Annotated in this window: 53 protein-coding genes, 2 pseudogenes and 1 riboswitch (2 of these 56 only partly in view); of the genes and pseudogenes, 28 read left to right on the top strand and 27 right to left on the bottom strand. The window is 53.0% G+C overall.

What is annotated here, in order from left to right:
* Nucleotides 1–1,377: the 3' portion of an SPI-1 type III secretion system effector E3 ubiquitin transferase SlrP gene (gene slrP, locus ACLJTG_RS21210; RefSeq protein WP_079802315.1), read on the top strand. Its footprint begins 891 nt before the window's first position; only the last 1,377 of its 2,268 coding nucleotides appear in the window; its start codon lies beyond the left edge, outside the window; its stop codon occupies nt 1,375–1,377.
* A 91-nt stretch (nt 1,378–1,468) separates the two neighbouring features.
* Here the strand turns inward: slrP and yvcK are convergent, their stop codons facing one another.
* Entirely contained in the window at nt 1,469–2,377 is a 909-nt protein-coding gene (yvcK, locus tag ACLJTG_RS21205; protein ID WP_001246033.1) for a uridine diphosphate-N-acetylglucosamine-binding protein YvcK, read from the bottom strand.
* A 264-nt stretch (nt 2,378–2,641) separates the two neighbouring features.
* Nucleotides 2,642–2,786, top strand: a riboswitch (molybdenum cofactor riboswitch).
* Between yvcK and moaA the strand changes: the two genes are divergently transcribed.
* The 9 genes from moaA (at nt 2,774) to ACLJTG_RS21160 (ending at nt 8,282) form a co-directional block, all read left to right on the top strand.
* Complete coding sequence (gene moaA, locus ACLJTG_RS21200) at nt 2,774–3,763, top strand: GTP 3',8-cyclase MoaA (RefSeq protein WP_000168186.1); 990 nt, start codon at nt 2,774–2,776, stop codon at nt 3,761–3,763. It overlaps the preceding riboswitch by 13 nt.
* Before the next feature lie 21 nt (nt 3,764–3,784).
* Complete coding sequence (gene moaB, locus ACLJTG_RS21195) at nt 3,785–4,297, top strand: molybdenum cofactor biosynthesis protein B (protein ID WP_000084604.1); 513 nt, start codon at nt 3,785–3,787, stop codon at nt 4,295–4,297.
* A 2-nt stretch (nt 4,298–4,299) separates the two neighbouring features.
* Complete coding sequence (gene moaC / locus ACLJTG_RS21190; RefSeq protein WP_000080894.1) at nt 4,300–4,785, top strand: cyclic pyranopterin monophosphate synthase MoaC; 486 nt, start codon at nt 4,300–4,302, stop codon at nt 4,783–4,785.
* The gene (gene moaD, locus ACLJTG_RS21185) at nt 4,778–5,023 is read left to right on the top strand and encodes a molybdopterin synthase sulfur carrier subunit (RefSeq protein WP_000598596.1); all 246 of its coding nucleotides are present in this window, start codon (nt 4,778–4,780) and stop codon (nt 5,021–5,023) included. The genes moaC and moaD overlap by 8 nt, the downstream gene beginning before the upstream one ends.
* Before the next feature lies 1 nt (nt 5,024).
* Nucleotides 5,025–5,477: a molybdopterin synthase catalytic subunit MoaE gene (gene moaE, locus ACLJTG_RS21180; protein WP_001209384.1), complete on the top strand. Its 453-nt coding sequence runs from the start codon at nt 5,025–5,027 to the stop codon at nt 5,475–5,477.
* A gap of 47 nt (nt 5,478–5,524) precedes the next feature.
* Nucleotides 5,525–6,229 (top strand): Bax inhibitor-1 family protein, encoded by a 705-nt coding sequence (locus ACLJTG_RS21175; protein ID WP_000373611.1) that lies wholly within the window; start codon nt 5,525–5,527, stop codon nt 6,227–6,229.
* A gap of 145 nt (nt 6,230–6,374) precedes the next feature.
* Nucleotides 6,375–7,082 (top strand): Bax inhibitor-1 family protein, encoded by a 708-nt coding sequence (locus ACLJTG_RS21170; protein WP_001728436.1) that lies wholly within the window; start codon nt 6,375–6,377, stop codon nt 7,080–7,082.
* A 23-nt stretch (nt 7,083–7,105) separates the two neighbouring features.
* The gene (locus ACLJTG_RS21165) at nt 7,106–7,714 is read left to right on the top strand and encodes a hypothetical protein (RefSeq protein WP_079943150.1); all 609 of its coding nucleotides are present in this window, start codon (nt 7,106–7,108) and stop codon (nt 7,712–7,714) included.
* Between the two features lie 7 nt (nt 7,715–7,721).
* On the top strand, nt 7,722–8,282 hold the full coding sequence (locus ACLJTG_RS21160) for a membrane protein (protein WP_001052198.1): 561 nt from the start codon (nt 7,722–7,724) through the stop codon (nt 8,280–8,282).
* Between the two features lie 2 nt (nt 8,283–8,284).
* Here ACLJTG_RS21160 and ACLJTG_RS21155 read toward each other — a convergent pair whose 3' ends face one another.
* Genes ACLJTG_RS21155 through ACLJTG_RS21145 form a run of 3 tightly spaced genes read right to left on the bottom strand, consistent with a single transcriptional unit; the run spans nt 8,285 to nt 11,243 of the window.
* Nucleotides 8,285–9,247 (bottom strand): YbhN family protein, encoded by a 963-nt coding sequence (locus tag ACLJTG_RS21155; RefSeq protein WP_001129824.1) that lies wholly within the window; start codon nt 9,245–9,247, stop codon nt 8,285–8,287.
* Entirely contained in the window at nt 9,247–10,488 is a 1,242-nt protein-coding gene (gene clsB, locus ACLJTG_RS21150) for a cardiolipin synthase ClsB (protein ID WP_198898383.1), read from the bottom strand. The genes ACLJTG_RS21155 and clsB overlap by 1 nt, the downstream gene beginning before the upstream one ends.
* Complete coding sequence (locus ACLJTG_RS21145; protein WP_000057020.1) at nt 10,485–11,243, bottom strand: endonuclease/exonuclease/phosphatase family protein; 759 nt, start codon at nt 11,241–11,243, stop codon at nt 10,485–10,487. Before ACLJTG_RS21145 ends, clsB begins: the two co-directional genes overlap by 4 nt.
* Nucleotides 11,244–11,375: 132 nt before the next feature.
* Here ACLJTG_RS21145 and ACLJTG_RS21140 point away from each other — a divergent pair, with 132 nt between their 5' ends.
* Nucleotides 11,376–11,786, top strand: coding sequence for a YbhQ family protein (locus ACLJTG_RS21140; protein WP_000871970.1), 411 nt, complete (start codon nt 11,376–11,378; stop codon nt 11,784–11,786).
* Here ACLJTG_RS21140 and ACLJTG_RS21135 read toward each other — a convergent pair.
* From ACLJTG_RS21135 to cecR, 5 genes are all read right to left on the bottom strand, one after another.
* Complete coding sequence (locus tag ACLJTG_RS21135) at nt 11,748–12,854, bottom strand: ABC transporter permease (RefSeq protein ID WP_000469050.1); 1,107 nt, start codon at nt 12,852–12,854, stop codon at nt 11,748–11,750. The two genes, ACLJTG_RS21140 and ACLJTG_RS21135, sit on opposite strands and share 39 nt — an antisense overlap.
* 115 nt (nt 12,855–12,969) lie before the next feature.
* Entirely contained in the window at nt 12,970–14,100 is a 1,131-nt protein-coding gene (locus tag ACLJTG_RS21130; protein WP_085416829.1) for an ABC transporter permease, read from the bottom strand.
* Nucleotides 14,093–15,829 (bottom strand): ATP-binding cassette domain-containing protein, encoded by a 1,737-nt coding sequence (locus ACLJTG_RS21125; RefSeq protein ID WP_001287623.1) that lies wholly within the window; start codon nt 15,827–15,829, stop codon nt 14,093–14,095. Before ACLJTG_RS21125 ends, ACLJTG_RS21130 begins: the two co-directional genes overlap by 8 nt.
* On the bottom strand, nt 15,822–16,817 hold the full coding sequence (gene hlyD, locus ACLJTG_RS21120; RefSeq protein WP_000743436.1) for a secretion protein HlyD: 996 nt from the start codon (nt 16,815–16,817) through the stop codon (nt 15,822–15,824). Before hlyD ends, ACLJTG_RS21125 begins: the two co-directional genes overlap by 8 nt.
* Complete coding sequence (gene cecR / locus ACLJTG_RS21115) at nt 16,817–17,491, bottom strand: transcriptional regulator CecR (protein WP_001025254.1); 675 nt, start codon at nt 17,489–17,491, stop codon at nt 16,817–16,819. The genes hlyD and cecR overlap by 1 nt, the downstream gene beginning before the upstream one ends.
* 229 nt (nt 17,492–17,720) lie before the next feature.
* Between cecR and rhlE the strand changes: the two genes are divergently transcribed.
* From rhlE to ybiB, 3 genes are all read left to right on the top strand, one after another.
* On the top strand, nt 17,721–19,082 hold the full coding sequence (rhlE, locus tag ACLJTG_RS21110; protein ID WP_000007052.1) for an ATP-dependent RNA helicase RhlE: 1,362 nt from the start codon (nt 17,721–17,723) through the stop codon (nt 19,080–19,082).
* A gap of 207 nt (nt 19,083–19,289) precedes the next feature.
* Nucleotides 19,290–21,434 carry an ATP-dependent DNA helicase DinG gene (gene dinG / locus ACLJTG_RS21105; RefSeq protein ID WP_001218630.1) on the top strand — a complete coding sequence of 715 codons (2,145 nt, stop codon included), beginning with the start codon at nt 19,290–19,292 and terminating at the stop codon, nt 21,432–21,434.
* Between the two features lie 29 nt (nt 21,435–21,463).
* Complete coding sequence (ybiB, locus tag ACLJTG_RS21100; RefSeq protein ID WP_000386477.1) at nt 21,464–22,438, top strand: DNA-binding protein YbiB; 975 nt, start codon at nt 21,464–21,466, stop codon at nt 22,436–22,438.
* A 155-nt stretch (nt 22,439–22,593) separates the two neighbouring features.
* On the opposite strand, the gene ybiJ is transcribed toward ybiB, so the two are convergent.
* The gene (gene ybiJ, locus ACLJTG_RS21095) at nt 22,594–22,854 is read right to left on the bottom strand and encodes a DUF1471 family protein YbiJ (protein ID WP_000849089.1); all 261 of its coding nucleotides are present in this window, start codon (nt 22,852–22,854) and stop codon (nt 22,594–22,596) included.
* Nucleotides 22,855–23,138: 284 nt separating this feature from the next.
* The gene (locus ACLJTG_RS21090; protein ID WP_000146330.1) at nt 23,139–23,405 is read right to left on the bottom strand and encodes a DksA/TraR family C4-type zinc finger protein; all 267 of its coding nucleotides are present in this window, start codon (nt 23,403–23,405) and stop codon (nt 23,139–23,141) included.
* 204 nt (nt 23,406–23,609) lie between these two features.
* Here ACLJTG_RS21090 and rlmF point away from each other — a divergent pair, with 204 nt between their 5' ends.
* A complete protein-coding gene (gene rlmF / locus ACLJTG_RS21085; RefSeq protein ID WP_001275964.1) occupies nt 23,610–24,536 on the top strand; it encodes a 23S rRNA (adenine(1618)-N(6))-methyltransferase RlmF in 927 nt (308 codons plus the stop codon).
* On the opposite strand, the gene ybiO is transcribed toward rlmF, so the two are convergent.
* The 6 genes from ybiO to rhtA all read right to left on the bottom strand — a co-directional run bounded on the left by ybiO (nt 24,533) and on the right by rhtA (nt 31,314).
* Complete coding sequence (gene ybiO / locus ACLJTG_RS21080) at nt 24,533–26,755, bottom strand: mechanosensitive channel protein (RefSeq protein WP_079977290.1); 2,223 nt, start codon at nt 26,753–26,755, stop codon at nt 24,533–24,535. The genes rlmF and ybiO overlap by 4 nt on opposite strands.
* A gap of 118 nt (nt 26,756–26,873) precedes the next feature.
* Complete coding sequence (gene glnQ / locus ACLJTG_RS21075) at nt 26,874–27,596, bottom strand: glutamine ABC transporter ATP-binding protein GlnQ (RefSeq protein WP_000569093.1); 723 nt, start codon at nt 27,594–27,596, stop codon at nt 26,874–26,876.
* Nucleotides 27,593–28,252, bottom strand: a complete 660-nt coding sequence (gene glnP, locus ACLJTG_RS21070) for a glutamine ABC transporter permease GlnP (protein ID WP_001159076.1) — start codon at nt 28,250–28,252, stop codon at nt 27,593–27,595. Before glnP ends, glnQ begins: the two co-directional genes overlap by 4 nt.
* Nucleotides 28,253–28,397: 145 nt before the next feature.
* Nucleotides 28,398–29,144 (bottom strand): glutamine ABC transporter substrate-binding protein GlnH, encoded by a 747-nt coding sequence (gene glnH / locus ACLJTG_RS21065; RefSeq protein WP_000838671.1) that lies wholly within the window; start codon nt 29,142–29,144, stop codon nt 28,398–28,400.
* Between the two features lie 476 nt (nt 29,145–29,620).
* Nucleotides 29,621–30,124, bottom strand: coding sequence for a DNA starvation/stationary phase protection protein Dps (gene dps, locus ACLJTG_RS21060; protein WP_000100805.1), 504 nt, complete (start codon nt 30,122–30,124; stop codon nt 29,621–29,623).
* Nucleotides 30,125–30,426: 302 nt separating this feature from the next.
* Nucleotides 30,427–31,314, bottom strand: coding sequence for a threonine/homoserine exporter RhtA (gene rhtA, locus ACLJTG_RS21055; RefSeq protein ID WP_103133142.1), 888 nt, complete (start codon nt 31,312–31,314; stop codon nt 30,427–30,429).
* 353 nt (nt 31,315–31,667) lie between these two features.
* Between rhtA and ompX the strand changes: the two genes are divergently transcribed.
* Nucleotides 31,668–32,183, top strand: a complete 516-nt coding sequence (gene ompX, locus ACLJTG_RS21050; protein WP_000716763.1) for an outer membrane protein OmpX — start codon at nt 31,668–31,670, stop codon at nt 32,181–32,183.
* Nucleotides 32,184–32,245: 62 nt separating this feature from the next.
* Here ompX and ACLJTG_RS21045 read toward each other — a convergent pair whose 3' ends face one another.
* Entirely contained in the window at nt 32,246–33,826 is a 1,581-nt protein-coding gene (locus ACLJTG_RS21045) for a phosphoethanolamine transferase (RefSeq protein WP_023254186.1), read from the bottom strand.
* 264 nt (nt 33,827–34,090) lie between these two features.
* The gene (gene mntS, locus ACLJTG_RS21040; RefSeq protein WP_001001755.1) at nt 34,091–34,219 is read right to left on the bottom strand and encodes a manganase accumulation protein MntS; all 129 of its coding nucleotides are present in this window, start codon (nt 34,217–34,219) and stop codon (nt 34,091–34,093) included.
* A 185-nt stretch (nt 34,220–34,404) separates the two neighbouring features.
* Between mntS and mntR the strand changes: the two genes are divergently transcribed.
* Nucleotides 34,405–34,878, top strand: coding sequence for a manganese-binding transcriptional regulator MntR (mntR, locus tag ACLJTG_RS21035; RefSeq protein WP_000533542.1), 474 nt, complete (start codon nt 34,405–34,407; stop codon nt 34,876–34,878).
* Complete coding sequence (locus ACLJTG_RS21030; RefSeq protein ID WP_198898382.1) at nt 34,875–35,987, top strand: SLC13 family permease; 1,113 nt, start codon at nt 34,875–34,877, stop codon at nt 35,985–35,987. Before mntR ends, ACLJTG_RS21030 begins: the two co-directional genes overlap by 4 nt.
* 43 nt (nt 35,988–36,030) lie before the next feature.
* Here the strand turns inward: ACLJTG_RS21030 and ldtB are convergent, their stop codons facing one another.
* On the bottom strand, nt 36,031–36,951 hold the full coding sequence (ldtB, locus tag ACLJTG_RS21025; RefSeq protein WP_001056404.1) for a L,D-transpeptidase: 921 nt from the start codon (nt 36,949–36,951) through the stop codon (nt 36,031–36,033).
* Nucleotides 36,952–37,169: 218 nt separating this feature from the next.
* On the opposite strand from ldtB, the gene ACLJTG_RS21020 reads away from it, so the two are divergent.
* On the top strand, nt 37,170–38,762 hold the full coding sequence (locus tag ACLJTG_RS21020; protein WP_000961479.1) for an ABC-F family ATPase: 1,593 nt from the start codon (nt 37,170–37,172) through the stop codon (nt 38,760–38,762).
* Nucleotides 38,763–39,308: 546 nt separating this feature from the next.
* Nucleotides 39,309–40,052, top strand: coding sequence for a DUF4261 domain-containing protein (locus tag ACLJTG_RS21015; RefSeq protein ID WP_077905610.1), 744 nt, complete (start codon nt 39,309–39,311; stop codon nt 40,050–40,052).
* A 28-nt stretch (nt 40,053–40,080) separates the two neighbouring features.
* Here ACLJTG_RS21015 and ACLJTG_RS21010 read toward each other — a convergent pair.
* Nucleotides 40,081–40,809, bottom strand: a pseudogene (locus ACLJTG_RS21010) (Cof-type HAD-IIB family hydrolase); the annotation flags it as partial.
* Here ACLJTG_RS21010 and ACLJTG_RS21005 point away from each other — a divergent pair.
* A pseudogene (locus ACLJTG_RS21005) lies at nt 40,800–40,883 on the top strand (hypothetical protein); the annotation flags it as partial. The pseudogenes ACLJTG_RS21010 and ACLJTG_RS21005 overlap by 10 nt on opposite strands.
* A gap of 120 nt (nt 40,884–41,003) precedes the next feature.
* Here the strand turns inward: ACLJTG_RS21005 and ACLJTG_RS21000 are convergent.
* The gene (locus tag ACLJTG_RS21000) at nt 41,004–42,269 is read right to left on the bottom strand and encodes a DUF1479 domain-containing protein (RefSeq protein WP_410959060.1); all 1,266 of its coding nucleotides are present in this window, start codon (nt 42,267–42,269) and stop codon (nt 41,004–41,006) included.
* A gap of 261 nt (nt 42,270–42,530) precedes the next feature.
* On the opposite strand from ACLJTG_RS21000, the gene ACLJTG_RS20995 reads away from it, so the two are divergent.
* The gene (locus ACLJTG_RS20995; RefSeq protein WP_000217910.1) at nt 42,531–43,340 is read left to right on the top strand and encodes a Cof-type HAD-IIB family hydrolase; all 810 of its coding nucleotides are present in this window, start codon (nt 42,531–42,533) and stop codon (nt 43,338–43,340) included.
* Nucleotides 43,341–43,417: 77 nt separating this feature from the next.
* Here ACLJTG_RS20995 and ACLJTG_RS20990 read toward each other — a convergent pair whose 3' ends face one another.
* From ACLJTG_RS20990 to moeA, 4 genes are all read right to left on the bottom strand, one after another.
* A complete protein-coding gene (locus ACLJTG_RS20990) occupies nt 43,418–45,850 on the bottom strand; it encodes a glycyl radical protein (RefSeq protein ID WP_000192661.1) in 2,433 nt (810 codons plus the stop codon).
* Nucleotides 45,851–45,855: 5 nt separating this feature from the next.
* On the bottom strand, nt 45,856–46,755 hold the full coding sequence (locus ACLJTG_RS20985; RefSeq protein WP_000576954.1) for a glycyl-radical enzyme activating protein: 900 nt from the start codon (nt 46,753–46,755) through the stop codon (nt 45,856–45,858).
* A 277-nt stretch (nt 46,756–47,032) separates the two neighbouring features.
* On the bottom strand, nt 47,033–47,782 hold the full coding sequence (moeB, locus tag ACLJTG_RS20980) for a molybdopterin-synthase adenylyltransferase MoeB (protein ID WP_000829278.1): 750 nt from the start codon (nt 47,780–47,782) through the stop codon (nt 47,033–47,035).
* Entirely contained in the window at nt 47,782–49,017 is a 1,236-nt protein-coding gene (gene moeA, locus ACLJTG_RS20975; RefSeq protein ID WP_001522974.1) for a molybdopterin molybdotransferase MoeA, read from the bottom strand. Before moeA ends, moeB begins: the two co-directional genes overlap by 1 nt.
* Nucleotides 49,018–49,220: 203 nt before the next feature.
* Here moeA and iaaA point away from each other — a divergent pair, with 203 nt between their 5' ends.
* From iaaA to gsiD, 5 genes are read left to right on the top strand one after another with little or no spacing between them, the layout of a single operon-like run.
* Nucleotides 49,221–50,162 (top strand): beta-aspartyl-peptidase, encoded by a 942-nt coding sequence (gene iaaA / locus ACLJTG_RS20970; RefSeq protein WP_001030503.1) that lies wholly within the window; start codon nt 49,221–49,223, stop codon nt 50,160–50,162.
* 10 nt (nt 50,163–50,172) lie between these two features.
* Entirely contained in the window at nt 50,173–52,044 is a 1,872-nt protein-coding gene (gsiA, locus tag ACLJTG_RS20965) for a glutathione ABC transporter ATP-binding protein GsiA (protein ID WP_001120596.1), read from the top strand.
* Between the two features lie 32 nt (nt 52,045–52,076).
* Nucleotides 52,077–53,615: a glutathione ABC transporter substrate-binding protein GsiB gene (gene gsiB / locus ACLJTG_RS20960; protein ID WP_023210284.1), complete on the top strand. Its 1,539-nt coding sequence runs from the start codon at nt 52,077–52,079 to the stop codon at nt 53,613–53,615.
* Between the two features lie 60 nt (nt 53,616–53,675).
* Nucleotides 53,676–54,596 (top strand): glutathione ABC transporter permease GsiC, encoded by a 921-nt coding sequence (gene gsiC, locus ACLJTG_RS20955; RefSeq protein WP_000936067.1) that lies wholly within the window; start codon nt 53,676–53,678, stop codon nt 54,594–54,596.
* Nucleotides 54,597–54,598: 2 nt separating this feature from the next.
* Nucleotides 54,599–55,510: a glutathione ABC transporter permease GsiD gene (gsiD, locus tag ACLJTG_RS20950; protein WP_001236024.1), complete on the top strand. Its 912-nt coding sequence runs from the start codon at nt 54,599–54,601 to the stop codon at nt 55,508–55,510.
* A gap of 90 nt (nt 55,511–55,600) precedes the next feature.
* On the opposite strand, the gene rimO is transcribed toward gsiD, so the two are convergent.
* Complete coding sequence (gene rimO / locus ACLJTG_RS20945; RefSeq protein ID WP_000073314.1) at nt 55,601–56,926, bottom strand: 30S ribosomal protein S12 methylthiotransferase RimO; 1,326 nt, start codon at nt 56,924–56,926, stop codon at nt 55,601–55,603.
* A gap of 230 nt (nt 56,927–57,156) precedes the next feature.
* Here rimO and bssR point away from each other — a divergent pair, with 230 nt between their 5' ends.
* Nucleotides 57,157–57,431, top strand: the 5' portion of a protein-coding gene (bssR, locus tag ACLJTG_RS20940) for a biofilm formation regulator BssR (protein WP_000259648.1). 109 nt of this gene lie beyond the right edge of the window; only the first 275 of its 384 coding nucleotides appear in the window; its start codon is at nt 57,157–57,159; the stop codon falls past the right edge of the window.

The raw sequence follows: 57,431 nt of genomic DNA, 5'->3' as shown, positions 1-57,431 counted from the left end.
CTGCCAGCACATCTTCCGTCAGGGATTACCCATTTGAATGTGCAGAGTAATTCGTTAACCGCTTTGCCTGAAACATTGCCGCCGGGCCTGAAGACTCTGGAGGCCGGCGAAAATGCCTTAACCAGTCTGCCCGCATCGTTACCACCAGAATTACAGGTCCTGGATGTAAGTAAAAATCAGATTACGGCTCTGCCTGAAACACTACCTCCCACGATAACAACGCTGGATGTTTCCCGTAACGCATTGACTAATCTACCGGAAAACTTCCCGGCGGCATTACAAATAATGCAGGCCTCTCGCAATAACCTGGTCCGTCTCCCGGAGCCGTTACCCCATTTTCGTGGTGAAGGACCTCAACCTACAAGAATAATCGTAGAATATAATCCTTTTTCAGAACGAACAATACAGAATATGCAGCGGCTAATGTCCTCTGTAGATTATCAGGGACCCCGGGTATTGTTTGCCATGGGCGACTTTTCAATTGTTCGGGTAACTCGACCACTGCATCAAGCTGTCCAGGGGTGGCTAACCAATCTCGAGGAGGAAGACGTCAACCAATGGCGGGCGTTTGAGACGGAAGTAAACGCGGCAGCCTTCAGCATGTTTCTGGATCGTCTTAGCGATACGCAGAACACCCGACACCCGGATTTTAAGGAACAAGTCTCCGCCTGGCTAATGCGCCTGGCTGAAGATAGCGCACTAAGAGAAACCGCATTTATTATAGCGATGGGTGCAACGATAAGCTGTGAAGATCGGGTCACACTGGCATACCACCAAATGCAGGAAGCGACGTTGGTTCATGATGCTGAAAGAGGCGCCTTTGATAGCCACTTAGCGGAACTGATTATGGCGGGGCGTGAAATCTTTCGGCTGGAGCAAATAGAATCGCTCGCCAGAGAAAAGGTAAAACGGCTGTTTTTTATTGACGAAGTCGAAGTATTTCTGGGTTTTCAGAATCAGTTACGAGAGTCGCTGTCGCTGACAACAATGACCCAGGATATGCGATTTTATAACGTTTCTGGTATCACTGAGTCTGACCTGGACGAGGCGGAAATAAGGATAAAAATTGCTGAAAATAGGGATTTTCACAAATGGTTTGCGCTGTGGGGGCCGTGGCATAAAGTGCTGGAGCGTATAGCGCCAGAAGAGTGGCGTGAAATGATGGCCAAAAGGGCTGAGTGTATTGAAACGGATGAGTATCAGAGCCGGGTCAATGCTGAACTGGAAGCGTTAGGAATAGCAGGTGATCCTGACGCAGAGCGCATGGCTGGAATGCGGATAATGGAAGAGATCAATCAGACCCTCTTTACTGAGATCATGGAGAATATATTGCTGAAAAAAGAGGTGAGCTCGCTCATGAGCGCCTACTGGCGATAGCTGAACGCAGTTTATCAGAAGAGGGAGAGAGCCTGTTTACCCTTCGGTGTAAACAGGCTTCTGATAAGCGCAGCGTCGTCGGTAAACGGGCTTAACCCAACGCCTGTAGCGCTTTTTCCAGCGCATTATGTAATAACTGACGATCGTGGCGATAGGGGATATCGCTGGCCTCCAGCACTTCCTGAATCACCAGCCGATCGTTCACCGCACTGACGTCAACTCGCGGCCCAACCACTACTGCGTCAATGACTTTTTTGCCAATATATTGCTCCATCATCGCCAGCTTATCGACCAGCGTTAAACTGGCGGCGGGCAGACTCAGTTCGCGACCCAGATTGCCGATATACACCATTGGCGCTGGGGTGCGCCGCAGCGCCTGCGCCAGTTCATCCAGCAGCAGGCAAGGCATCAGGCTGGTATAAAAACTGCCAGGGCCAATCAGAATCAGATCCGCGTCATTAATGGCCTGTACCGCTTCCCGCGTCGCCGGAACGTTTGGCGTTAACATGATCTCCTGCGGCGGCGTCGCTAACTGATCGATATTCACCTCGCCATAAATCTCATGCCCCTGATCGTCAATCGCCATCAGATCTACCGGTAGCTCCGACATCGGGATCAGCTGCGCGTCCACTTTAAGTAGATTACGAATTAAATTAATCGCTTCCAGAGGCCGCACGCTCAGGTGATCTAACGCCTTTAACATCAAATTTCCGAGGTTATGACCAGAAAGTTCGCCATTACCGCCAAAACGATACTCAAACATAGCGGACGCGACGCTAGGTTCGGTAATTAACTGATTCAGACAGTTGCGCATATCGCCCCAGGCGATCCCGCCTTCCGAGCGGCGAATACGGCCAGTTGACCCCCCGTTATCTGTGGTAGTCACAATGCCGGTCAGGCGCGAACCTAATGAAGAAAGCGAGGAGAGGACGCGTCCTAATCCATGCCCTCCGCCGAGGGCAACGACACGATCAAGGTCAGCCAGCGTACGATTGCGCATAAAAATTCCTGAAGTCAAATAAGCAGCGCTACAGTAGCGCAAGTCGCGGGTTTTCAGCAATTAGCCGACCGGCTAAAAGACAATTAATTATTCCCGACTACCCCTTTATAGCGAGGGCGTTACCACGGCTAAATGATATATATCAATGTAAAAGTGTGATTTTCACGTATTCTGTCGCTAAATAGCACGATCATATCGCTATGTATATGTTTATATAGCGAAAGCGTGATGGCGAAATTGTCATTTACACGCTAGTATCGGCGTAACCACAGTAAACACTCTAGCCTCTGCACCTGGGTCATTTTTGATATGGTGCTTTGGCCGTGACAACGTTTAACGTTTGCCACCAGGGCGCAGGAAGAAATGACTCCGCCTCCCGTATTTGGAAAGGTGTACATGGCTTCACAACTTACCGATGCTTTCGCGCGTAAGTTTTACTACTTGCGTTTGTCGATTACCGATGTGTGTAACTTTCGTTGCACCTACTGCCTGCCGGATGGCTACAAACCTGGCGGCGTCACTAACAACGGTTTCCTTACCGTCGATGAAATTCGTCGCGTTACGCGCGCTTTTGCCAGTCTTGGCACGGAGAAGGTGCGTCTTACCGGCGGCGAGCCTTCATTACGCCGCGATTTTACCGACATCATTGCCGCCGTGGGTGAAAATGATGCTATTCGCCAGATCGCGGTGACCACTAACGGTTATCGACTGGCGCGCGATGCCGCGAGCTGGCGCGAAGCGGGGCTGACGGGCGTCAATGTTAGCGTGGATAGTCTGGATGCGCGTCAGTTCCATGCGATTACCGGTCAGGACAAATTCCGCCAGGTGATGGCGGGCATCGATGCCGCCTTTGACGCCGGTTTCGAAAAGGTGAAAGTCAACACCGTGCTGATGCGCGACGTGAATCACCATCAGTTGGATACCTTCCTTGCCTGGATTCAGCCTCGCCCCATTCAGTTACGCTTCATTGAACTTATGGAGACGGGCGAGGGGAGCGATCTCTTCCGCAAACATCATATTTCGGGTCAGGTATTACGCGACGAGCTGATTAAGCGCGGTTGGATCCACCAGCTCCGCCAGCGCAGCGATGGCCCGGCGCAGGTTTTTTGTCATCCCGATTACGCCGGTGAGATCGGTCTCATTATGCCGTACGAAAAAGATTTCTGCGCCACCTGTAATCGCCTGCGTGTTTCGTCCGTCGGTAAGCTGCATTTATGTCTGTTTGGCGACGGCGGCGTGAGTTTACGCGACCTGTTACAGGATGATGCGCAGCAATACGCGCTTGAGGAACGTATTTCCGACGCGTTGCGGGAGAAAAAGCAGACCCATTTCCTTCACCAGAGCAATACTGGTATTACGCAAAATTTATCTTACATTGGCGGTTAATCCTTAATAAGGAGATTTCAGATGAGTCAGGTCAGCGCTGAATTTATCCCGACCCGCATCGCTATTCTTACTGTTTCCAGCCGACGCGGCGAAGAAGACGACACCTCCGGTCATTATCTGCGTGATTCGGCGCAGGAGGCCGGGCATGAAGTGGTGGCGAAAGCCATCGTTAAAGAGAACCGTTACGCGATTCGCGCCCAGGTTTCCGCCTGGATCGCCAGTGATGAGGTGCAGGTCGTATTGATAACTGGTGGGACCGGTTTGACCGAAGGCGATCAGGCGCCGGAAGCGCTGTTGCCGCTGTTCGATCGTGAAGTGGAAGGATTTGGCGAAGTGTTTCGCATGCTCTCGTTTGAAGAGATCGGCACCGCAACTCTGCAGTCGCGCGCGGTAGCTGGCGTGGCGAATAACACCTTGATTTTCGCCATGCCGGGCTCCACAAAAGCATGCAGAACCGCATGGGAGAATATCATTGCGCCGCAGCTGGATGCCCGTACACGCCCATGTAATTTTCACCCTCATTTAAAGAAATAACGATGTCGCAATTAACCCATATAAACGCCGCAGGCGAAGCGCACATGGTGGACGTTTCCGCGAAAGCGGAAACCGTTCGTGAAGCGCGTGCGGAAGCATTCGTTACCATGCGTAGTGAAACGCTGGCGATGATTGTTGATGGCAAACACCACAAGGGCGATGTTTTCGCCACCGCCCGAATTGCCGGTATTCAGGCCGCCAAACGCACCTGGGAGCTGATCCCGCTGTGCCACCCGCTACTGCTAAGTAAAGTGGAGATTCAGCTTCAGGCCGAGCCGGAGCATAACCGCGTGCGTATTGAGTCTCTGTGCCGTCTGACCGGTAAAACCGGCGTCGAAATGGAAGCGTTAACCGCGGCGTCCGTCGCGGCGTTAACCATCTACGACATGTGCAAAGCGGTACAAAAAGATATGGTAATTGGTCCGGTGCGCCTGCTGGCGAAAAGCGGCGGCAAATCGGGGGATTTTAAGGTGGATGCGCATGATTAAGGTGCTTTTCTTCGCCCAGGTTCGCGAGCTTACAGGAACTGACGCGCTGGATCTTCCAGCAGATTTTTCCACCGTTGAGTCGCTGCGACAGCATCTGGCGACAAAGAGCGATCGTTGGGCGCTGGCGCTGGAAGACGGTAAGCTGTTGGCGGCGGTCAACCAGACGCTGGTAAGTTTTGACCATCCGCTGACGGCGGGCGATGAAGTGGCGTTTTTCCCGCCAGTCACGGGGGGCTAACATGCGTGAAACGCGAATTGTAGTCGGCCCTGCGCCGTTTAGCGTCGGGGAGGAATATTCCTGGCTGGCGGCGCGCGACGAAGACGGCGCGGTCGTCACCTTTACCGGAAAAGTGCGCAATCATAACCTGGGCGATAGCGTTAAGGCGCTGACGCTGGAGCATTATCCCGGCATGACTGAGAAAGCTCTGGCGGAGATCGTCGCAAAGGCGCGTTCCCGCTGGCCGCTGGGGCGGGTCACGGTGATTCATCGCGTTGGCGAATTATGGCCGGGCGATGAGATTGTGTTTGTCGGCGTCACCAGCGCGCACCGCAGTAGCGCGTTCGACGCCGGTCAGTTCATTATGGATTATCTGAAAACCCGTGCGCCGTTCTGGAAGCGTGAAGCCACGCCGGAAGGCGATCGCTGGGTCGAAGCGCGCGACAGCGACCAGCAGTTGGCGAAACGTTGGTAGCAGAATGTGATACGCTTTAGGGTATCATTTCCACACAGGAGTTCATCATGGACAGATTTCCACGATCTGATTCAATAGTGCAGGCGCGGTCCGGCCTGCAGACCTATATGGCGCAAGTGTATGGCTGGATGACGGTCGGACTGTTACTGACCGCGTTTATCGCGTGGTATGCGGCTAATACGCCAGCCGTCATGATGTTTGTCTTTTCCAGTAAGATCACCTTCTTTGGCTTAATTATTGCCCAGCTTGCGCTGGTGTTTGTTCTGTCGGGACTGGTGCATAAACTTAGCGCCGGAATGGCGACGACGCTGTTTATGCTCTATTCGGCGCTAACCGGATTGACGTTATCCAGTATTTTTATCGTTTACACCTATTCCTCTATCGCCAGCACGTTTGTGGTGACGGGGGGAATGTTTGGCGCCATGAGCCTGTATGGGTACACCACTAAACGCGATCTTAGCGGTTTCGGCAACATGCTGTTTATGGCGCTTATTGGTATCGTTCTGGCCTCGCTGGTCAATTTCTGGCTGAAGAGCGAAGCGCTGATGTGGGCGGTAACCTATATCGGGGTGGTGGTGTTTGTCGGTCTGACCGCCTATGACACGCAGAAACTGAAAAATATCGGCGAGCAAATAGATACCCGCGATAGCGCTAATCTGCGTAAATATTCGATTCTCGGCGCGTTAACGCTGTACCTGGACTTTATCAACCTGTTCCTGATGTTACTGCGTATTTTTGGCAATCGCCGCTAATTATAGCGATCTCTTAAAATCCTGGCCCTGCGCCAGGATTTTTTTAGGACTATATTTAGGGCGAAACAGCATAAATATCTTAGAAATGTTTTCCTGCGCTTGCCATTCTTATCACCGTGATCATGTGAAGAGTGATAAATGACAAGTGGGACCTCTGGCTGCAATACGTATACGGCAAATAGCATTTATTCCCGCGACAATGTTATCCCTTACCTATTGGTATACTGCGTTGGGACTATGGTGTACCGCCGGCATTATATGGTTAACGTTGTATACTCATTTTTTGATAACTCACGTTCAACCTGTTGTTGTTTTGTGGATATCAGCACTTTTGCTTGGCCTGGGGTATGGGGCCATTACCTGTCTTTCCCGCTTTGGCACTGTTGTCGCAACGTTGATATATATTGCCATCATTACGCTTACCGGCGTGTCATTAGCTTACCTTTTCTCAGGTGGCGCGACCATTTTCGTGATTGTTGGAATCATGTTTAGTCTTAATGCCTTATTTATTTTCTACCTGAATATCAGTTCTGGTCTATTCAGGCCGTTAATCTTCATGGCGGTAAGCGGGATCATCGCTGCGATAGTTGTCAATAGCCTGGTGGCCAGTAGCACTATGGTCTGGATAGTCAGTATGCTGACGGTATTGGTATGGACATTGATTACAGCACTAGAAAAATCGACACTTCATGGTTATGCCCGCATGTTATATCACAGCGAGTTTTCATCCCTGTCTCGTTGCGCTTTATTTGGCGCGCTGACGCTTTACCTTGGCATTATTAATGCTGTGGTTACGCTGTGTCGTTATATCATTTTGATGATTCTGGAAATACTATTATCTTTCAGGCCGTAGGCGTTGCAGGTTTTTTATTCAGGTTGGTGATGATGGGTATAATGAGTAAATTATGTGGCAAACAATTTTGGTTAGCGTTTTGTGAAGCTAAAGACGTCACTCGCGCCATTAAAAATGGCGGCGAGGATTTTAATAAGAAATGCCCGCCAGCGCTGATTTCTCATTTCATTACCGGATTGTCATGGGAACATTCATTACCCAATCCTGCGCCTGTTTGCGCGTTTAGTTTTATGCTTCTTGTGGGAGGTGTGTGTAGTGCGCATTTTGTTTTTGATAAGTTTATCCTGTATTGGCCACTAAATATAATTATTTATTTTGGCAGTGCTATAGGTATGATGCTATGTGTTATGGCTGAGGTATGGTTTATTGCCAAAGGTTTTATCCTGGGGTTGCGCCTCTGCGTTTTACTGTTTTTATTAAATATTATGCTCTGCGGTACTGGATTATTTGACGTGTTGTGCAATCAAAATAGCGAACTAAAGAGTGATCTGGTTATCGCGATTATTATGGTTGTGCTTTGCCGCTGGGTGATGAATGGCGAAACGTTTACGATGATGATTCGTTTCTGCCTGGGGCGTCGATTAGTGCGAGTTGCATTACAAGAATATCTCACCTCACAGACAAGGAAATGATAAGCCCATGAACCTGATGACGTGGCTAACAGGAAAAACACTGGCGGAGCTGGTGAAAAAAGGGCAGTTGATCCCGCCAGAAATTAAGTTACCTGTGTATCCGGCCAGCCACTACAAAAAAAACTGGTATGAACAAGGTATTCCTCACGGAGGCGTTATTGGGCTTACGGCGATCATGATGACCATGACATGGATCGTCAGTATAAACATGGTTATTGCGCAGTTTGAGCTGCACAATAAAAAGCATCTGGAGCTGGTCTTCTTCCTGGCCGTGGGCTATATCGCTTTTCTTACCCCGTCAAATCAGCTCCTGCTTAAAGGAAGAATGAGCGGGGTTATTATTTACCGCTATGCGCTATTACTGGTCATTATTTCCGTTACGTTGGCAACGTTCTGTACCCTGTCATCAGTATTCATGGGCGAGTTTCACGAAGTGCTCCTGCTGCTGTTTAGCTGGTCATTGCTGCTTTTTTCCCGCTTACAGATGAATACGTCTTTTTTCTCAGCATATGTTTATTTTTACCGGATAAAACGCGTTGTGCTGGAAAGCGAAAACGCGTCTGCTTAAATTCATTTCGCCATCGCCCGCTCGTTTTTCGCCCGCAACTTCTTCGCCCGGCTCTCCAGGATCAGATAGCACACCAGCGCCAGCAACAGGGGAATAAAATAGTAAAGCACGCGGTATGCGAGCAGGGCGGCGATAATCGTGCCTTGCGACGTATGTTCGCCCGCCAGCAACGCAAGGAATACGGCCTCCAGCACGCCGATGCCTGCCGGAATATGCACGATGACGCCCGCGATACTGCTCACCAGCAGTACGCCCAGTACAAAGAAATAGTTCACATCCTGACCCATCAGCAGCCAGATGATGGCGCCCATCGCCATCCAGTTCGCGCTGGAGATCGCCATCTGCGCCAGCGCGAATTTCCATGACGGCAGCACCAGTTTCTGCCCTTTAATCGTCATATGCCGCCGCTTCGCAAAGGCGCAAAACCACAGATAGACCGCGATAATCAACAATAAAACGATACCGAGAATACGTAGCGTGCCTTCATCGATATACCAGTGGTCGGGAAGCTGGACAACGCCGAAGGTAAAAATGATGCCGCCAAGCAGAATATAGCCCAGCCAGTTAGTGGTAATGCTGAGTGAGAAAATGCGCGTAATAGTACTGCCGGGCAACCCGAGGCGAGAGTATAGTCGGTAACGCATCCCGATCCCGCCGACCCAGGTGCTGAGCGTCAGGTTAAAGGCATAGCAGACGAACGATACCAACATCACCTGTCGCTTCGCCAGTTTATGGCCGCAATAAAGCCGTCCAAGCAGGTCGTAGCAGCCGTACAGAAGATAGCTAACGATCACCAGTCCTACAGCGCTTAAAAGCGCCGTGCGGTTATAGTCGCGGATGACGGTCCAGACATCGCCCCAGTCGACCTTTTTAGCATAAACCACCAGCAGAACGACGACCGCAATAAAAAACAGCCAGGTCAGCACTTTTTTAGCCAGCCGCCAGCGCGGATGCGATTTAGCCATTAGGGCTTCACTCCTGTATTTTCTGGATCAACGCGATCCTGGGTTTCCATTTCTGGCTGGGCAGGCGGGGGAACCTGCGCCAGATGCGGGGTATGCGCCGGTAGCCAGCCGACCAGCGCCGGGAAATGACGTAAAAAGTGGAACGCCAGCACGCTTTTGGTCAGGTTCCACCAGGTGCGTTTCGGCAGCATAGACTCATCGACCTGCTTACAATCATTCACGATGATGCCTTGTAAATTATCGCGCAGGGTCTGGTTAAAAGTACGATCGTGAATGATCAGGTTAGCTTCAAGGTTAAGCGACAGGCTGAGCGGATCGAGATTACTCGACCCTACCGTGGCCCAGTGATCGTCCATCAGCGCCACTTTGCCATGCAGCGGACGTCGTCGGTATTCATAAACCTGCACGCCGCCCTTCACCAGATAGTTATAGAGCAACCGCGCGCCGACTTTGACTATCGGCATGTCTGGTTCCCCCTGGACAATCAGTTTTACGCTCACGCCACGGCGGGCGGCTTTACGCATTGCGTGGAGCAAGCGATAGCCGGGGAAAAAATAGGCGTTAGCGATAATCACCTCACGCTTTGCCTGGGTCAGCATTTTCAGATAATGACGTTCGATATCGTCGCGGTGCTCTTCGTTATCTCGCCAGACAAACAGCGCCTGCGCTTCGCCGGGGTGGCGGTTTTCTTCGGCCTGATGATGGCGCTTCCACCAGCGGCGCGCGGGGCTTTGCCCCGGCAGATTCTCGACTTCGAATTGCAGGATATCGGCCACTACAGGCCCTTCGACCCGTACCGCGTAGTCTTGTTTCGCCTGCGGGCCGTAATCCGACATATGTTCGGCGGAGTAGTTAATGCCGCCGACAAAGGCAATACGATGATCAATCACCACAATTTTGCGGTGCATTCGGCGGAAGATATTGGTTCGCAACCCCAGTAGACGCGGGCGGGGGTCGTAATAGCGAAAAATCACGCCCGCTGAGGTCAATTCGCCGACAAACGCGTCGCTGAGATCGGGAGAGCCGTAGCCGTCGAGTAATACTTCGGCTTTTACGCCGCGCTGTGCGGCTTTTAGCAGAGCGGCATGGAGTTTTTTACCCACCTCATCTTCAAATAAGATAAAGGTTTCCAGAATGATTTTTTGCTGTGCCTGAGCGATGGCTTCAAACACGGCAGGATAGAACTGGTCGCCGTTTTCCAGTAGCTGAATTTGATTACCTTCACGCCAGCCGCATTTCATAGATGGATCTCCGCGCTAAGGGGGGCATGGTCTGATAAATGTCGCCAGTTCCGCAGCGGTAGCGCCGTAGGAGAACTGGCGTTCGCATTCTTGACGTAAATACGATCGAGTCGCAGCAGCGGCATACTCACCGGGAATGTGCGCGCCGGTCGGCCATGGGCACGGGTGAATATCTCCTCCAGCCCGGCCGCGTTTAACGGCGGGCCGGCCTTTTGCCGCCAGTCATTAAAGTCTCCGGCCACCAGCACCGGTTCTGATTCCGGCAAGGCATTCACCCATCCCGCCAGCATGGTTAGCTGTGCCTGGCGGTGACTCTCCCGCAGGCCGAGATGTACGCACATGACGTGGATAGGGCGGTTGAGCATGGGCGGCGTAATGCGGCAATAGAGCACGCCGCGTTTTTCGCTACCGCCGACCGAGACGTCGCGATTTTCATAATGTTCAATGGGATAGCGAGAAAGAACCGCGTTACCGTGGTGGCCTTCCGGATAGACCGCATTGCGGCCATAGGCGAAATCGCTCCACATGGTGTCGGCCAAAAATTCATAGTGGGTAGTGTCCGGCCAGTTTTCGATATGCAGCGGATGCACTTCGTGCGCGCCCATCACTTCTTGCAGACAGACGATATCGGCGCCGACCGTTCTGACGGCGTCGCGCAGCTCCGGCAGGATGAAGCGTTTATTAAAGGCGGTAAAACCTTTGTGCGTATTAATTGTGAGCACTTTGAATGAAAAATTTCGCGTGTGTTGAGCCATTTTCTTCCTGTCCGCGTCACTATCCTGATTGAAATAGTGTAGTCGTCGTCACAAAAAGATGCGGTCTTACGGAATTTTCCGTAAAGTTCGGTACTCTGAATAATGAGAGAAAAATGCTTCAGGAGAAAAGCCATGAAGTGGCAACAACGCGTTCGTGTCGCAACCGGCCTCGGTTGTTGGCAGATTATGTTGCATTTACTGGTAGTGGCGATGCTGGTAATAGGCTGGATGAGCGGCACATTAGTGCGCGTCGGCCTGGGATTATGCGTGCTTTATGGCGTGACGGTACTGCTGATGCTGGCGTTGCAGCGCCATCATGAGCAACGCTGGCGCGATGTGGCGGATGTGCTGGAAGAGCTGACTACCACCTGGTACTTCGGCACCGCGCTGATTGTCCTCTGGCTGCTATCCCGCGTATTGCAAAACAATGTCTTGCTGGCGCTGGCGGGGCTGGCTATCCTGGCCGGGCCCGCCGTGGTCTCGCTACTGGCGAAAGATAAAAAGCTACATCACTTTGCGTCTAAACATCGCATACGCCGCTGACCCCGTGGTGGCCGCTATCACCAGTAGCGGCCACAAACTTCCCCAGACAATTCCCAGACTCGCATCCTTAAGATAAATTTGCTTAGTAATATCAGTAAAGTGGCGGATAGGGTTTATCCACGTCAGGTTTTGCAGCCAGACCGGCATATTTTCCACCGGCGAGACATAACCCGAGAGCAAAATCGCCGGCATCATAAAGACAAAGACGCCGATAAACGCCTGCTGTTGCGTGGCGCAAAGCGATGATATCAGCAAGCCAAAGCCTACCAGCGACAGCCCGTAAATCACCATCGTGAAATAAAACAGCGCTAACGAACCGGCGAAGGGAATTTGGTATGCCCAAATGCCGATAGCCAGCACGATCGTGGCCTGGAAGGTCGCGACAATCAGCGCCGGCACCGCTTTACCAACGAAAATCTGCCAGGTGGTGAGCGGAGAGACCAGCAGCTGATCCAGAGTGCCTTGTTCACGCTCGCGGGCGACGGACAGCGAAGTGACGATCATCACGCCAATAGTGGTGATCATGGCGATCAGCGAGGGCACTACAAACCACTTGTAGTCCAGATTCGGGTTATACCAGTTGCGTACCACCAGTTCGCTATTGTTGGGCTTTGGCTTGCCGTCCATCAATGTCTGCTGATACTCCTTGACGATCTGTTGCAGATAATTGGCGGCGATTTGCGCGCTGTTGGAGTTACGTCCATCAAGAATGAGTTGCATCGGCGCAGGCTGGAAGGTATCCAGATTCCGCGAGAAATCCGCCGGGAAGCGTACCAGCAGCAGCGCTTTTTGCGTATCGATAGTCGGCTGGATCTCCTGCGGACTGTTCAGCAATAGCACATGGGTAAACGCTTTCGCGCGGGCAAAGCGCTGGGTAAGTTCTACCGAATGTTTGCCGTTATCTTCGTTATAGATGGCGATAGTCGCGTTAGTGACTTCAAGCGTCGCGGCGAACGGAAACAGGATGACCTGAATCAGCACCGGCAGAATCAGGATCGCGCGCGTTTGTGGTTCGCGTAAAAGCGATTGCAGTTCTTTGCGAATTAACGTCCATAAACGATGAAACATGCCCGTCCTCTCAGTCCAGTTTGTAGGCCTGATAAGCAAAGCGCATCAGGCATAATGCCGGATGGCGGCGTGAGCGCCTTATCCGGCCTACGACGACAATTATCCATACACATATTTAATCCAGCCGTCGTTTGGTTTTTAGCCACGTCAGGCCAATAAACATCACCGCCGAGGCGATTAAAAACAGTACGTTAACGCCTAACACGACCGGAATATTGCCGGCCAGAAACAGACTTTGCAGGGTGCTGACAAAATAGCGCGCCGGAATAATATAGGTCACCGCGCGGATCACCGCAGGCATACTGTCTATCTGGAAGATAAATCCGGACAGCATAATCGAGGGCAAAAAGGCGGCGTTCAGCGCCACCTGCGCGGCGTTAAACTGGTTGCGAGTGATGGTGGAAATCAACAGCCCCATCCCCAGCGTACTCAGTAAAAACAGACTGGTGATGATAAACAGAATCACCAGCGAACCGCGATACGGCACGCCGAGAATAAACACCGATACCAGCATACAGAGCAGCATCGCCAGCATACCGAGAAAGTAATAGGGAATAAGCTTACACAGCAGCAGTTCAACACGCGTCACTTCGGTTGAGAGCAGCGCCTCCATCGTGCCGCGTTCCCATTCGCGGGCAACGACCAGCGAGGTGAGGATTGCGCCAATTACCGTCATGATAATGGTCACCGCCCCGGGAATAATAAAATGCTGACTGATCGCCGCCGGGTTAAACCAGTAGCGCGTCTGGACGTCGATGAGCGGTTCAAAGGTGTCGCCGCGATCTTCCGCCCGCTGCTGTTGCCAGATTTGCCAGATGCCTTCCACATAACCCTGAACGAAGTTGGCGGTGTTTGGCTCGCTGCCGTCGGTAATCACCTGAATCGGCGCGCTGTCACCGTTGCGCGCCATTTGCTGCGCGAAATCCACCGGAATCACCACCAGTCCGCGAATGCGTCCGGCCTGCATTTTTTCAATTAATTCATGGCGGTTATCGCTAATGGTCGCGTCGATATAGGGTGAACCGGTCATCGCATGAGTGAAATCCAGCGCCTCCTGGCTTTGTTGTTCAAGCAGAATCCCCACCCGCAGTTTGCTGGAGTCGAGGTTAATGCCGTAACCAAAAATAAACAGCAACAGCAGCGGGATCACCACCGCAATCAGCCAGCTACTGGGATCGCGCACGATCTGGCGCGTCTCTTTGACGCACAACGCACGCACGCGGCGCCAGGAGAGAGACTTACTCATGCGTATGCTCCTTATCCCAGTCATTGATGAGAGTGATAAAGGCCTGCTCCATCGTTGGATCGGCCTGTTGCTCATCGGCGGCCTGCGCTTTGAGATCGTCCGGCGTACCGCTGGCGATAAGCTTCCCGCGATAAACCAGTCCGATGCGATCGCAATATTCCGCCTCATCCATAAAGTGGGTCGTCACCATTACCGTGACCCCTTTTTCCACCATGCTATTAATATGCAGCCAAAATTCACGGCGGGTGAGGGGATCAACCCCGGACGTTGGTTCATCAAGGAATAAAATATCCGGTTCGTGCATCAGCGAGCAGGCCAGCGCCAGTCGCTGTTTAAAGCCCAGCGGCAGCGCATCGGTGGGATGCGACGCGATGCTTTTCAGACCAAACGCTTCACTCATGCGCTGAATTTTTTCATTTTGCGCGCGGCCCCGCAAACCGTAGACGCCGGAGAAAAAACGCAGGTTCTGCTCAACCGTCAGGTTGCCGTAAAGCGAAAATTTTTGCGCCATATAGCCCAGATGCTGACGGGCTTTGCCGGAGCTGACTTTCAGGTCCATATCCAGCACCAGCGCCTTGCCGGACGTCGGCACCAGCAGGCCGCACATCATTTTAAAGGTGGTTGATTTACCCGCGCCGTTCGGGCCGAGCAGGCCAAAAATCTCGCCGCGCTGTACGACGAAATTAACATGGTCCGTGGCCGCGAAATCGCCAAATTTTTTCGTCAGTTCCTGCGCTTCAATCACCGTTTCGCCGGCAGTGCCTTCAACCGTATGCAGGATTGAACCCAGCGGAGACTCCGAGGTTCCCGCTCCGCCAAGCAGATCGATAAACGCATCTTCGAAGCGCGGCGCGGTCTCATTGAGGGTGATTTCCGGCATTCCTTCGGCCTGACGAATATCTGCTGCGGTCGCCTCTTTTTTCAGGATCAGGCGTACCGAACGTCCCTGAATCATGCCGTCGCTCACCTGCGGCAGTCTGAGCGCTCTCTGTAGCAACTTACGGTTGTTTTCCTGTGGACTGCTCATCAGAAAGCTACGACCGGCCATCGTTTGCGTCAGCGCTTTAGGTTCGCCCTGATAGAGCAGCTCGCCTTCATTCATCAGCAGCACATCGCGACACTGTTCGGCTTCATCCAGATAGGAGGTGCTCCATAAAATCAGCATCCCGTCGCCCGCCAGTTCGTGGACCATTTGCCACAACTCGCGCCGTGAAATCGGGTCAACGCCAACGCCCGGTTCATCCAACAGCAGCACTTTCGGTTCGCCGACCAGCGTACAGGCCAGCCCCAGTTTTTGCTTCATCCCGCCGGACAATTTCCCCGCCAGACGGCCAGTGAAAGGGCCGAGGGCGGTAAATTCCAACAAACGAGCAAAGGTCTTTTCCCGTATCTCGCCGGTAACGCTGCGTAAATCGGCATAGAGATTAAGGTTCTCCATGACGGTAAGATCTTCATACAGACCGAATTTCTGCGGCATATAGCCCAGAACCGCGTGCAGCTCGCTGTCGTTTTGTATCGGGTCGAAGCCCAATACGGACGCGCTGCCGCCATCGGCTTTGAGCAGGCCCGCCAGCATACGCATCAGCGTGGTTTTTCCTGCGCCGTCCGGCCCTACCAGCCCGGTGACATAACCGGAATGAATGGTACAGTCGAGCGGCGCGACGGCGGGTTTATCCATTCCCGCAAAGCGCTTCGTCAGACCGTTCAGCGTAATAACGGCCTCACTCATGCCGTGCCTCGTCATTAAATTTCACCGTGACTGGCATCCCCTGGCGTAACGCATCGTCCGCATCGGTGACGATAATGCGCAGGCGATAGACGAGATCGGTACGCAGATCCGGCGTTTCGACGGTTTTCGGCGTAAATTCCGCGGTGGGGGAAACGAAACCAATCTTGCCGTGGTAAGGTTTGTCAGGACGTCCATCGGTATACAACAGAATGTCGCGCCCCGGTTGCGTCTGACTGAGGTTGCGTTCATCGACATAGGCGCGCACCCAGACGGGGCGGGTCAGCGAGAGTGTTAATACCGTGCTGCCGGCGTTCAGCATACTGCCAGGCTCGACCGCGCGGGTGAGCAAGGTTCCGTTGGCAGGCGCGATAAGCGTGGTGTCCTGCAAATCAAGCTGCGCCTGCGCCAGTTGGGCCTTTGCCTGTTCCAGACTGGCTTTCGCCTGGGCGATATCCTGTTCACGATTACCGGTACGGTACTGGCTCAGTTTATCCTGCGCGGACTTCAGCGTCGCCTGCGCCTGATCGCGCGATGAGCGGGCATTTTCCAGATCGTTAGCGGAAATGGTGCGGCTTTTCCACAATCCTTGCTGACGGTTATAAAAGTTTTGTGCGTAGTCATAGGCGGCTTGCGCCTGTCTGACGGCGGCGGCGGCCTGGGCTATCTCTTCATCGCGATAGCCTGCCAGCATCAAATCATATTGCGCCTGCGCGACCGACACGCCAGCTTTCGCCTGCATTAGCGCGTTTTCGTATGGCGCGTGATCCAGTTCGCCGAGCACCTGTCCGGCTTTGATAGTATCGCCTTCATCAACATTCAGCGACGCCAGCCTGCCGCCGACGCGAAAGCTGATATTGACGGTACGGATATCGACATTACCGTATAGCGTCAGCCCATCGTCCTGCCGACTTTGATACCACCAGGTTCCACCGGCAATCACAGCGACGATCGCTGCGATTGCCAGTCCGATAACGACAGGTTTTTTCATCAGTCCAGACTCCTTTGCGTTAAACCGTGCAGAATAAGATCGATGTGGCAGGTTACCGTCTGGTAAATCAGCTCCGCTTTTTCTTCATCAAACTGCGGCCAGCCGGTACGTAACAGAATAGTTTCTTTGCCGAGACGGAACGCCAGCACTTCGCCCAGTAAGGCATGGGTATGCAAAATCATGCGCGTATCATTGGCGTCGCAGCCGGTATAAGCGGCAACCAATCTTGTCAGATGGGTGTGCAACGGATCGATAACCTGTTCATGGACCAATTGATAGGCCGACGTGGGAGAGAGCTGCTCGCGTGAAATAAATTTGCTCAGGTTAACGGTGTCTTCCTGCGTCAGCAGCATAATCATGTTCTTGCAGGCGAGCAGAATGAGTTCGCGTATGGCGTCCCGGTCAGGGGCAGGCTGGCTAAACAGACGCTCCGCTTTTTCAGCATGCGGGCGAAATTTTTCGCCAAGAAAATCGGCAATCCACTGGGCGCAGGCGAGGTATAAATCCTCTTTTGAGCCGAAATAGTAAGTAATGGCGGCAATATTTTGCCCCGCCAGCGCGGCGATATCGCGCGTGGTGGCATGGAGGCCATACTCGCCAAACTGCGCCAGCGCGGCGGCAATGAGCTGACTTTTCGCCTGCTCGCCCTTGGTGGTCGTGGTGGGAATATTCATCACACGCCCTAAGTCTTAATCAATCGATTGATTAAGACTATGACTCATAATGGTACTTGTCCAGTGTGGTCGATTAATTTGTCTTTGCTACCTTCCGGGATAATTTATGCGCCGCATCACAAAAACTGCTACACTCCGCCCCTTCATGACATTGTGGTTTTTGTCATTCCAAATTTGAGCATCTCCCTGAAAACTACACCGGCAACGGTCGGGGCGGTCCGGAGTAGTTATGTCTTTTGATTCCCTGGGATTAAACCCTGATATCCTGCGCGCCATTGCCGAGCAGGGTTACCGTGAACCTACCCCTATTCAGCAACAGGCGATTCCCGCCGTGCTGGAAGGCCGCGATCTGATGGCCAGCGCTCAGACCGGAACCGGTAAAACGGCGGGTTTTACCCTGCCATTGTTGCAGCATCTGATTACCCATCAGCCGCACGCTAAAGGTCGTCGCCCGGTGCGCGCGTTGATCCTCACGCCAACCCGCGAGCTGGCGGCGCAAATTGGCGAAAACGTCAGAGATTACAGTAAATATCTCAACATTCGCTCGCTGGTGGTATTTGGCGGCGTAAGCATCAATCCGCAGATGATGAAACTGCGCGGCGGCGTGGATGTGCTGGTGGCGACGCCGGGACGTCTGCTCGACCTGGAACATCAAAATGCCGTGAAGCTGGATCAGATTGAGATTCTGGTACTGGATGAAGCCGACCGTATGCTGGATATGGGCTTCATTCACGACATTCGTCGCGTGCTGGCGAAACTGCCGGCGAAGCGTCAGAATCTGCTGTTCTCCGCCACGTTCTCCGACGACATCAAAGCGCTTGCCGAAAAGCTGTTACGCAACCCGCTGGAAATCGAAGTGGCGCGCCGCAACACGGCCTCAGAGCAGGTGACGCAGCACGTGCACTTTGTCGATAAAAAACGCAAACGTGAACTGTTGTCGCAGATGATTGGCCAGGGCAACTGGCAGCAGGTGTTGGTCTTCACCCGCACCAAGCATGGCGCGAACCATCTGGCGGAACAGCTTAATAAAGACGGTATTCGCAGCGCGGCGATCCACGGTAATAAATCGCAGGGCGCACGTACCCGCGCGCTGGCCGATTTTAAATCCGGCGATATTCGCGTGCTGGTGGCGACGGATATTGCGGCGCGTGGTCTGGATATTGAAGAGCTGCCGCACGTGGTCAACTATGAACTGCCGAACGTGCCGGAAGATTATGTACACCGTATTGGCCGTACCGGTCGCGCGGCGGCAACTGGCGAGGCGCTGTCGCTGGTCTGTGTTGACGAGCATAAACTGTTGCGTGATATCGAAAAATTGCTGAAAAAAGAGATCCCACGCATTACGACGCCGGGCTATGAGCCGGACCCGTTGATTAAAGCGGAGCCGATTCAGAACGGTCGTCAGCAGCGCGGCGGCGGCGGTCGTGGACGCGGACAAAATCAGGGGGGAGCGGGGCGCAGTCAGCAGCCGCGACGTCAGGATAGCGGGGCGGCGAAGGCGAAACCAAAACCGCGCACAGGCGAGGGGAAACCCGCTGGCGACAAAGCACGTCCGCCGCGTCGCCCGCGCAGAATCACGCCTGCCCAGTAAATTTTATCCGGCAACATGCCCGGTAGCGCGACGCTTACCGGGCCTACGGACTATGCAAATACGTAGGCCGGGTAAGGTGCTTGCACCGTCATCCGGCAAAATACACATCGCGTTGCGAGCCGCCTTCCAGAACCGGCAAAAAAGGTACTTCCCGCCCCTGAAATGTGCCACAATAGTGGCTGTTTATACAGTACTTCAGGTTTTCTCATGGCATTGACCGCTGCGCTGAAAGCGCAAATCGCCGCCTGGTATAAGGCGCTTCAGGACCAGATTCCCGACTTTATTCCCCGTGCGCCGCAGCGGCAGATGATTGCTGACGTCGCCAGAACGCTGGCCGGGGAAGAAGGGAGACATCTGGCTATTGAAGCGCCGACCGGCGTCGGGAAAACCCTCTCCTATCTTATTCCCGGTATCGCCATTGCCCGGGAAGAGCAAAAAACACTGGTGGTCAGTACCGCTAACGTGGCGTTACAGGATCAGATCTTTAGCAAGGATTTGCCGCTGCTACGAAAAATCATCCCCGATCTGCGCTTTACCGCCGCCTTTGGCCGCGGGCGTTACGTGTGTCCGCGAAACCTGGCGGCGCTCGCCAGTAGCGAGCCTACGCAGCAGGATCTGCTCGCCTTTCTTGATGACGAACTGACGCCTAACAACCAAGAAGAGCAAAAGCGCTGCGCCAGGCTGAAAGGGGATCTTGACGGTTACAAATGGGATGGTCTGCGGGATCATACCGACATTGCTATTGACGACGATCTGTGGCGGCGATTAAGTACCGATAAAGCCAGTTGTCTGAACCGCAACTGTCACTATTACCGCGAATGTCCATTCTTTGTCGCCCGACGTGAAATACAGGAAGCGGAAGTCGTGGTGGCGAATCACGCGCTGGTAATGGCGGCGATGGAAAGTGAAGCCGTACTGCCGGAACCAAAGCATCTGCTGTTGGTACTGGATGAAGGTCATCATCTGCCCGATGTCGCTCGCGATGCGCTGGAGATGAGCGCGGAAATTACCGCCTCCTGGTATCGCTTGCAACTGGATCTGTTCAGCAAACTGGTGGCGACCTGCATGGAGCAATTTCGCCCTAAGACCACGCCGCCGTTAGCGAATCCTGAGCGACTTAACGCCCATTGCGAGGAGGTATACGAACTGATCGCCTCGCTCAATGCCATTCTTAATCTGTATATGCCCGCAGCGCAGGAGGCGGAGCACCGTTTTGCAATGGGCGAGTTGCCTGATGAGGTCATGGAAATCTGCCAGCGACTGGCGAAGCTGACCGAGACGTTGCGTGGGCTGGCGGAATCCTTTCTCAACGATCTCAGCGAAAAAACCGGGTCGCACGATATTGTGCGTTTGCATCGGGTGATTTTACAGATGAACCGGGCGCTGGGAATGTTCGAGGCGCAAAGTAAATTATGGCGGCTGGCTTCGATGGCGCAGTCTTCAGGCGCGCCGGTGTCCAAATGGGCGACGCGTGAAATACGCGAAGGGCAACTCCACGTCTGGTTCCATTGTGTCGGTATCCGCGTCAGCGATCAGCTGGAAAGATTGTTATGGCGCAGCGTACCGCACATTATTGTCACCTCGGCGACACTGCGCTCGCTCAATAGCTTTTCGCGCCTGCAGGAAATGAGCGGCTTAAAAGAAAAAGCCGGCGACCGCTTTGTGGCGCTGGATTCGCCGTTTAATCATGTGGAACAGGGGAAACTGGTGATTCCTCAAATGCGCTACGAACCCACTATTGATAACGAAGAGCAGCATATTGCCGAAATGGCGGCCTATTTTCGCGAGCAACTGGAGAGCAAAAAACATCATGGTATGCTGGTACTGTTCGCCAGCGGGCGGGCGATGCAGCGTTTTCTGGAGCATGTCGCTGATGTACGCTTACTCCTCCTGGTCCAGGGCGACCAGCCGCGTTACCGGCTGGTGGAGCTGCACCGTAAACGGGTGGAGAGCGGCGAACGTAGCGTGCTGGTTGGGCTTCAGTCTTTTGCCGAAGGGCTGGATCTTAAAGGCGAGCTGCTGACGCAGGTCCATATCCATAAAATTGCCTTCCCGCCGATCGACAGCCCGGTCGTGATCACCGAAGGCGAATGGCTAAAAAGCCTGAATCGTTATCCGTTTGAGGTACAAAGTTTACCAAGCGCGTCTTTTAATTTAATTCAGCAGGTAGGGCGATTGATCCGTAGCCATGCCTGTCGGGGAGAAGTGGTCATTTATGATAAGCGGTTGTTGACCAAAAACTACGGACAGCGTTTACTGAATGCCTTACCTGTTTTTCCGATAGAGCAGCCTGCTGTGCCAGACGTTATAGTAAAACCAAAAGCAAAACCTGCACGCCGCCGACGGCGTTAATGCTGTGAGCACACTTCAAGGAGCTTTCAATGGATTATCGCAAGATCATCAAAGAGATCGGGCGAGGTAAAAATCACGCCCGCGATCTGGATCTGGATACCGCGCGCGGTTTGTATACCCGAATGCTGAATGGCGACATCCCCGACCTGGAAATGGGCAGTATATTGATGGCGCTGCGTATTAAAGGCGAAGGCGAAGCCGAAATGCTGGGCTTTTATGAAGCCATGCAGAATCATACCATCAAACTGACACCGCCCGCAGATAGGCCGTTGCCGGTCGTTATTCCCAGCTATAACGGCGCGCGTAAACAGGCGAATTTAACGCCGCTGCTGGCTATCCTGCTGCATAAATTGGGCTTCCCAGTCGTAGTACACGGCGTCAGTGAAGATCCGACCCGTGTACTGACGGAAACTATATTTGAGCTGATGGGGATTATCCCCACCCTACACGGTGGACAAGCGCAGGCCAAACTGGACGGGCGCCAGCCGGTGTTTATCCCGGTGAGCGCGCTCTGCCCGCCGCTGGAAAAACAGCTGGCGATGCGCTGGCGGATGGGCGTGCGTAACAGCGCGCATTCACTGGCCAAGCTGGCGACGCCATTTGCTGAGGATGCCGCGCTGCGTTTATCAAGCGTTTCTCATCCTGAATATGTTCCGCGTGTGGCGACCTTTTTTAGCCGCATTGGCGGGCGGGCTTTGCTGATGCATGGTACCGAAGGCGAAGTCTATGCCAACCCGCAACGCTGTCCGCAAATTAGCCTGATTGATAGCCGCGGCGTGCAGGTACTGCATGAGCGCCAGAGCGACACGTACGACGAGCCGCTTTCACTGCCTGCGACTAAAGATCCTGAAATCACCGCGCGCTGGATTGAGCGCTGCCTTGCCGGCCACGAGCCGGTGCCGCAATCATTAAAAACGCAAATGGCCTGTTGTCTGGTTGCGACGGGAGAGGCGGCGACGTTAGAAGACGGGCTTGCGCGCGTCGAACAGGCTTTTAGCGAATAAAAAAAGCCCGTCCAGTGGCGGACGGGCAAATAAGGGTAACAAACAGGGTTAATGAGGGTTGGAGCAGTGGGTCTGTTGGCAAACAGACGAGGGTAATACCCGTCAGAATTCAAACAACAGCGATGTTACAGCCTGAAATCTGGCGGGCAGGTAAATTATTTATAAATCACCGCAGTGCCGCTCATTTTGTCATTACCTACGGCGGAGGTGATGTTATAAGCGCTTGCGCCAGCAGCGGCGGCTTTTTCAGCCAGTTTAGCTTCCAGGCCATCCAGCGTGGTGGCGCCATCGGCAGACACTACGCCGATTTTATGCAGGTTTTGCGTCTGAGACGCGCTAACCGGTTCTGCGGCAAAAGCGCCAAAAGAAAGGGTGGAAAGCGCGATGGCTGCAACAGCATATTTAATGGTTTTCATGATTAATCTCTCGCAGGTTATTCTGTTTATGGGACGATGTTCCGTCGATGTGATGAGTATCACGGTTTTTTGCGAAAGATAAAATCGAATAGAATTGACTGCCTTGCTCAAAATTTTTGAATGACAAATAACCTATTGATTATTAATTAATTCAACGGTTGAATTTACCTTTCTTGTCATCTGGCTTTACAGAGTCGAGGTTAACGGCACATTCTGCGACGCAGAACGCTAAAAAGCATGAGCGTAAAGGAATGGATAATACTGGCGGTTTCGGTAAAGAAAAGTCAGCGTAACTGGCTGTCTTTTGAACCTCTACGATTATATCCTGAAAATGTTGCGTTATGTAAATCTTTCTCCTGTTGGCAGGCTATGCATAACCGAACGCCCGGCACGGCTTTACGCCGCGCTTCAGGGATAGGATCGCCGCAAGATTCGCATTCATCGCGACTTTCGCCGTGGGGAAGTTCGCCGCGAGCGCGGGCAACGGCATCTTCAATGGTATTGTTGATTTGTTCATTCACTGCGTCGTCATTTGCCCAGCCGGATGCCATCACGCTCTCCTGATTTTAGGGTACCTGAGGTTAAGTGTAGCGCCGTCAGGCGAAAAAATCGCATCGCGCGGCCTTTTCAGACCATGAGCAGAGCCAATGTCATTCAGAGAGCCGATCAAACGAGCGAGGCAGGGAATTCGCGGTGGTATATTTACCCCGTGGCGTTATACGGGTATCTTACGCCGCTGCTAAAAGGAGAATGCCATGTCCGCCCAGAAACCGGGGTTACACCCGCGCAACCGCCATCAACACCGTTATGATCTCGCCGCACTGTGTCAGACCACGCCGGAATTGACGTCCTTTCTTATCCGCACGCCCGCCGGTGAACAGAGCGTTGATTTTGCTAATCCGCAAGCGGTAAAAGCGCTCAATAAGGCATTGCTGGCGCATTTTTATGCCGTCACACACTGGGACATTCCGCCAGGGTTTTTATGTCCGCCGGTGCCTGGTCGTGCGGATTATATCCATCATCTGGCGGATCTGCTTGGCGAAACGACAGGGAGTATTCCGGCGCAGGCAACTATTCTGGACGTGGGCGTGGGCGCCAATTGTATTTATCCGCTTATCGGCGTCCATGAATATGGCTGGCGATTTACCGGTAGTGAAGTCAGCGACGCAGCGATGTCCAGCGCGCAGGCTATCATTCAGGCTAATACGGGGTTAAGCCGCGCCATTCGTCTGCGTCGGCAAAAAGATCCGGCGGCCATTTTTACCGGTATCATTCATAAAAATGAATTTTATGACGCAACGCTTTGTAACCCGCCTTTTCACGACTCCGCCGCCGCAGCCCGCGCGGGCAGCGAGCGTAAGCGCCGCAATTTGGGGCAGAATAAAGATGATGCGCTGAACTTTGGCGGTCAACAGCAGGAGCTATGGTGCGAAGGCGGCGAAGTCGCCTTTATTAAAAAAATGATTGCTGAAAGCCAAACCTTCCGCCGTCAGGTGTTGTGGTTTACGACGTTGGTGTCGCGCGGCGAGAATTTACCGCCGCTTTACCGGGCGTTGACGGAGGCTGGCGCGGTGAAAGTGGTGAAAAAAGAGATGGCCCAGGGGCAAAAGCAAAGCCGCTTTATTGCCTGGACCTTTATGGATGACGACCAGCGTCGCCGTTTTATCACCCGTAAACGCTAAATCGTCGGTTCGCGCGGCGGCAGTGAATCAGGCGACGGGCCGCCGGCGGGGGCGGGTAGAACCTGATACGTTTGCACCGGCGCGCGCACATTGGCCAGATCAAAATGCTTTTTCACCTGGCTATCAAGGGCAAAACGCACCGTCCACTGCTTGAGCGGTAGCGTGGTGAACGACACGCGTAAAGTAAACGCCGTGTTCGTTAAACCGACAATACCGGCGAACGTGGGTTCGCCGATAATCAGCCCGCGAATATCCTCCGTCTCCATCAGCGCCGTTACCGCGTCTTTCAGCGCCTGATTCGCTTTATCCGCATCCTCATGGCGATCCACGTCATAGTTGGCGACAACAGAGCCGATACCGCGCACAAAGTTGGCGAAAGTGGTGATCGAGGACCACGGGATAATATGGTATGCCCCGGTATCCTGCCGCACGCCGACGGAACGAATCGACATTCTTTCGACCGTCCCCGTCAGCGGGCCTATGGTGACTAAGTCGCCGGTATTCATCCCGTTTTCAAACTGAATAAAGACGCCGGTGATAATATCTTTCACCAGGGTTTGCGAACCGAAAGAGATAGCCAGACCTAACGCCCCTGCGCCAGCCAGCAATGGCGCGATATTGACGCCGATTTCCGATAACACGATCATGATGGTTATGGTACTGATAATCACTGCCAGCGCATTGCGGAACAGCGTCAGCAGCGTGCGCGTGCGGGCGCTGGGTAGCGGGCGGCCATGAATATCGGAGGCCAGGCGATTCTCAATCAGACTGGCGAGAATCGTCCATCCCACGGCGGAGAAGAATAAGATTAACGCGATACGGATGAGGATATCGACCATCTTTTCCCCCGCGCCATAATGTAGCCAGTGCCAGAAATCGAATAATCCCCAGGCGTTGAGCAACAGCATAACGGCGACGCAGACGGTCAAAAAGCGTGCGACTTTTAGCGCTGAGGAGAGCCAGCCGTTAAGCCGCTTTTGTAATTCCGGGTAGTTGCGCTGCGTATGGGGCGACAGGGTGATGGTTTTCGCTATCCAGCGGGTAAACATACCGGAGATAAACGCCGCGATGCCAATAATCGCCAGACTGCGCACGGTCGCGCCCATCATAAACTTCAGGCTATTGCCTGGGTCGAATAACGAGAAGAAAAACAGCACGATAAAGTAAGCGCTGGCCAGCCAGTGCCACACCAGCGCAAAGGCGCGGATAAACAGGCTAAAAAAGGCTAATGATCGTTCCGCCAGACTTAATAAATGTTGCGTAATCTCCGCTTTGTTTTTAAAGATCAGGTACAGCGCCCAGATGGTGATGCAGAGCATGATCGCCACATTAGCCATCGCGCCAACCTGAACATTCACCTGGTTGGAAATAATCGGAACGGCAACAATTAGCCCATAGCCAATCAAACTGCTAAGGGAACTCATACGGCGATTCCAGTAACGCGCTGTCGCATCCTGAATCGCGAATGGGCGTAATTCCGGTACATTAGGGCAAAAAATAAGCCGCAGAATCGCTTTAAAGAACTCTATCAGCGCGAAGGCATTCAGGAACAGGCTTTGCTGAAAAGCGATAGTTCGACTTCCCGCATGGAAATTATCACTGAGCATCTGACCGATAAATAAGGTGAGCGCCAGTAGCAGCAGGTCGATAATAAACGCGCCGACGATCATCGCCGGGAGCTGTAACCAGTTGCTGCGTTCACGGTTTTTCTTGCGCGCCCACAGGCCCATTTTTCGATATAACGGCAGGGCGCAAAGCCGTATCACGCTATAAAAACCAAATACCGCGGCGGCCAGAAATAAAAAGTGGGTTAACGCGTTGGTGAAGGTTTGCGAGTTAAATGGCTTGTGCGGCGCATCGGTGATGTTGCGATAAAGCTGGGCGAAACGGGTAGCGAAAGCATCGCCGTACTGACGGGTAACGGTGGTGACGTTCTCCAGTACCGTTTTCTCATCTTTGGCCGCAGGCGGCACAAGCGCTGGCGCCGGCTCGGTCGGCGGCGTGGTTGAGGCTTCGCGGAGTTGCGCTATCAATTCGTTACGTGAAGCCTCGTTCTCCAGTACGTCAGCCAGGGCCGCATAGGCCGCTTTTTTTTGTTCAGGACTGGGCTCTGGCGCTGCTTGCTGGCTGGTTGATGTCCCCGTGGTCACGCCGGGTATGGCGACCGCATGGGCAGGCGCGCCCAGTAGACAAAAAAGGATGAACAGGGTCCACCGCATGACTCCTCCAGTGAGAAAAGAGACGCAAAACACTAAGTATAGATGGCGCAGGGGAGGGAAAATGAAATGGGACTATTCCATGATGCCCTTCCTGCCGCAGGGCTGGAAGGGCGATATCTCAGGAGACGTGCTGTAAAAATTCCTGTAAACGTGGGCTTGGCGGGTTTTCGATCAACGCCTGCGGACTGCCATCTTCGGCAATACGGCCTTTATCGATAAAAATCAGCCGTGAGGCGACTTTTTCGGCAAAGCCGATTTCGTGAGTGACAATGACCATGGTCATGCCTTCTTCCGCCAGATCCTGCATGACTTTCAGCACTTCATGGCGCAGTTCAGGGTCCAGAGCGGAGGTTGGCTCGTCAAAGAGCATCATTTTCGGCTTCACTGCCAGCGCTCGGGCAATGGCGACGCGCTGTTGTTGACCTCCGGAAAGCTCGGAGGGGTAGTGGTGCGCCCGTTCCGCCAGTCCAACTTTCGCTAACAGAGCTTTCGCCTGTTTTTCCGCTTCTTCTTTCTTTACGCCGCGCACGCGCAGAGGACCGAACATCACGTTTTCGAGCGCGGTCAGATGCGGGAACAGATAAAACTGTTGAAACACCATGCCGGCTTCCTGGCGAATCAGCCGTTCGTCTACTTTAGGATCGTTGACTTTCAGACCATCGACAATCAGATCGCCGGAGGTGATCTCTTCCAGTTTATTGATACAGCGTAATAACGTGGATTTACCCGAACCGGAAGGGCCGATAATCACAACCACTTCGCCCTGACGGATGTTTAAATCAATGTTATGTAGCACCTGGGTGGGGCCAAAGTGCTTGGAGACGTTTTTAAATTCAATCACAGGATTTTCATCCTTCTTTCAAGACGACGCAAAATAAAGCTCAGCACCAGCGTAATGATCAAATAGAAGACGGCCACGGCGCTCCAGATTTCCAGGGCGCGAAAGTTACCGGCAATAATTTCCTGGCCCTGACGGGTCAGCTCGGCTACGCCGATAACAATAAACAACGAGGTGTCTTTGATGCTAATGATCCACTGATTGCCCAGCGGCGGCAGCATACGGCGCAGAGCAAGCGGTAAAATAACATGGCGGATGGTTTCCCGGCGAGAAAGGCCCAGCGCCAGACCCGCTTCGCGAAAACCTTTGTGAATGGATAGTACTGCGCCACGAGTAATTTCCGCGATATAAGCGCCGGAGTTAATCATAATTGTCACGACCGCTGCGCTGAATGGATCAATACGCAAATCATTAAATGCCATCGGCAGGGCAAAGTAGATAAACATGACCTGGACAACGATGGGCGTGCCGCGAATAATTTCAATGAAAACCAGGGCGATGTGGTTGGCGAACCAGCCGCCAAACGTACGGGCAAAACCTGCCGCCAGTCCAATAACCAGGCCGCCAGCCAGACCGAGGACCGAGATCCACAGGGTCATTTTAGCGCCCTCAAGTAAAAGCGGAATGGCGGGCCAGATGGCGCTCCAGTCAAACTGCATATGTCGTTCCTGTTACCGTGGTGTAAATAGTCAAATGCTCTATCCGGTGCGGAAATGGCGTGAAAGTGTCTTATCCGTCACGGAAAAGAGCTGTAGGCCCGGTGAGCGTCCTCACTACCGGGCCACAAGCCAACATCAGGTCGTTTTATTTAGGTTCTGTACCGAACCATTTTTTGTAGATTTCGTTATAGGTGCCATTCTCACGCAGCGTTTTCAGCGCGCCGTTGACTTTCTCGCGCAGTTCATCGCTGCCTTTCGGGAAGGCAACTCCGTATTGCTGTGCTTCCAGCGATTCGCCTACCGCCTTGAACTGGCCGTTGCCTGCGGTTTTGATAAAGTACAGGATGTTCGGCGTATCGTGCAGAACGGCGTCTGCGCGGTTGGTGCCTAATTCCATGTACGCGTTATCAATGTTCGGGAACTGACGCAGGTCTTTGGTTTTGATATTCGCTTTCGCGTAATCCACCGACCCGGTTCCGCTCTTCACGGCAACGACTTTGCCATCGAGGTCTTTAACGCTTTTAATATCGTTATTGTTGGCTTTCACCATCACGAGCAGACCGCTTTTGTAATAGCCATCGGAAAAGTCGATCGCTTTTTTACGCTCGTCCGTAATCGTAATACCCGCCAGCGCCAGATCGATATTTTTGGTTTGTAATGCCGGAATAATGCCGCTGAAATCCATCGGTTTCAGGGTGTAGTCCAGCTTCAGTTCTTTCGCGATAGCGTCCCACAGATCAACATCAAAACCGACGTATTTGTCGCCCTGTTTAAATTCAAACGGAACGAACGCCGTATCGGTTGCCACAACGAGTTTCTTATCCGCGGCGTGCGAAGACACCGCAAAAGCCAGGGTAAGTGCAGCCAGTGAAACTTTTAATAGAGACTTCATAGCATTTCCTTTTCTATCCACGGGGCGATCCCCTGCGAGAACATGTAGCGTAATGAAAAAATCATGCCAATTATGTAACTCATTGTTTTAACAGAAGCGTCAATCATTCCTGTGCACAATAAGTCGGGCAAAACCAGTATGCCGCACCGTTTTGGGGCACTGATTTAGTGCATGAATAACAAAGTAGAGATACAGGGTCTATTTAGCGTAAAAATTGTTGTTAAAACAATCTTTAATTAACGATTGTGTGATGTAATTATTACAAATAATTCACTTTTATCGGAGGGGAGTACAAGACGTGTGCACTATTTAAGTGCAAAACCCCTGTGCCAGGCAGGGGTATAGGGATGACTTATATACCTGTGTACATCAAGTTGCAGGTGCGTTCGCTTCAGTGACCGACGGAAGTCAGGCTTCTGCGGATTCGCTGCGTTTGTACCTTCCTGCAACTCGAAGTATTCAGGGTAGAGATAGATTTATTCGATGTTGGATTCGATAAACCACAGGAATTTATCGAGGTCGCGTGATGCGGCGGTAAAGATATCGGCAGTGTCTTCATCTTTGGCTTCACCGATAGCTTTGCGAACATCATTAGCGACAACAGCGTAGCGATCGGCCAGTTCTTTTAAGTGATCCTGCACGTTATGGATGTCGAGCGGATAGCTTTTCAGTGGAGTTTTGCTGTTGATAACTTGCGTGGTGCCTAACGCCACACCGCCAAGCTGTACGGCGCGCTCGGCCATAGTATCCAGATGATCGGTCAGTGCGGTACGGAAGCCATCCAGCATCTCATGAACGGCAATAAAGTTAGCACCGCGCATGTTCCAGTGGGCCTGTTTCGTGATCAGCGACAGGTCAATGAACTGGATCACCTGACGATTAAGCAACTCAACCGTCGCTTTTTTATCGCTCTCTGATACATCGTTACGGGTATAAAGCAGATTAGACGCTTTTGTTTTTACCAGTTTAGCGGTACTCATAATCTCATATCCTCTTGATGTTTGTGTCCCAGGTAATTAACGAAAATAAGTATAGCACCGGTTTTTAACTTTGCTTTTTTGAATTTACCTATCACTTTAATAGTACAGACAAGATTTAATATTTATTTTGATTATAAATCAATTAGTTAGGCAGGTTTTTTGTTTGGTGGGTAATAATTCTCATTTTAATGTAAAAAATGAGAAAAAATATGACAAAAAATGACGAAGTAATAGCGCGATAATAAAAGGTGAATAACGAGGTGATATTCTGCATGATTATGCACATCATGCAGAATAAGAAACTATTTTACGTCAACTTGTTTAATTTGCGGTTCGCGGCGAATCGTTAGGGTAGAACCCATTGAGGCGGCAATGATGGCGCACAGGGCCAGGATCTGTATGCCCGTAAGCGTTTCGCCCAGAAAAATCATCCCGGAAACGGCGGCCAGCGCGGGTTCCATGCTCATCAGCGTACCGAAGGTGCGGGTTGGCAGGCGCGTCAGCGCAATCATTTCCAGTGAATAAGGCAGTGCCGTAGAAAGCACAGCGACCGCTAACCCTAAGGGAAGAATCGACCAGTGCCATAGCGCGTCGCCAGCCTGAACTGCGCCAATCGGCACGAAAATGATGGCGGCAATCAGCGAGCCTACCGCCACCGTGGCCGGACCATGTTCCGCGCCTGCTCGCTGGCCGGTAAGAATATAGACAGCCCAACAGGCGCCAGCGCCGAGCGCTAACGCGGCCCCGGTAAGATCGACGTGAGACATATCTTGCCCTAATGGCAGCAGGAACCAGAGCCCAAGCACAGCCAGTACGACCCAAATAAAATCTACCGGCCGCCGGGATGAAAACAGCGCGACCGCCAGAGGACCGGTAAATTCCAGCGCGACCGCAATACCCAACGGCACCGTCTGAATCGACAGATAGAATAGATAGTTCATCCCGCCCAGCGACAGACCATAAAACAGTAAAGGCAGCCGCTGCTCTTTGGCAAAACACAAACGCCAGGGTTTGAAAAAGGCGATAAGGATAAGCGTTCCCAACGCCAGACGAAGCGCCGTTACGCCCGGCGCGCCGACAAGAGGAAATAACGATTTCGCCAGTGAAGCGCCACTCTGAATAGAGGACATGGCAATGAGCAAAACCAAAATGGGCAACCAGACTGGTAGTTTACGTGTTGACCCCGGCATCCTTTCTCCTGTCAAAAAATGTCAGTACGAGTAAAGGTGGCAGTGTAATGGAAATTCCCCGCGGCGGTTGAGGATTCGTTGAAAAAAAATTTCCAGGATTCCATAAAATGAACTTAAATTGATGGATAAATAGACTGTTGGTTTAGGAATAATCTGGATGAATGTATCGCGTCGCACACGCATTATTGGTGCAATCAGCCGGAAAAGTGATGTTAATTGAATAAGATAGCGCGATATGGAAACGTTCTGTTACATGAAAGGCGCCCTTAGACACCGTGAATCGCAAAGAGTTTCCCATTAATTTTTGATATATTTAAAACTTAGGACTTACTTGAAGCACATTTGAGGTGGTTATGAAAAAAATTGCATGTCTTTCAGCACTGGCCGCTGTTCTGGCTTTTTCCGCAGGTACTGCAGTAGCTGCTACTTCTACCGTTACCGGTGGTTACGCTCAGAGCGACGCGCAGGGCGTAGCGAATAAAATGAGCGGTTTTAACCTGAAGTATCGTTACGAGCAGGACGATAACCCGCTGGGCGTAATCGGTTCCTTCACCTACACCGAAAAAGATCGTACTAACGGTGCGGGCGATTACAACAAAGGTCAGTACTACGGCATCACTGCCGGCCCGGCTTACCGTCTGAACGATTGGGCGAGCATCTACGGTGTAGTCGGTGTGGGTTACGGTAAATTCCAGACGACCGATTACCCAACCTACAAACATGACACCAGCGATTATGGCTTCTCCTATGGCGCTGGTCTGCAATTCAACCCGATGGAAAATGTTGCTCTGGACTTCTCTTACGAGCAGAGCCGTATTCGTAGCGTTGACGTTGGCACCTGGATTGCTGGCGTAGGTTACCGCTTCTAATCACGTCGGTGAAAATGAAAAATCCGCCTTTCGGGGCGGATTTTTTTTGCCTGAAACGTGCATTATTTTAGTGAAAAAATATCGCTGCCCAGATGGTTATAGTCCACTTTCTGTAATTTGAAATTGGTGATATAAACGGGCCCGGCTTTCTGTTCCGAAATAAATCGATAGCGATTTTTGATCTCTTTAGCGCTAATTCCTGTCCATTGCGAGAAAAAACTCAGGAAATCGTTCGCGGAACGGCGAGCTTTAATGATCCGATGCGCTTTACTGTCGCTGGATAGCACCATAAACGGCACCTGGAAGTTTTGCTGGAATTTGTCGTCATGCGCCAGGTACTGTACCGCTTTGCCGCGTTCTTTAAACGCCAGCCCGTGATCGGAGAAATAGACGAGCGAAAAACTGTCGCCGCTATGACGAAGCTGAGTATAGAGCTGACGGAGCAAATCGTCGGTTTGCGTCATGGTGTATAAATAACAAGACGTCTCTTTCGACTGGACAAACGTCGCGTATTTTCCCTGAGTACGGTCGCAGGCCTGGGGATGCGATCCCATTAAATGCAACACAATCAACTGCGGTTGCGTGCGTTCTGTCGCCAATACCTGCGCCGTCATGGTTAACAGCGCGTCGTCGCGAGTATTTTTATCCGCTTCAAAATCGCCGTTTTTCAGGAAATGCGCTTCATCGGCGCGTTTGGCGATACTGGCGATGGCCGTGTCGTATTCGCCGATTTGCCCCTGATTGGAAAACCACCATGTCTGAAAACCGGCGCGGTTAGCTAGCGTGACGAAATTATCCTGATACTGTGGTTTGTTATCCACCACGCGATTGAGCGTTAAACCGAGCGATTTTTGCGTTGAGCCGCTGGCGGCGATGTAATCCATAAAGAAGTCGCCATTCACATGGCTGGCGAAGGGGGTATTATCCCAGTGGCCGCCGAAAGCGCCCATGGCATCCCGTCGCGCGCTTTCACCAATCACCACGACATAGATGTGATATCTGGGTTTCACCGCAGTAACCGTCCAGCTATCTTTTATGCCGGATAGCTGCGCCATACGGTGCTGCTCTTCAATGACTTCGTTGTTATTGACGATAACGTCTTTGGCGAAGCGAAAAACCGGATAGCCGGTATCAATAACCTTAAAAACGCCGCCCCACGCCAGATTTTGTACCGGCGCGACGAAAAATGCCGCGACGCTAATCAGCAGGCACAGGCTGTCGAGGCTATTCCAGCGCGGCCTGGCCTCTTCTTTTCGGCGGCGAAGCGCAATAATACCCAGCGCAAAAATAAAAAGTCCGGTCAGGTAGCTATACCACGGGAAGATGGTCAGGATTTCGCTCGACTCTTCCATATTGGTGGAGTGCAGCGCCAGCAGCGTATTAAAGTTCGGCGCGCCGTAAGCCTGGCCAAAGGGAAAATAGCAAGCGGCTACCAGCGAACAGATGCCGAGCAGCGCTTTTTGTCCGCGGGGCAGGTAGCGCCAGAGCAACAGCAACAGGCAGGTAAACGCCGCGGTATAAAGCAGGCTAAAGGGATAGCCGAGCGCGAGGTTAATCAGCAGCGACTGTAAAAAGTAGAGGCCCGCCCACGGGCTTACAGCCCGACGACGGGCGAGAAGTGAATCGATAAGGGTTGAATTCATATGCCACTATTGCAAAAACGCCATGTGCTAACCCTGGCGCGAAGGGTCATTACCTGCCTGATTATGCGTAAAAAAGGTATTGGGTTCGCAACGGCGAGTCGCAAAATATTCAGGGCTGCCAGAAGATAGAGCGTGCGGGTAAGAAGGTCAACCGCCGGAAAGAAAATGTTTTGCGAAGAGAATAGCAAAACCACAAAAAAACAGGGGAAATGGGCGCCATTTCCGTTGAGGATGCAAAATAAAGCGGCGTACCGCACCGCCGCGTTATTTCGTGGAAGGGTTATCCTGCTCCGGTTTGCCGTTGATCATATCGCACAACATAGAGAGCAGCATTAACCGGACTTTAAAGGGAGAGTGACTGAACACGCGTATACACCTCTTAAATTCGTTCATATAAACCTCCTGATGTTTCTATCCCATCGATCCGTGAGGGATGTCTGCATTACATACAGATATAGCACAGGCTATGTTTTATAGCTATTGCTAAAACGTTAATTTTTTGTGCCCGGACAACTCTGGTTTACAATGAGCGCTCTGTCAGCTGACGCGTTAACGCGTCACAGAAACGAGGAAGCAAAATGGGTCGTCGCGCAGGTACGCCAACAACAAAAAAAGTGACGCAATTGGTGAACGTAGAAGAACACGTTGAAGGATTTCGTCAGGTCAGAGAGGCGCATCGCCGTGAGTTGATAGACGATTACGTTGAGCTGATTTCCGATTTAATTATTGAGGTAGGGGAAGCGCGTCAGGTGGATATGGCGGCTCGGCTCGGCGTCTCCCAGCCAACTGTGGCCAAAATGCTTAAGCGCCTGGCATCGTTAGGATTTATTCAAATGATCCCCTGGCGCGGCGTTTTTCTGACGCCGGAAGGGGAGAAGCTGGCGCAGGAAAGCCGCGAGCGGCACCAAATTGTCGAAAATTTTTTACTGGTATTAGGCGTAAGCCCGGAAATCGCGCGTCGTGATGCGGAAGGGATGGAACACCATGTCAGCCAGGAGACATTGGATGCCTTTTTGGCCTTCACGCAACAGCATGGAACATCTGCAGAATGAATCTGGCCTTTTTACGGGCGCTGCGGCGTGACCGTTTTTTTCAGTTGTTGATCATTGTGGGGATGGCGTTAAGCCTGTTTATTCCTTTTGCGCCCCGCGCCTGGCCTGGCGCGATTGACTGGCACACCATTATTACCCTCAGTGGGTTAATGTTGCTCACTAAAGGCGTTGAGCTGAGCGGCTATTTTGATGTGCTGGGACGCAAGATGACGCGCCGATTTCATACCGAGCGGCAACTGGCGATGTTCCAGGTGCTGGCTGCGGCGGCGCTGTCGACCTTTCTGACAAACGATGTCGCGCTGTTTATCGTTGTGCCGCTGACGATAACGTTGAAAAAACTGTGCGCGATTCCGGTCAACCGATTGATTATTTTTGAAGCGTTGGCGGTGAACGCCGGTTCGCTGCTGACGCCTGTCGGTAATCCGCAAAATATTCTGTTGTGGGGACGCTCCGGCTTAGCCTTTGCTGAATTTAGCGGGCAAATGGCGCCGCTTGCCGTCATGATGATGCTGACGTTACTGCTCCTGTGCTGGTTTTGTTTTCCGGGTAGGGCGTTACAGTATCATACCGGTACGCGTTCGCCGCAGTGGCAGCCCCGTCTGGTGTGGAGTTGCCTGGCATTATATGTCGTTTTTCTTACCGCGCTGGAGCTCAGGCAAGAGTTATGGGGACTGGTGTTGGTGGCGGCTGGGTTTATTGTGCTGGCGCGCAGGGTGATAGTCAGCGTGGACTGGACGCTGCTGCTGGTATTTATGGCGATGTTTATTGATGTCCATCTGCTAACGCAATTGCCGGCGTTGCAGGGCGTTTTCAACCAGGTTGGCGCACTGTCTCACCTGGGGCTTTGGCTAACCGCTATCGGCCTGTCGCAGGTTATCAGTAATGTGCCCAGTACCATTCTCCTGCTGAACTATGTACCGGCCTCGACGCTGCTGGCGTGGGCGGTGAATATCGGCGGGTTTGGTCTGCTGCCGGGGTCGCTGGCAAATCTTATTGCTTTACGGATGGCGAACGATCGCCGAATCTGGTGGCGATTTCATTTCTATTCGCTGCCGATGCTGGCATGGGCGGCGCTGGTGGGATATGGATTATTGCAACTGATGCCGTAAGAGAAGCCCGATAGTGTCTATCGGGCTTCGCAGGCAGAGTCTGTCAGTTCAGACGAACCGGCATCCCGGAACGATCCTGAACTGCCTGTTGTACGACGGTCTGATCAACGTCAGGCTCGTTGGTGACGGCCAGGATACTCTTATTAAGCGTGATCGGCACCGCTTCCTTACCTTCAAACTGCGCTTCCGTCGTTGACAGCGGGTTATGCACCTCAATGTAACGGCTACCGTCCGGCTCGGTGGTGGCTTTTACCGGTTCATCGATAAACTGCACGCGGGTACCGACCGGCACATTTTCAAACAGGAATTTGATATCGTCGTTGCGCAGACGCACGCAGCCGTGGCTCACGCGAAGCCCGATGCCGAAGTTGGCGTTGGTGCCGTGAATAGCATACAGGCGACCGATGTACAGCGCGTACAGGCCCATCGGGTTATCCGGGCCCGCAGGCACGACCGCAGGCAGCGGCTCGCCGGCGGCGCGATATTCAGCGTGCATTTTTGCCGTAGGCGTCCAGGTCGGACCGGCTTTTTTACGTTCAACTTTGGTCGTCCAGTTGATAGGCGTGTCTTTACCTAACTGACCGATCCCAATCGGCAGGACGATAACGGTGTTTGTGCCTTTCGGGTAGTAATAGAGGCGCATTTCCGCGCTATTGATGATAATGCCTTCGTGTACGGTATCCGGCAGGATCAGCTGCTGCGGAATATTCAGCACGGTACCGCCCTTCGGCAGGAAGGTATCCACGCCCGGGTTGGCTTCCAGCATGTTGGACAGCCCCATCTGATACTCCGCGGCAAAATACTCCAGCGGCTGGGTATTGCCCTCAGGAACGGTGATGACCTGATTTTGCCCAATTAAACGGCTACCATCGGTAGGCAGCGGGTAAGTGACTGCTGAGGCTGTTTTACAAAAACCAACTACAGCGAAAGCCGCCGCGAAAAGCGTTGTTAATTTCATATTCATGTTATGCGAGATTCTGTGCCAAGCAGGCTAGTAGGTTGAGAATTCTGTCATGTTGGGAGCGCATTATAGGTGCATTCCAGTAAACAGGGAATTCAGATGTGTACGAAATCACGTTTTTTTCCCTTACGGTTCAGTGTAGCCCTTTGTACAGGGCGCGATCTTATTTCAGACTTGTGGCATAATAAGCGGTTTGTCACATCTTTTTTCAGGATAAGCCTGTGTTAGTTTCCAGCAACGTTACCATGCAGTTCGGCAGTAAGCCGCTGTTCGAAAACATTTCCGTCAAATTTGGCGGCGGCAACCGTTACGGCCTGATCGGCGCCAACGGTAGCGGAAAGTCCACTTTTATGAAAATCCTCGGCGGCGACCTGGAGCCGACGCTGGGCAATGTTTCCCTCGATCCGAATGAGCGCATCGGTAAGCTGCGTCAGGACCAGTTCGCTTTTGAAACATTCACCGTACTTGATACTGTCATTATGGGGCATGGCGAACTGTGGGAGGTCAAGCAGGAGCGCGACCGTATCTACGCCTTGCCGGAAATGAGCGAAGAAGACGGCTATAAAGTCGCCGATCTGGAAGTAAAATACGGCGAGATGGACGGTTATTCCGCTGAGGCGCGCGCGGGCGAACTGCTGTTGGGGGTGGGCATCCCGCTGGAGCAGCATTACGGTCTGATGAGTGAAGTCGCGCCAGGCTGGAAATTACGTGTGCTGCTGGCGCAGGCGTTATTCTCTAATCCGGACATCCTGTTGCTCGACGAACCGACCAACAACCTGGATATTGATACTATCCGTTGGCTGGAGCAGGTGCTGAACGAGCGCGACAGCACGATGATCATCATTTCGCACGACCGTCACTTCCTGAACATGGTTTGTACGCATATGGCGGATCTGGATTACGGCGACTTGCGCGTCTATCCGGGTAACTATGATGAGTATATGACGGCGGCGACCCAGGCGCGTGAACGTCTGTTGGCCGATAATGCGAAGAAAAAAGCGCAAATTGCCGAGCTGCAATCTTTTGTTAGCCGTTTTAGCGCCAATGCCTCTAAATCGCGTCAGGCAACGTCGCGCGCGCGGCAGATTGATAAAATCAAGCTGGAAGAGGTGAAAGCCTCCAGCCGTCAGAACCCGTTCATCCGTTTTGAGCAGGATAAAAAACTGTTCCGTAACGCTCTGGAAGTGGAGGCGCTGACGAAAGGTTTTGATAACGGTCCGCTGTTTAAAAATGTCAATTTGCTGCTCGAAGTCGGCGAGAAGCTGGCGGTACTCGGCACCAATGGCGTGGGTAAATCTACGCTGCTGAAGACGCTGGTTGGCGATCTGGACGCCGATCACGGCACCGTTAAATGGTCGGAAAACGCGCGTATTGGTTACTACGCGCAGGACCACGAATATGAATTCGAAAATGACCTGACGGTGTTTGAATGGATGAGTCAGTGGAAGCAGGAAGGCGACGACGAGCAGGCAGTGCGCAGTATTCTGGGCCGCCTGTTATTTAGCCAGGATGATATCAAAAAGCCTGCGAAAGTCCTCTCCGGTGGCGAGAAGGGCCGTATGCTGTTCGGCAAACTGATGATGCAAAAGCCGAATATCCTGATCATGGACGAACCGACTAACCACCTGGATATGGAGTCGATCGAATCGCTGAATATGGCGCTGGAGCTGTATCAGGGCACGCTGATCTTTGTTTCGCACGACCGTGAGTTCGTCAGCTCGCTGGCAACCCGCGTCATTGAAATTACGCCGGAGCGCGTGGTGGACTTCAGCGGCAACTACGACGATTATTTGCGTAGTAAAGGGATTGAGTAAGTTATTGTCTGTAACCCCGATAGCGTCGGGGTTACAGAATGTTAACAAGGTAATTTTTATTTTTTCCGAATGCAATGTGAAAATTATATATACTCTTAGAGCCTATCCCATTAGGGCTATTTTACTTGCCATTTTGGACCTGGGCAGTGCTCAAAATCCTCACGTACTACGTGTACGCTCCGGTTTTGCGCGCTGTCCGTGTCCAAACTGGCTGCGCCAATAACGCCTGGTGGGATAGGCTCTTAATATTCTATTTTAAAATTAAATGAAAGAAGAGGATCTATCATAAAAATTGCGAATATATTTTGTGGTAAACATATTGTAATGTTATTTTCTTTATAAGAATTCAAGTGCTATTTTATATTCCTTTATTGTTCAACAAAAGGAATAAATATGAGCATTTTGGAACGCTTTTTTGGCCGTAAAGAAAAAAACTCATCTAATATACAAGGTGTTTTAGTAGCGAATGCTGAAATTGATAACCCACTAAGTTTAGTTGTTGTATTTGATACTCTCCCGGAAAATAATTCAAAAGAACTCACCCGCTTGTTGCGTAATTATCATTCCAGTATGAAACAGGCAACGTGTGAACTTGTCCCTGAACTGGATTTTTTTGGTTTAGCAGGATGGGGTAAGCATGTAATATCGATGGTTGGATTTAAAACGCCTTACCCTCAGGAATCAATCGAACAATGCGTCGCGCCAGCTCATTATCCCCAGGAAGTAAAAGAGCAAGTACGGGCAACCAGTGCAAATATTATTTTATATTATAAGGGGTATGATACTTCACCTTTAGAGCAATATGTTGCGTTGGCTGTGGTTGCAGGTGCATTAAGTAGCATGGGGGCTGTCGCTGTATTAAATGAATCGGCTCACACTTCATTACCTGCGGGGGTATTTAAGTCTCAGGAGTTGGGTAAGCATAGTCTGGAAATGTTGCGTGAAGGTTTCCCGCTGACCTCTCTATTTTGTGGATTTGTGAAATATGAAGTTGAGGATATCGAAGGCGTATGGATGCGTACCTATGGTGCTGATTGCTTTGGGCTACCAGATTTCGCAGCACACGCACAAGGTCATCACGAAGGGCAAAAATATTCTGATATTTTCAATAATGTTCTGCGTTACCTGCTTGAAAGTGGAGCAGAAATGGCTGCCGGGCATACCATGCAAGTCGGTAAAACGACATTTATGAAACTGCGCGATCCCCTTGACGATGAATATTACTTACAGGGGCCTGGAACCACATTAGTGGTTGAACTGATTGAAGAAGATGAGTGTAATGCTCATTGAGAAATCGGGGCAATTGCCCCGACTCTCGTTAAAGTGTAAACGGCACTTTATTTTCCAGCACCGCCTGAATCACATTCAGTGCGCCTTCATGCTTATTATTATCGGTAGCGTAACGGGCGATTTGTTTAATGTTTTCTGCGGCATTGTCCATCGCAAAGGAATAATGCGCCATTTTTAGCATCTCTGCGTCATTGCCGCTGTCGCCAATCGCTACCATATTTTGTGGCGACAGATCCCAGCGTTTGAGTAACCGCGAAATACCGTTTGCTTTATGCAGGCCGGGAATAATCAGATCGATAAAGCCAAAACCACTTGTGACGGGCTTCATAATGCCATCGAGCGTAACGTGTAGTTTGTCGATCACTAACGGGATTTGTTCATCCGGTAGGTTGAGCGAAAACTTGAACAGTACGTCATCAATCTCCTGATAATCTTTTACGGGTTTCAGGCGATGGTTGTGTTTTGCCATCAGGGTAACGAGTGCTTCTGGCGCATTTTCGCTGACATATGCACTTTGCAGACCGCAGGCGACAAAATTAAGTTGCTTATCTTTCAGCAACTCGCCAATAACAATCCGCGATTCATGTCAGGTCAGTTCGCCGTAGAACAGTTGCTTGCCATGTTCGTAAACCAGTGCGCCGTTTTCCGCGACAAAAGAGATCTCATCCTTTAGCTCAGGAAAGAACGAAATAAGCTGGTAATACTGATTACCGCTGGCGACAACGAACTCAATGCCGCGCTTTTTCAGTTCCTGAAATTACGCCGGAGCGCGTGGTGGACTTCAGCGGCAACTACGACGATTACCTGCGTAGTAAAGGGATTGAAAGCTAAACACTGACGCCCGGTAGCGCTGTGCTTACCGGGCCTACGTATCCTGGCCGTAGGTTCGGTAAGACGGGTGCGCCCAGGCAAAGGGCACACCGCAGGTGAGCGGGAAGGGCGGTACGACCGTCAAACGTCCATACCTAATGCCCGCTTGCCGTGAATATTCAGATCGCGCAGCGTGAAGCGCCCTTCCCAGGTGGTTTCATAGTCCTCGCGCGGGAAATCGCCCGGTGATGCGCCTGTCTCCAGCGCCGCTTTCACCTTACGCGCATAGGCCAGATTTTTCTCACACATTGGCGCGGCAGGAATGTACATCACATTGCCCCAGCCCTGCTGATTTTCGACGGGGGCGACGGAGTGGATGACATCGCAATGCCACCACACGGAATCCCCGGCTTCCAGCGGCGGAATGCTGGTTAACGCCGCCATCAGTAAAGGATGCCACTGTTCAGAAATCGGCAGCACCCGGCCCGGCGCGACGCCGCATAATTCATCTTCCGGGACATCATCCAGCAGCGGGCGCAGCAGAATATACGCCATCGCCTCCGGGATAGGGACGACATGAAGCAACCCCTGACCGGGCAGCATATCGGAGAGCGCGGTCCAGCCCTGGAAGGTGCGAAATACCGAGCATTTTGTGGTGTTATCCACCGTGTACTCTTCAACGTCGGTACGGTGCGCCGCATTCCACGGATCGTACTGCTCGACGTTGCCGTTAAACACGCTGGCGAATACCTGCTGATAGGCTGGCAGCAGCCAGCGTTCCAGCGCGCCGGAGTCGGTATGCGCTCCCAGTCCTTTGGATGTGGTGCCCGGCGGGCGGCGACGGATGCGATCCGGGTAAATGATGCTGATATCCGGATTAAACCATCGCTTGCCGTCGTGCTCTACCTGCCACAGACGGTTGAGGAACGACTGCGCCAGCGCCATCTCTTCACTTTGGCGGGCCTGCATTTGCGCCTGCGACCAGTAGACAGGATAGATTTCAGGCCGGGAGGCGCTCAGCGTACCGAAAAAATTATCCCCCGGTCCTTTATACACCTCGTCAAAATGGTTCTTGTCCAGATAGTCGAGCATCGACTGGTCCCATGCCAGCGCCTGTTCGCGTGGAAAATGACCTTTAATCACCGCGCACCCGCGGCGCTTAACCTCGGCGCGGGTGGCATCGCTAATGTTGCCCATCGCCAGTTCGCTAAAAGGGATAATTGGCCATACCGGCTGCCCCTGCGCCTTCAGATCGTTAATTTCCGCCACCCGGGCTGCTATGGTGGCGCTCAAACGGTCGAACACCTCCTGTACGTCGCCGATTTGCGCGCGTAGCGCCTGCTTCATCTGACGAATGGCCGCTTTTGGGTCGGCGGGCAGCGTTTCGTGGGTAAAAGGAGTTGTCATATCAACCTCACCATCCTTCGTTCGAAAGTAAAATTAGTTACATCTGATACTTTAAGTTAAAATAAGGTTAATGCAAGTTTAAAATATTGCAGGAGCGCACAAAGAGGGAAGCGAGAGGAAAACGTAAGGTGGCCAGGACGCCTTAATGTCTTATGCGGCTATTCCTTTCGTTCAGCCACTTTTCATTCGAAATAAATTTGTGGTTCTGCTCACATTGTTATTAAAATGTTTCTGGTCGCAGTTACAGCCAGGAGCTTAAGTATGACCGTTAACGTTGTCGTTACCGATATGGACGGCACTTTTCTCGACGATGCCAAGCAGTACGATCGTGTACGCTTCATGGCGCAATACCAGGAACTGAAAAAACGTAATATCGAATTTGTGGTCGCCAGCGGTAATCAGTACTACCAGTTGATCTCCTTCTTCCCCGAGCTGAAAGACGAAATTTCCTTTGTCGCAGAAAATGGCGCGCTGGTGTATGAACATGGCAAGCAGTTGTTTCACGGGGAGCTAACCCGGCATGAATCGCGGATTGTGATTGGCGAACTGCTGAAGGATAAGCAGCTTAACTTCGTCGCCTGCGGTCTGAAAAGCGCTTATGTCAGCAAAAACGCTCCCGAGACTTTCGTGGCGCTGATGGCCAAACATTATCACCGCCTGCAGCCGGTAAACGATTATCACGACATTGACGATATCCTGTTTAAGTTCTCCCTGAATTTGCCCGATGAACAAATTCCGCTGGTTATCGACAAACTGCACGTATCTTTGGATGGCATCATGAAGCCCGTCACCAGTGGCTTCGGTTTTATCGACCTGATTATCCCGGGACTGCATAAAGCGAATGGCATCAGTCGTCTGTTAAAGCGCTGGAACAGGTCGCCACAGAATGTCGTCGCCATTGGCGACAGCGGTAATGATGCGGAAATGTTGAAAATGGCGCATTACTCTTTTGCCATGGGCAATGCCGCAGACAATATCAAAGCGCTTTCACGTTATCACACTGATGATAATAACCATCAAGGCGCGCTCAACGTCATTCAGGCCGTGCTTGACGGCACCGATCCCTTCTGATTAACAGGCCTGCGTAGGCCTGTTAAGCGTAGCGCCATCAGGCAGTTCGGACATATTGCCGATGGCGCCAGGGCAAATTACAGCATATGTTCGGTACGGGCGATGATATCGTCCTGCGCGTCCGGTGACAGCGCGGTGAAGAAGGCGGAGTAGCCTGCCACACGCACGACCAGATCGCGGTACTGGTCCGGATGTTTTTTCGCATCCAGCAGCGTTTCGCGTGACACGATGTTGTACTGAATATGCCAGCCTTTATGCACCTCAAAGAACGTCCGTAGCAGAACCATCAGTTTCTGTTTGTCGGATTCGTTTTCCAGCGTCGTTGGGTTCAGTTTCTGATTGAGCAGCACGCCGCCGAGAATGGAACCGGTAGGTAATTTGCCTACGGAACCAATCACCGCCGTCGGGCCGAGATGATCCGTACCTGATGCAGGGCTTGCGCCTTCCGCCAGCGGTGTATGCGCTTTGCGACCATCCGGGGTAGCCATAGTCGCGGCGCCAAACGGCACGTTTGCTGAGATAGAGGACGTACCGGCGTAATAGTTGCCGCCCACAGGGCCACGACCGTAGCGCGGGTTATGGTATTGCTTCAGCTCATCAATATAGGTCTGATAAGCGCGCGCCAGCAGGGTATCGACACTGTCATCGTCGTTACCGTACTTCGGCGCGCCGTTAATCAGACGCTGGCGCAGCTGCTCATGGGTCAGCCCGTCAAAGTCATCGGCCAGCGCGGCGGCAAGCTGCTGTTGACCGATAACGCCCTGTTCGAAGACCAGTTTTTTCACGGCGGCGAGGCTGTTGCCCAGGTTGGCGATACCGACCTGGAGACCGGATACCCAGTCATATTTAGCGCCGCCTTGCTTGATACTCTTCGCGCGTTCAATACAGTCATCTACCAGCGCTGAGCACAGAATATCGTGGACGTTCTCTTCCAGCATGGTGTCGACCACATACTCAATTTCGATCGATTTGCGCGTGTAGTAGCGAATTTGGGTATCCCAGGCGGCCATCACTTCGTCAAAATTGTTAAAGTTGCCTGCGGAGAGCGCCTTTTCCTGCGGCAGAAATACCTTGCCGCTGGTGGCGTCGCGACCGCCTTCCAGCGCCGCCAGCATGACGCGGGCGAAGTTAATAAAGCTCATGCCGGTGCAGCGATAACCCCATTTCCCGCCGACGGCGGTTTCGATACAGCCGATCGCCGCGTAATCGTAAGCGTCCTGTGGTTCGATCCCCAACTTGATAAATTCCGGGATGACGATTTCATCATTGTTAAACGCCGGCATCCCAAAGCCGCAGCGGATGACCTGGACGCAGGCGTCAAGGAAATCGTTACTCATTCCGGCGTGATAACGCACACTGAGGTTGGGCTGGGTAGAACGCAGACGTCCACAGGACTCCAGAATGGCGTAAGACAGCGGATTCACTGCGTCCATTGGCTGACCGTTGATGAGATTCTGACCGCCAATGGTGACGTTTTGATATAGCGGGCTGCCTGCGGAAGCTTTGGAGTGCGAACCGGAGCGGATCTTGTTTACTTCCAGCAGTTTCAGCCAGCAGCTGTGCAGCAGTTCAATGGCGTGCTCACGATCCAGCGTCTGGTTTAGTTCGACATCGCGACGATAATAGGGGTAAAGATACTGGTCCATACGACCAAATGACACCGAGTGACCGTTAGACTCAATTTGTAGAATCAGTTGGATGAAGTAGCACAATTGCAGTGCTTGCCAGAAGGTCTGCGGCGGTTGGTGGGCGATCACCTCGCAGTTTTCGGCGATGGTAAGTAGCTCTTTACGACGGCTTTCACGGGACTCTTCGCCTGCCATCTGGCGCGCCAGCGCGGCAAAGCGCGTGATGTGCTGGCTTACCGCATCCAGCACAATATCAATCGCCTTCAGGAACTGCTCGCCATGCAGATCTTCCAGCACGGTAAGGTTGATGCGTGAGCGGCGCTCGGCGACTTTATCGCGCAGGCCATCAAGCCCTTTTTCCAGCAGCAGCGGGAAGTTCACCGCCAGGTGCGCGTCACCGGAAGTCATATTACCTTCGGCTTTGATAATGCCAGTCGCCAGAAGCCCTTTTTGTTCATCGGTAAACATGCCGTAGCAGCGATCCTGGACGGTTTGACCGCGCCACCACGGACAGACGTCGTGCAGAATACGTTTGTTTTCTTCACTTACGGAAAAACCTGCGCCGGGCCGGTCTGCCAGGTCGTCGATCTCTTTTTCAATCCACGAGACGGTATATTCCGGGAAAATCGGCGCGGCGCGGACTTCACTTGCCTGGTTGCCGACGATCAGTTCATCGTGTTTTATCCAGATAGTGCGTTCCGCCAGGTGATGGGCCAGCGCCAGCGCGCGGCGTACCGGAATCGGTTTATCCAGATGCTGCTGATACATTTCGGTATAATGCTGCGCGCGCTCGGTACAGACCGGCGGTTTCACGATATGTACCAGCGCGGTTTTGTGCGCCTTAATGCGGTCACTGAGCGTGTCCAGTTTCAGTTGGGTCATGATAATTATCCTCGTAGGGTCGCGGTTAAACCTTTTTGGCAGGCGTACTTCTGGGCAAAATCAAGTAACGCCGGCGCATCCAGTGGTTTATCCGGGGCATGATAGGGCTGACTGAGTAAGTGGTATTTATTGATGCCCAGCGTGTGGTAGGGCAGAAAATGAATTTCCCCGACGTGCAGTTCGTCGGCGGCAAAGTCGGTAATGGCTTTAATGGTCTCCTCATCGGCATTAAATCCCTGAATCAGCGGGACGCGAATCACCATTTTTTTGCCCGCGGCGGCGAGTTTCCTGAGATTTTCCAGCACCCGCGAGGCGCTGCCATCGGTCCACTGCTTAAACGGCCCGTCGGCGACATGCTTCAAATCAGCCAGAAACAGATCGATATAAGGCAGTGAGGGCGCAATGTATTTCCATGGAACATGCAGACAGGTCTCAACCGCTGTATGAATACCGGCGTCATGGCTGGCTTTAAACAGCTCTGCCGCCAGTTCCGGCTGCATAAACGGTTCGCCGCCAGAAAGCGTAAGACCGCCGCCGCTGCGATCGTAAAAAGGTTTATCGCGCAGTACCGTCGCCATGATCTCATCCACGCTTTTTATTTCGCCGCACACGGTTAACGCCTGTGTGGGGCAGCAATGCGCCAGGACTGAAAAATGGGCGTCGGTCAGTTTCTCGCGATGGATGAGCAGGCCGTTTAGCGCGCGCTCAATGACGTCCGGCGCGGCTTGCGCGCACAGGTCGCATCCTTCGAGACACAGCCGCGCGTCGTATAACAGATCCTGAGCGCGGGCGCGGCTTTCCGGGTTCTGGCACCAGCGACAGCCCAACGAACAGCCTTTGAGAAATACTACGGTACGGATACCGGGGCCATCGTGGGTAGAATAGCGCTGAATATTGAAGATCATAAACGGCCTCTCTTATTTCATATAAAGATTAAATTACTTTCGAATGAAAGTTATCTTGATGTGCGTCAACGAATGGAGAGGTTCTGACAAAGAGGCGTTAAATGAGGTACAACATCACGGTTTGAGGTTGTGGTATGGCGTTTAAGATGATGCCGCGCTGCTTGAGCCGATCGTCAGTCGGAGCTTGGGTAAGCTGGCTTTGCGTCTGATGACAGTAATTATCTGTTGATACAGCACGGCCATAAACCGTGCTTCGGTATGTTTATCCGTAAAGTGGCTACTGTCCGCAGACTTCACAGCCGGGGTTGCGTATCAACTTCATTTCGCGGAACTGACAGGTCATCGCATCGTACATGACGATTTTTCCGCTAGCGGGCTGACCGTAATGCGCCAGCAGCTTAATGGCCTCCATTGCCTGTAGCGAACCGATCACGCCAATCAGTGGCGCCATCACCCCTGCCTCTACGCAGGTCAGAGCGTTTTCGCCAAACAGACGGCTCAGGCAGCGGTAACAGGGTTCGTTTTCCCGATACGTAAAGACGGTAACTTGTCCTTCCATACGAATTGCCGCGCCGGAGATTAGCGGCACTTTCGCGGTATAGCACCCGGCGTTAAGTTGATTACGTACGCTAACGTTATCAGTACAGTCCAGTACCAGCGAATGCCCGGCAATCAGGCTGGTCATAGCGTCGTCGTCCAGCCGCGCGTTAACGGGCGTAATGGTAATATGCGGGTTGATTCGCGCCAGCGCGTCGCGGGCGGACTCAACCTTTGGCTGCCCGACCGTGGCGTCGCTGTGCAAGGTTTGACGCTGGAGATTGGAAACGGAAACGGTATCAAAATCGAGTAGCGTCAGTTGCCCGACGCCAGCGCCGGCCAGATACTGCGTTGCCGCGCAGCCGAGTCCGCCCAGCCCGACCACTAATACCCGCGCATCTTTTAACGCTTCCTGCCCTTCAAAATCGAAGCCGCGCAGAATAATTTGTCGGTTATAGCGCAGCATCTCCTGGTCGCTAAGTTCCGCCATTACAGGCCTCCGAACAGAGCATTAAACGGCTCGACTTCCACCCATTCTCCCGGCTCAACATTGCCGCGTTCACGCTCCAGCACAATAAAGCAGTTGCCCAGACTAAACGAGCTGAAAATATGTGAACCCTGGTGTCCGGTGGTCGTGACCTCCAGTTCGCCGTTGGCGCTACGTTGCAGGATGCCGCGCTGGAAATCGAGACGCCCTGGCGTTTTCTTCAGACGAGATGTTGTGCGTACACGCTGGCGCGGCGGTACAGCGCTTGCCGTATTGCCGCCAAGCTTCGCCAGTAAGGGCTGAACCAGTTGATAAAAAGTGAGCGCCGCAGAGACTGGATTCCCCGGCAGGCCACAGAACCAGCTATTACTGAGCTTGCCGAAGGCAAACGGTTTGCCTGGCTTGATAGCCAGCTTCCAGAAGGCGATTTCGCCCAGCTCCTCAAGGATGGTTTTGGTATAGTCCGCTTCACCAACCGAGACGCCGCCGGAGCTTATCACTACATCGGCCTGGCTGTCGGCGTCGATAAACGCGGCGCGAAGCTTACCGGGATCGTCAGGAATAATGCCTAAATTGATCACTTCGCAGCCAAGCTGTTGCAGCATCAAATGTATAGTTAGACGGTTAGTGTCATAAATTTGTCCCGCCTCCAGCGGCTGGCCCGGAAGCTGGAGCTCGTCGCCGGTCGAGAACAGCGCTACGCGCACTTTACGTACAACCTGTGCATCGGCAATTCCCAGCGACGCCAGCACTGGCAGTTCGGCAGTAGTCAGGCGCGTACCGGCCGGAAAGACCACCGCATCCTGGCGAATATCCTCGCCGCGGCGGCGGATGTTTTGTCCGCAACGAACATCGGCGGTAAAACGCACGCCGTCATCGGTTTGTTCCGTCTGCTCTTGCATAACTACCGCCTCGCAACCTGTCGGCACCGGGGCGCCGGTCATAATGCGAATGCAGGTGCCCGCAGGCCACTCTCCCTGGTAAGGCTGACCGGCAAATGCTTTGCCGGCGACGGGCAGCGGCTTATCGGCGGACAAATCCGCCACGCGTACCGCATAACCATCCATAGCTGAATTATCAAAGCCGGGGACATCAAGGGGTGAAACGATATCGGTCGCCAGGATGCGGCCAAAGCAGTTCACCAGCGGCAACGTTTCTACGGCGGTGAGCGGGGTAATACGTGAAAGCATCTGGGTCAGCGCCGTTTCAAGCGGCATCAATCCGGCGGAAAATTCCATGAACATACTCCTGCGAGGCAAAATCGAATCCGGCTATTATGTCAGAAAACAGTGGCGGGCAGTATGCTACCTCGGTCTTAGAGACGGCCTTGCGCCTTTACATACCTTACGCATCTTTCTATATTCAAAAATCGAATGAATAACTCACAACAATTCTGATAGTTATAGTAAAAGTTGTGTGCCACCGTTAATGGACCCTAAAAATGAATAAAGCAGTGATTGCGATTCACGGCGGCGCAGGCGCGATTGCTCGCGCGCAAATGAGCCATGAGCAGGAGCTACGCTATATCCAGGCGCTGTCAGAGATTGTCGAAAGCGGGCAAAAGATGCTGGAAGCGGGTGACAGCGCGCTTGATGTAGTGACGGAAGCGGTGCGCCTGCTGGAAGCGTGTCCGCTCTTCAATGCGGGTATCGGCGCGGTCTATACCCGAGACGGAACTCATGAACTGGATGCCTGCGTGATGGACGGCAATACCCTGAAAGCCGGAGCCGTCGCGGGCGTGAGTCATGTTCGCCATCCTGTGCTCGCTGCCAGACTGGTGATGGAGCGCAGCCCGCATGTACTCATGGTGGGGGAAGGGGCGGAAAATTTTGCCTTTTCACAGGGGATGGCGCGCGTTTCGCCGGATATCTTTTCCACCCCGGCGCGTTACGAGCAATTGCTGGCGGCGCGTGCGGCGGGCGAAATGGCGCTCGATCACAGCGGCGCGCCGCTGGACGAAACGAAAAAAATGGGTACAGTCGGCGCGGTGGCGCGGGATAAATTCGGCAATCTGGCGGCGGCAACGTCTACCGGCGGGATGACCAATAAATTGCCCGGGCGCGTCGGCGACAGCCCGCTGGTCGGCGCCGGGTGTTATGCCAACAACGCCAGCGTCGCCGTTTCCTGTACCGGAACGGGAGAGGTCTTTATTCGCACGCTCGCGGCTTACGATATCGCCGCATTGATGGAATATGGCGGACTCAGCCTTGCCGACGCCTGTGAGCGCGTGGTGATGGAAAAATTACCGGCGCTGGGCGGCAGCGGTGGATTAATCGCCGTTGATCACGAAGGTAATGTCGCGTTGCCGTTTAACAGCGAAGGGATGTATCGCGCCTGGGGATATGCCGGGGATACGCCTACCACAGGAATTTACCGGGAATAAGGAGCCGCAGGTGCCGCACAGCGATGAACTGGATAGCCGCGATGTTCTGTCCGTCAGTGGCCTGAATATCGCGTTTCACCACGAAGGGCAACAGGTAGACGCCGTGCGTAATGTGTCATTACGCCTGAAGCGTGGAGAGACTCTGGCGATTGTCGGCGAGTCGGGCTCGGGAAAATCGGTGACGGCGCTGGCGTTAATGCGGCTGATTGAGCAGTCGGGCGCGAACGTGCGCTGCGGCGAAATGCTGTTGCGTCGGCGTAATCGCCAGGTGATTGAGCTGTCTGAGCAGAGTGACGCGCAGATGCGGCGTGTGCGCGGCGCGGATATCGCCATGATTTTCCAGGAGCCAATGACCTCGCTCAACCCGGTATTTACCGTTGGCGAGCAAATTGCCGAATCTATTCGTTTGCATCAGGGCGCCAGCCACGAAGAGGCGCTGGCGGAAGCGAAACGTATGCTCGATCAGGTACGGATCCCGGAGTCGCAGGCGATTTTATCGCGTTATCCGCATCAGCTTTCCGGCGGGATGCGCCAGCGAGTCATGATCGCGATGGCGCTATCCTGCCGTCCGGCGGTATTGATTGCCGATGAACCCACCACGGCGCTGGATGTCACTATCCAGGCGCAAATTCTGCAACTTATCAAAGTGTTGCAGCAAGAGATGTCGATGGGCGTGATTTTTATCACCCACGACATGGGCGTCGTGGCGGATATCGCCGATCGCGTACTGGTGATGTATCAGGGCGAGGCCGTGGAAACCGGCAGCGTAGAGCAGATTTTCCATGCGCCGACGCATCCTTATACCCAAACGTTACTGGCGGCCGTCCCTCAGCTTGGCGCGATGCGCGGCCACTCGCTGCCACGCCGTTTCCCGTTGATTTCCGCTGACGAACCGGCCCTTTATGAATCGCAGATTGAGCAAGACACGGTGGTGGAAGGCGAGCCTATTCTCCAGGTTCGGGGGCTGGTGACGCGATTCCCGCTACGTAGCGGTCTCTTTAACCGCGTTACGCGTGAAGTTCATGCCGTTGAGAATATCAGTTTCGATCTCTGGCCCGGCGAAACGCTATCGCTGGTGGGCGAGTCCGGTAGCGGAAAATCGACGACCGGACGCGCGTTGCTGCGGTTGGTTGAATCCCGGCAGGGGGAGATTATCTTTAACGGCCAGCGCATTGACTCGCTGTCTGCGGGCAAACTCCAGCCGTTGCGCCGCGATATTCAATGCGTTTTCCAGGACCCTTACGCCTCGCTCGACCCGCGCCAGACCGTGGGGTATTCCATTATGGAACCTTTACGGATTCATGGCCTGGGGCAGGGGGACGCTGCGGCAAAGCGCGTGGCCTGGTTGCTTGAGCGTGTCGGATTACGTCCTGAACATGCCTGGCGTTATCCGCATGAGTTTTCCGGCGGTCAACGTCAGCGCATCTGCATAGCTCGCGCGCTGGCATTGAATCCTAAAGTGATTATTGCCGATGAGGCGGTCTCCGCGCTGGATGTTTCCGTTCGCGGGCAGATCATTAATTTACTGCTCGATTTACAACGGGAAATGGGGATCGCCTACCTGTTTATTTCGCATGATATGGCGGTCGTGGAGCGAATTAGCCATCGCGTGGCGGTGATGTATCTTGGTCAAATTGTTGAGATGGGGCCGCGGCGCGCCGTTTTTGAAAATCCGCAGCATCCTTATACGCGTAAATTGATGGCGGCGGTGCCGGTTGCCGATCCCTCCAGACACCGGCCGCGGCGCGTTCTGCTATCAGATGATATACCCAGCAATATTCATAAACGTGGCGAAGAGACGCCCGCCGTTTCATTACAGTTGGTCGGGCCGGGACATTATGTTGCGCGGCCGCTGCAGGATAATGCGCTCTCGCGCTTATAACATTCAGACAGGCAGGGTTTCAGGAGAACAACATGACGCAATTTATTACGCATAAATGGCTGGCGGCGCTGGGACTGGCCTCATCCATTGCGGCTTTTCCGGCCCTGGCGGCCAAAGATGTGGTGGTGGCGGTAGGGTCTAATTTCACCACGCTCGATCCGTATGACGCCAACGATACACTCTCGCAGGCGGTGGCGAAGTCATTTTATCAGGGGCTGTTTGGCCTGGATAAAGACATGAAGGTAAAAAACGTCCTGGCGAAAGGCTATACCGTTTCTGATGACGGTCTGACCTACACCATTACCCTACGACGGGGGGTGAAATTTCAGGACGGCGCGGATTTTAATGCGGCGGCGGTAAAAGCGAATCTCGATCGCGCCAGCAATCCGGATAACCACCTCAAGCGTTATAACCTGTATAAAAATATCGCAAAAACGGAAGTCGTCGATCCGGCAACGGTAAAAATTACCCTGAAACAGCCGTTCTCCGCTTTCATTAATATTCTGGCGCACCCGGCGACGGCGATGATCTCGCCGCAAGCGTTGGAAAAATATGGCAAGGATATTGGTTTTCATCCGGTCGGCACTGGTCCATATCAGCTTGAAACCTGGAATCAGACCGACTTTGTCAAAGTGAAAAAGTTCGCCGGTTACTGGCAGCAGGGCTTACCCAAGCTGGATTCTATTACCTGGCGTCCGGTTACTGACAACAATACCCGCGCGGCGATGCTGCAAACCGGCGAAGCGCAATTTGCTTTTCCTATCCCTTATGAGCAGGCCGCGTTACTGGCGAAAAATAAAAACCTCGAACTGGTCGCCAGCCCGTCCATTATGCAGCGTTATATCAGTATGAATGTGACGCAGAAGCCGTTTGATAATCCTAAGGTGCGTGAGGCGTTGAATTACGCTATCAATCGTCAGGCGCTGGTTAAAGTGGCGTTTGCCGGATACGCCACGCCGGCGACGGGCGTGGTGCCGCCGTCGATAGCCTATGCGCAAAGCTATCAGCCGTGGCCCTATGATCCGGCTAAAGCGCGCGAACTGTTGAAAGAGGCGGGGTATCCAGACGGTTTTAGTACCACGCTGTGGTCATCGCATAACCATAGCACCGCGCAAAAAGTGTTGCAGTTTACCCAACAGCAACTGGCGCAGATTGGCATTAAAGCCCGGATAACCGCGATGGACGCTGGCCAGCGCGCTGCGGAAGTTGAGGGCAAAGGGCAAAAGGAGAGCGGCGTGCGAATGTTCTATACCGGCTGGTCGGCGTCGACGGGCGAAGCTGACTGGGCGTTATCGCCGCTCTTCGCATCACAAAACTGGCCGCCGACGCAGTTTAATACCGCTTTTTACAGCAACAAGCAGGTCGACAGCGATTTGGCGGCGGCCTTAAAGACCAACGATCCGCAGGAGAAAACACGATTGTACAAAGAGGCGCAGGATATTATCTGGAAAGAGTCGCCCTGGATACCGTTGGTGGTGGAGAAATTGGTTTCTGCGCACAGTAAAAATTTGACCGGTTTCTGGATTATGCCGGATACCGGTTTCAGCTTTGACGATGCGGATTTGAAGTAAGTAATGCGATGGGGCTGGATGGCGCGCGCGTTGTCCGCCATCCGGTAAAAGGTTCGTGTGATGCTTAACTATGTTCTCAAGCGCCTGCTGGGATTAATTCCTACGCTGTTGATTGTGGCAGTGCTGGTGTTTTTATTTGTTCATTTGTTGCCCGGCGACCCGGCGCGGCTGATAGCCGGACCGGAAGCCGACGCGCAGGTGATCGCGCTGGTTCGTCAGCAGCTGGGGCTTGATCAGCCGCTTCATGTCCAGTTTTGGCGTTACATCACCCATGTTTTACAAGGCGATTTCGGGACGTCAATGGTTTCCCGCCGCCCGGTTTCTGAGGAGATCGCCAGCCGCTTTTTGCCGACGCTGTGGCTGACGATAACCAGTATGATATGGGCGGTTCTGTTTGGCATGGCGATCGGCATCGCCGCCGCCGTGTGGCGTAATCGCTGGCCTGACCGGTTAGGAATGACGCTTGCCGTGACCGGCATTTCTTTCCCGGCTTTTGCGCTGGGAATGTTGTTAATGCAGATTTTTTCCGTGGATCTGGGCTGGCTACCGACCGTGGGGGCGGATAGCTGGCAACATTATATTTTACCCTCCCTGACGCTTGGCGCGGCGGTGGCATCAGTCATGGCGCGTTTTACGCGCTCCTCGTTTGTCGATGTCCTGAGCGAGGATTACATGAGGACCGCGCGGGCGAAAGGCGTCAGTGAAACGTGGGTGGTGTTAAAACATGGCCTGCGCAATGCGATGATCCCGGTCGTCACCATGATGGGACTGCAATTTGGCTTCCTGCTTGGCGGATCGATCGTCGTTGAAAAAGTGTTTAACTGGCCGGGGCTTGGGCGATTACTGGTCGACTCCGTCGACATGCGCGACTACCCCGTGATTCAGGCGGAAGTGCTGCTGTTTTCTCTGGAATTTATTCTTATCAACTTAGTGGTGGATGTCCTCTATGCCGCCATTAATCCGGCTATCAGGTATAAGTAAGGATGCGATTATTTAACTGGCGCCGTCAGGCGATTTTACATGCTATGCCGGTGGTAAAACCCGACCAGATACGCACGCCGTGGCGGGAGTTCTGGCGTCGTTTTCGCCGCCAGCATGTCGCGTTGGTCGCCGGGGGATTCGTACTGGCGTTAATTCTGGTGGCGATTTTTGCCCGTTGGCTGACACCCTACGATGCGGAAAACTATTTTGACTACGATAGCCTGAACAATGGCCCCTCTTTGCAGCACTGGTTTGGCGTTGACTCGCTGGGAAGAGACATCTTTAGCCGGGTTCTCGTTGGGGCGCAGATCTCACTGGCTGCGGGCGTGTTCGCGGTATTTATCGGCGCGATAATCGGTACGGTGTTGGGATTGCTGGCGGGATATTATGAAGGCTGGTGGGATCGTTTTATTATGCGCATTTGCGATGTGCTGTTCGCCTTCCCCGGCATTTTGCTGGCGATTGCCGTTGTGGCGGTGTTAGGCAGCGGTATTGCTAATGTGATCGTTGCGGTGGCGATTTTCTCTATTCCGGCGTTTGCTCGTCTGGTGCGCGGAAATACCCTGGTCTTAAAACAGCAGACGTTTATTGAGTCTGCCCGCAGTATCGGCGCCAGCGACACGACGATTTTGTTTAGCCATATATTGCCGGGAACGGTCTCGTCAATTGTGGTTTTCTTTACGATGCGTATCGGTACGTCAATTATTTCCGCGGCAAGCCTGTCATTTCTCGGATTAGGCGCGCAGCCGCCAACGCCGGAGTGGGGAGCGATGCTCAATGAAGCGCGGGCGGATATGGTCATCGCGCCGCACGTAGCGCTCTTCCCGGCGGTGGCGATTTTCCTGACTGTGCTGGCGTTTAACCTGTTAGGCGACGGGTTGCGCGATGCGCTGGACCCGAAGATTAAGGGGTAAGCCAGCCCGGTGGCGTTGACGCCTGGCGGGCCTGGAACGGGCTCGCCAGGCGCGATAACACATCCGGCACCCGCGCCGGGGGAGGTGGCGTTAAACCCGACTGCCCCACAAATCATATTCGTCGGCGTTTTCCACTTTCACGCGCACGATATCGCCCGGCTTGACGTTGGTTTCGCCGTTCAAATAGACCGCGCCGTCAATTTCCGGCGCATCCGCCATGCTACGCCCGATAGCGCCTTCTTCGTCAACCTCATCGACGATCACCAGAATTTCGCGGCCCACTTTTTCCTGCAAGCGCTCAGCGGAGATTTGCTGTTGCAGTTGCATAAAGCGGTTCCAGCGCTCTTCTTTCACCTCTTCCGGCACCTGATCCGGCAGGTCATTCGCGCCTGCGCCTTCCACCGGGCTGTACTTGAAGCAGCCTACACGATCGAGGCGCGCCTCTTTCAGGAAGTCGAGCAGCATCTGGAAGTCTTCTTCCGTTTCGCCGGGGAAGCCGACAATAAAGGTGGAGCGTAGGGTCAGTTCCGGGCAGATTTCGCGCCACTGCTTAATGCGCGCCAGCTGGCGGTCAACGGAACCGGGACGTTTCATCAGTTTAAGAATCCGCGGGCTGGCATGTTGCAGCGGAATGTCCAGATAGGGCAGGATTTTGCCTTCCGCCATTAGCGGAATCACATCATCAACGTGTGGGTAGGGGTAGACGTAGTGCAGACGTGTCCAGACGCCCAGTTTTGATAACTGCTCGCACAGGCTCACCATACTGGTTTTCACCGGTTCGCCATTATGGAATCCGGTGCGGTGCTTCACATCTACGCCGTAGGCGGAGGTATCTTGCGAAATCACCAGAATCTCTTTGACCCCGGCATCAACCAGACGTTTCGCTTCGCTTAATACGTCGCCAATCGGACGGCTGACCAGATCCCCGCGCATCGACGGGATGATGCAGAACGTGCAGCGGTGATTACAGCCTTCAGAAATTTTCAGATACGCATAATGGCGCGGCGTCAGTTTTACACCCTGTTCTGGTACGAGGCTTAAAAATGGATTGTGCTTCGGCTTCGGTACGTAATGATGTACGTGCTGCAGAACTTGCTCATAGCTATGCGGCCCGGTGATTTCCAGTACTTTCGGATGCACTTCGCGGATCTGATCTTCTTTTGCGCCCAGGCAGCCGGTGACGATTACCTTACCGTTTTCGTTCAGCGCTTCGCCAATGGCTTCCAGCGACTCTTGTACCGCGCTGTCAATAAAGCCACAGGTATTAACGATAACCATATCCGCATCGTCATAGCGTGGCACAACGTCATAGCCTTCGGTACGCAGCTCAGTCAGGATGCGTTCCGAATCAACGAGGTTTTTCGGACAGCCCAGGGAAACGAAGCCGATCTTTGGCTGGTGGGTTACATTACTCATAGCTTAAAAAGTGTTCATTTATTGGAATGGTCAGGGCAGGGATTCTACAGATATCCGAACAAAAATTGTATCGCAATCTCATCGGGAGCGGCGGCATCAACCGTTGTGGTTATCAGCAAAAGGTGAAAAAGGGCAATTCTAAGAAAATTCTTGATCTCTGACACCCCTTTGTCTAAAAAACGACCATACTATTAAGTTGAACCCTGGTAGAAAAGAGGAGGAAAAAAGGTATGGTCGTTGACAGGCTGAGAACCGATCTTCTCAACAAGCTGATAAACGCGCGTATCGATCTTGCCGCTTATCTGCAATTGCGAAAAGCGAAGGGGTATATGTCAGTCAGCGAAAGTGACTCTCTGCGTGACAATTTTTTTGAACTGAATCGCGAGCTCCACGATCAATCCTTACGGCAGGGACTGCATCTCGATCAGGAAGAGTGGAACGCGCTGCGCCGTGCCGAAGGCGCGCTTGCAGCCGCCGCCGTTTGTTTAATGAGCGGACACCATGA

This window comes from Salmonella sp. SAL00672 (genome assembly GCF_046552175.1).
In the GTDB taxonomy this organism is placed as follows: Bacteria; Pseudomonadota; Gammaproteobacteria; order Enterobacterales; family Enterobacteriaceae; genus Salmonella; species Salmonella enterica.
Note: the sequence above shows the minus strand (reverse complement) of the source record. Positions and strands in the feature narration are given on the sequence as shown.

Excerpts from the sequence above, each read along its gene's own strand:
- yvcK (WP_001246033.1), bottom strand. The coding sequence starts at position 2,377 with ATGCGCAATCGTACGCTGGCTGACCTTGATCGTGTCGTTGCCCTCGGC.
- moaA (WP_000168186.1), top strand. The coding sequence starts at position 2,774 with ATGGCTTCACAACTTACCGATGCTTTCGCGCGTAAGTTTTACTACTTG.
- moaB (WP_000084604.1), top strand. The coding sequence starts at position 3,785 with ATGAGTCAGGTCAGCGCTGAATTTATCCCGACCCGCATCGCTATTCTT.
- moaC (WP_000080894.1), top strand. The coding sequence starts at position 4,300 with ATGTCGCAATTAACCCATATAAACGCCGCAGGCGAAGCGCACATGGTG.
- moaD (WP_000598596.1), top strand. The coding sequence starts at position 4,778 with ATGATTAAGGTGCTTTTCTTCGCCCAGGTTCGCGAGCTTACAGGAACT.
- moaE (WP_001209384.1), top strand. The coding sequence starts at position 5,025 with ATGCGTGAAACGCGAATTGTAGTCGGCCCTGCGCCGTTTAGCGTCGGG.
- ACLJTG_RS21175 (WP_000373611.1), top strand. The coding sequence starts at position 5,525 with ATGGACAGATTTCCACGATCTGATTCAATAGTGCAGGCGCGGTCCGGC.
- ACLJTG_RS21160 (WP_001052198.1), top strand. The coding sequence starts at position 7,722 with ATGAACCTGATGACGTGGCTAACAGGAAAAACACTGGCGGAGCTGGTG.
- ACLJTG_RS21155 (WP_001129824.1), bottom strand. The coding sequence starts at position 9,247 with ATGGCTAAATCGCATCCGCGCTGGCGGCTGGCTAAAAAAGTGCTGACC.
- clsB (WP_198898383.1), bottom strand. The coding sequence starts at position 10,488 with ATGAAATGCGGCTGGCGTGAAGGTAATCAAATTCAGCTACTGGAAAAC.
- ACLJTG_RS21145 (WP_000057020.1), bottom strand. The coding sequence starts at position 11,243 with ATGGCTCAACACACGCGAAATTTTTCATTCAAAGTGCTCACAATTAAT.
- ACLJTG_RS21140 (WP_000871970.1), top strand. The coding sequence starts at position 11,376 with ATGAAGTGGCAACAACGCGTTCGTGTCGCAACCGGCCTCGGTTGTTGG.
- ACLJTG_RS21135 (WP_000469050.1), bottom strand. The coding sequence starts at position 12,854 with ATGTTTCATCGTTTATGGACGTTAATTCGCAAAGAACTGCAATCGCTT.
- ACLJTG_RS21130 (WP_085416829.1), bottom strand. The coding sequence starts at position 14,100 with ATGAGTAAGTCTCTCTCCTGGCGCCGCGTGCGTGCGTTGTGCGTCAAA.
- ACLJTG_RS21125 (WP_001287623.1), bottom strand. The coding sequence starts at position 15,829 with ATGAGTGAGGCCGTTATTACGCTGAACGGTCTGACGAAGCGCTTTGCG.
- hlyD (WP_000743436.1), bottom strand. The coding sequence starts at position 16,817 with ATGAAAAAACCTGTCGTTATCGGACTGGCAATCGCAGCGATCGTCGCT.
- cecR (WP_001025254.1), bottom strand. The coding sequence starts at position 17,491 with ATGAATATTCCCACCACGACCACCAAGGGCGAGCAGGCGAAAAGTCAG.
- rhlE (WP_000007052.1), top strand. The coding sequence starts at position 17,721 with ATGTCTTTTGATTCCCTGGGATTAAACCCTGATATCCTGCGCGCCATT.
- dinG (WP_001218630.1), top strand. The coding sequence starts at position 19,290 with ATGGCATTGACCGCTGCGCTGAAAGCGCAAATCGCCGCCTGGTATAAG.
- ybiB (WP_000386477.1), top strand. The coding sequence starts at position 21,464 with ATGGATTATCGCAAGATCATCAAAGAGATCGGGCGAGGTAAAAATCAC.
- ybiJ (WP_000849089.1), bottom strand. The coding sequence starts at position 22,854 with ATGAAAACCATTAAATATGCTGTTGCAGCCATCGCGCTTTCCACCCTT.
- ACLJTG_RS21090 (WP_000146330.1), bottom strand. The coding sequence starts at position 23,405 with ATGGCATCCGGCTGGGCAAATGACGACGCAGTGAATGAACAAATCAAC.
- rlmF (WP_001275964.1), top strand. The coding sequence starts at position 23,610 with ATGTCCGCCCAGAAACCGGGGTTACACCCGCGCAACCGCCATCAACAC.
- ybiO (WP_079977290.1), bottom strand. The coding sequence starts at position 26,755 with ATGCGGTGGACCCTGTTCATCCTTTTTTGTCTACTGGGCGCGCCTGCC.
- glnP (WP_001159076.1), bottom strand. The coding sequence starts at position 28,252 with ATGCAGTTTGACTGGAGCGCCATCTGGCCCGCCATTCCGCTTTTACTT.
- glnH (WP_000838671.1), bottom strand. The coding sequence starts at position 29,144 with ATGAAGTCTCTATTAAAAGTTTCACTGGCTGCACTTACCCTGGCTTTT.
- dps (WP_000100805.1), bottom strand. The coding sequence starts at position 30,124 with ATGAGTACCGCTAAACTGGTAAAAACAAAAGCGTCTAATCTGCTTTAT.
- rhtA (WP_103133142.1), bottom strand. The coding sequence starts at position 31,314 with ATGCCGGGGTCAACACGTAAACTACCAGTCTGGTTGCCCATTTTGGTT.
- ompX (WP_000716763.1), top strand. The coding sequence starts at position 31,668 with ATGAAAAAAATTGCATGTCTTTCAGCACTGGCCGCTGTTCTGGCTTTT.
- ACLJTG_RS21045 (WP_023254186.1), bottom strand. The coding sequence starts at position 33,826 with ATGAATTCAACCCTTATCGATTCACTTCTCGCCCGTCGTCGGGCTGTA.
- mntS (WP_001001755.1), bottom strand. The coding sequence starts at position 34,219 with ATGAACGAATTTAAGAGGTGTATACGCGTGTTCAGTCACTCTCCCTTT.
- mntR (WP_000533542.1), top strand. The coding sequence starts at position 34,405 with ATGGGTCGTCGCGCAGGTACGCCAACAACAAAAAAAGTGACGCAATTG.
- ACLJTG_RS21030 (WP_198898382.1), top strand. The coding sequence starts at position 34,875 with ATGAATCTGGCCTTTTTACGGGCGCTGCGGCGTGACCGTTTTTTTCAG.
- ldtB (WP_001056404.1), bottom strand. The coding sequence starts at position 36,951 with ATGAATATGAAATTAACAACGCTTTTCGCGGCGGCTTTCGCTGTAGTT.
- ACLJTG_RS21000 (WP_410959060.1), bottom strand. The coding sequence starts at position 42,269 with ATGACAACTCCTTTTACCCACGAAACGCTGCCCGCCGACCCAAAAGCG.
- ACLJTG_RS20995 (WP_000217910.1), top strand. The coding sequence starts at position 42,531 with ATGACCGTTAACGTTGTCGTTACCGATATGGACGGCACTTTTCTCGAC.
- ACLJTG_RS20990 (WP_000192661.1), bottom strand. The coding sequence starts at position 45,850 with ATGACCCAACTGAAACTGGACACGCTCAGTGACCGCATTAAGGCGCAC.
- ACLJTG_RS20985 (WP_000576954.1), bottom strand. The coding sequence starts at position 46,755 with ATGATCTTCAATATTCAGCGCTATTCTACCCACGATGGCCCCGGTATC.
- moeB (WP_000829278.1), bottom strand. The coding sequence starts at position 47,782 with ATGGCGGAACTTAGCGACCAGGAGATGCTGCGCTATAACCGACAAATT.
- moeA (WP_001522974.1), bottom strand. The coding sequence starts at position 49,017 with ATGGAATTTTCCGCCGGATTGATGCCGCTTGAAACGGCGCTGACCCAG.
- iaaA (WP_001030503.1), top strand. The coding sequence starts at position 49,221 with ATGAATAAAGCAGTGATTGCGATTCACGGCGGCGCAGGCGCGATTGCT.
- gsiB (WP_023210284.1), top strand. The coding sequence starts at position 52,077 with ATGACGCAATTTATTACGCATAAATGGCTGGCGGCGCTGGGACTGGCC.
- gsiC (WP_000936067.1), top strand. The coding sequence starts at position 53,676 with ATGCTTAACTATGTTCTCAAGCGCCTGCTGGGATTAATTCCTACGCTG.
- gsiD (WP_001236024.1), top strand. The coding sequence starts at position 54,599 with ATGCGATTATTTAACTGGCGCCGTCAGGCGATTTTACATGCTATGCCG.
- rimO (WP_000073314.1), bottom strand. The coding sequence starts at position 56,926 with ATGAGTAATGTAACCCACCAGCCAAAGATCGGCTTCGTTTCCCTGGGC.